Annotated in this window: 55 protein-coding genes (1 of these 55 only partly in view); 26 read left to right on the top strand and 29 right to left on the bottom strand. The window is 71.2% G+C overall.

Annotated elements, in window-relative coordinates:
- The 5 genes from VEC03_RS12910 to VEC03_RS12890 all read left to right on the top strand — a co-directional run.
- Positions 1–193, top strand: the end of a protein-coding gene (locus VEC03_RS12910) for an adenosylcobalamin-dependent ribonucleoside-diphosphate reductase (RefSeq protein WP_324915813.1). 2219 nt of this gene lie to the left of the window's left edge; 193 of the gene's 2412 nt are visible here — the last part of the coding sequence; its start codon lies off the left edge, out of view; its stop codon occupies positions 191–193.
- Positions 190–1455: an NnrS family protein gene (locus VEC03_RS12905; protein ID WP_324915811.1), complete on the top strand. Its 1266-nt coding sequence runs from the start codon at positions 190–192 to the stop codon at positions 1453–1455. Before VEC03_RS12910 ends, VEC03_RS12905 begins: the two co-directional genes overlap by 4 nt.
- The gene (locus VEC03_RS12900) at positions 1421–2032 is read left to right on the top strand and encodes a nitroreductase (protein ID WP_324915809.1); all 612 of its coding nucleotides are present in this window, start codon (positions 1421–1423) and stop codon (positions 2030–2032) included. Before VEC03_RS12905 ends, VEC03_RS12900 begins: the two co-directional genes overlap by 35 nt.
- Before the next feature lie 58 nt (positions 2033–2090).
- A complete protein-coding gene (locus VEC03_RS12895) occupies positions 2091–2639 on the top strand; it encodes a hemerythrin domain-containing protein (protein ID WP_324915807.1) in 549 nt (182 codons plus the stop codon).
- 129 nt (positions 2640–2768) lie between these two features.
- Positions 2769–3317: a hemerythrin domain-containing protein gene (locus VEC03_RS12890; protein ID WP_324915805.1), complete on the top strand. Its 549-nt coding sequence runs from the start codon at positions 2769–2771 to the stop codon at positions 3315–3317.
- A gap of 124 nt (positions 3318–3441) precedes the next feature.
- Here VEC03_RS12890 and VEC03_RS12885 read toward each other — a convergent pair whose 3' ends face one another.
- Positions 3442–3690, bottom strand: a complete 249-nt coding sequence (locus VEC03_RS12885; protein WP_324915803.1) for a DUF3297 family protein — start codon at positions 3688–3690, stop codon at positions 3442–3444.
- Positions 3691–3737: 47 nt separating this feature from the next.
- On the opposite strand from VEC03_RS12885, the gene VEC03_RS12880 reads away from it, so the two are divergent.
- From VEC03_RS12880 to VEC03_RS12865, 4 genes are all read left to right on the top strand, one after another.
- A complete protein-coding gene (locus tag VEC03_RS12880) occupies positions 3738–4547 on the top strand; it encodes a crotonase/enoyl-CoA hydratase family protein (protein ID WP_324915801.1) in 810 nt (269 codons plus the stop codon).
- 52 nt (positions 4548–4599) lie between these two features.
- The gene (locus VEC03_RS12875) at positions 4600–5379 is read left to right on the top strand and encodes an SDR family oxidoreductase (RefSeq protein ID WP_324915800.1); all 780 of its coding nucleotides are present in this window, start codon (positions 4600–4602) and stop codon (positions 5377–5379) included.
- Positions 5380–5407: 28 nt separating this feature from the next.
- The gene (locus VEC03_RS12870; RefSeq protein WP_324915799.1) at positions 5408–6295 is read left to right on the top strand and encodes a DMT family transporter; all 888 of its coding nucleotides are present in this window, start codon (positions 5408–5410) and stop codon (positions 6293–6295) included.
- A 79-nt stretch (positions 6296–6374) separates the two neighbouring features.
- Complete coding sequence (locus VEC03_RS12865; RefSeq protein ID WP_324915797.1) at positions 6375–8762, top strand: PAS domain S-box protein; 2388 nt, start codon at positions 6375–6377, stop codon at positions 8760–8762.
- Here VEC03_RS12865 and eda read toward each other — a convergent pair.
- Positions 8759–9406 (bottom strand): bifunctional 4-hydroxy-2-oxoglutarate aldolase/2-dehydro-3-deoxy-phosphogluconate aldolase, encoded by a 648-nt coding sequence (gene eda / locus VEC03_RS12860; RefSeq protein WP_324915796.1) that lies wholly within the window; start codon positions 9404–9406, stop codon positions 8759–8761. The genes VEC03_RS12865 and eda overlap by 4 nt on opposite strands.
- Positions 9397–11238 carry a phosphogluconate dehydratase gene (gene edd, locus VEC03_RS12855; protein WP_324915795.1) on the bottom strand — a complete coding sequence of 614 codons (1842 nt, stop codon included), beginning with the start codon at positions 11236–11238 and terminating at the stop codon, positions 9397–9399. Before edd ends, eda begins: the two co-directional genes overlap by 10 nt.
- A gap of 120 nt (positions 11239–11358) precedes the next feature.
- Here edd and VEC03_RS12850 point away from each other — a divergent pair, with 120 nt between their 5' ends.
- The 4 genes from VEC03_RS12850 (at position 11359) to VEC03_RS12835 (ending at position 13388) form a co-directional block, all read left to right on the top strand.
- A complete protein-coding gene (locus VEC03_RS12850; protein ID WP_324915794.1) occupies positions 11359–11943 on the top strand; it encodes a gamma-glutamylcyclotransferase in 585 nt (194 codons plus the stop codon).
- A 67-nt stretch (positions 11944–12010) separates the two neighbouring features.
- Entirely contained in the window at positions 12011–12670 is a 660-nt protein-coding gene (locus tag VEC03_RS12845) for a Crp/Fnr family transcriptional regulator (RefSeq protein WP_324915792.1), read from the top strand.
- A 69-nt stretch (positions 12671–12739) separates the two neighbouring features.
- Positions 12740–12937 (top strand): DUF2892 domain-containing protein, encoded by a 198-nt coding sequence (locus VEC03_RS12840; RefSeq protein ID WP_324915791.1) that lies wholly within the window; start codon positions 12740–12742, stop codon positions 12935–12937.
- Between the two features lie 13 nt (positions 12938–12950).
- Positions 12951–13388, top strand: a complete 438-nt coding sequence (locus VEC03_RS12835; RefSeq protein WP_324915790.1) for an OsmC family protein — start codon at positions 12951–12953, stop codon at positions 13386–13388.
- A 16-nt stretch (positions 13389–13404) separates the two neighbouring features.
- Here VEC03_RS12835 and VEC03_RS12830 read toward each other — a convergent pair whose 3' ends face one another.
- Genes VEC03_RS12830 through imuA form a run of 3 tightly spaced genes read right to left on the bottom strand, consistent with a single transcriptional unit; the run spans position 13405 to position 18662 of the window.
- Positions 13405–16692 (bottom strand): error-prone DNA polymerase, encoded by a 3288-nt coding sequence (locus tag VEC03_RS12830; RefSeq protein WP_324915788.1) that lies wholly within the window; start codon positions 16690–16692, stop codon positions 13405–13407.
- A complete protein-coding gene (locus tag VEC03_RS12825) occupies positions 16685–17971 on the bottom strand; it encodes a DNA polymerase Y family protein (RefSeq protein WP_324915787.1) in 1287 nt (428 codons plus the stop codon). Before VEC03_RS12825 ends, VEC03_RS12830 begins: the two co-directional genes overlap by 8 nt.
- Positions 17940–18662 (bottom strand): translesion DNA synthesis-associated protein ImuA, encoded by a 723-nt coding sequence (imuA, locus tag VEC03_RS12820; RefSeq protein WP_324915785.1) that lies wholly within the window; start codon positions 18660–18662, stop codon positions 17940–17942. The genes VEC03_RS12825 and imuA overlap by 32 nt, the downstream gene beginning before the upstream one ends.
- 131 nt (positions 18663–18793) lie before the next feature.
- Between imuA and VEC03_RS12815 the strand changes: the two genes are divergently transcribed.
- Positions 18794–20626: an ABC transporter ATP-binding protein gene (locus VEC03_RS12815; RefSeq protein WP_324915783.1), complete on the top strand. Its 1833-nt coding sequence runs from the start codon at positions 18794–18796 to the stop codon at positions 20624–20626.
- On the top strand, positions 20623–21192 hold the full coding sequence (locus VEC03_RS12810) for a DNA-3-methyladenine glycosylase (protein ID WP_324915781.1): 570 nt from the start codon (positions 20623–20625) through the stop codon (positions 21190–21192). The genes VEC03_RS12815 and VEC03_RS12810 overlap by 4 nt, the downstream gene beginning before the upstream one ends.
- Before the next feature lie 12 nt (positions 21193–21204).
- Here the strand turns inward: VEC03_RS12810 and VEC03_RS12805 are convergent, their stop codons facing one another.
- The 3 genes from VEC03_RS12805 to VEC03_RS12795 form a co-directional block, all read right to left on the bottom strand.
- On the bottom strand, positions 21205–21747 hold the full coding sequence (locus VEC03_RS12805) for a hypothetical protein (RefSeq protein ID WP_324915779.1): 543 nt from the start codon (positions 21745–21747) through the stop codon (positions 21205–21207).
- Between the two features lie 152 nt (positions 21748–21899).
- Positions 21900–22538 carry a 3-oxoacid CoA-transferase subunit B gene (locus VEC03_RS12800; protein WP_324915777.1) on the bottom strand — a complete coding sequence of 213 codons (639 nt, stop codon included), beginning with the start codon at positions 22536–22538 and terminating at the stop codon, positions 21900–21902.
- Positions 22539–22597: 59 nt separating this feature from the next.
- A complete protein-coding gene (locus VEC03_RS12795) occupies positions 22598–23296 on the bottom strand; it encodes a CoA transferase subunit A (RefSeq protein ID WP_324915775.1) in 699 nt (232 codons plus the stop codon).
- A gap of 101 nt (positions 23297–23397) precedes the next feature.
- On the opposite strand from VEC03_RS12795, the gene VEC03_RS12790 reads away from it, so the two are divergent.
- The gene (locus VEC03_RS12790) at positions 23398–23943 is read left to right on the top strand and encodes a PAS and helix-turn-helix domain-containing protein (protein WP_324915773.1); all 546 of its coding nucleotides are present in this window, start codon (positions 23398–23400) and stop codon (positions 23941–23943) included.
- Between the two features lie 8 nt (positions 23944–23951).
- On the opposite strand, the gene VEC03_RS12785 is transcribed toward VEC03_RS12790, so the two are convergent.
- Positions 23952–24596 carry a DedA family protein gene (locus VEC03_RS12785; protein ID WP_324915771.1) on the bottom strand — a complete coding sequence of 215 codons (645 nt, stop codon included), beginning with the start codon at positions 24594–24596 and terminating at the stop codon, positions 23952–23954.
- 28 nt (positions 24597–24624) lie between these two features.
- On the opposite strand from VEC03_RS12785, the gene mutL reads away from it, so the two are divergent.
- The 4 genes from mutL to VEC03_RS12765 are packed head-to-tail and all read left to right on the top strand — an operon-like array spanning position 24625 to position 29005.
- Positions 24625–26496 carry a DNA mismatch repair endonuclease MutL gene (mutL, locus tag VEC03_RS12780; protein WP_324915769.1) on the top strand — a complete coding sequence of 624 codons (1872 nt, stop codon included), beginning with the start codon at positions 24625–24627 and terminating at the stop codon, positions 26494–26496.
- Positions 26497–26536: 40 nt separating this feature from the next.
- A complete protein-coding gene (locus tag VEC03_RS12775; protein WP_324915767.1) occupies positions 26537–27382 on the top strand; it encodes an alpha/beta hydrolase in 846 nt (281 codons plus the stop codon).
- Between the two features lie 43 nt (positions 27383–27425).
- Positions 27426–28355, top strand: a complete 930-nt coding sequence (gene miaA / locus VEC03_RS12770) for a tRNA (adenosine(37)-N6)-dimethylallyltransferase MiaA (RefSeq protein WP_324915765.1) — start codon at positions 27426–27428, stop codon at positions 28353–28355.
- The gene (locus VEC03_RS12765) at positions 28352–29005 is read left to right on the top strand and encodes an ABC transporter ATP-binding protein (RefSeq protein ID WP_324915763.1); all 654 of its coding nucleotides are present in this window, start codon (positions 28352–28354) and stop codon (positions 29003–29005) included. The genes miaA and VEC03_RS12765 overlap by 4 nt, the downstream gene beginning before the upstream one ends.
- A gap of 34 nt (positions 29006–29039) precedes the next feature.
- Here VEC03_RS12765 and VEC03_RS12760 read toward each other — a convergent pair whose 3' ends face one another.
- A complete protein-coding gene (locus tag VEC03_RS12760; protein WP_324915761.1) occupies positions 29040–29231 on the bottom strand; it encodes a CopG family transcriptional regulator in 192 nt (63 codons plus the stop codon).
- 247 nt (positions 29232–29478) lie between these two features.
- Here VEC03_RS12760 and VEC03_RS12755 point away from each other — a divergent pair, with 247 nt between their 5' ends.
- Genes VEC03_RS12755 through VEC03_RS12745 form a run of 3 tightly spaced genes read left to right on the top strand, consistent with a single transcriptional unit; the run spans position 29479 to position 33573 of the window.
- On the top strand, positions 29479–29967 hold the full coding sequence (locus VEC03_RS12755; RefSeq protein ID WP_324915759.1) for a hemerythrin domain-containing protein: 489 nt from the start codon (positions 29479–29481) through the stop codon (positions 29965–29967).
- 31 nt (positions 29968–29998) lie between these two features.
- Positions 29999–32524 carry an ABC transporter permease gene (locus VEC03_RS12750; RefSeq protein WP_324915758.1) on the top strand — a complete coding sequence of 842 codons (2526 nt, stop codon included), beginning with the start codon at positions 29999–30001 and terminating at the stop codon, positions 32522–32524.
- The gene (locus VEC03_RS12745) at positions 32524–33573 is read left to right on the top strand and encodes a carotenoid 1,2-hydratase (protein WP_324915756.1); all 1050 of its coding nucleotides are present in this window, start codon (positions 32524–32526) and stop codon (positions 33571–33573) included. The genes VEC03_RS12750 and VEC03_RS12745 overlap by 1 nt, the downstream gene beginning before the upstream one ends.
- On the opposite strand, the gene VEC03_RS12740 is transcribed toward VEC03_RS12745, so the two are convergent.
- Both VEC03_RS12740 and VEC03_RS12735 read right to left on the bottom strand, forming a co-directional pair.
- Positions 33570–34730: an aromatic ring-hydroxylating dioxygenase subunit alpha gene (locus VEC03_RS12740; protein ID WP_324915754.1), complete on the bottom strand. Its 1161-nt coding sequence runs from the start codon at positions 34728–34730 to the stop codon at positions 33570–33572. The genes VEC03_RS12745 and VEC03_RS12740 overlap by 4 nt on opposite strands.
- A gap of 48 nt (positions 34731–34778) precedes the next feature.
- The gene (locus VEC03_RS12735; protein ID WP_324915752.1) at positions 34779–35357 is read right to left on the bottom strand and encodes a hypothetical protein; all 579 of its coding nucleotides are present in this window, start codon (positions 35355–35357) and stop codon (positions 34779–34781) included.
- 138 nt (positions 35358–35495) lie between these two features.
- Between VEC03_RS12735 and VEC03_RS12730 the strand changes: the two genes are divergently transcribed.
- Together VEC03_RS12730 and VEC03_RS12725 are read left to right on the top strand one after the other, a co-directional pair.
- A complete protein-coding gene (locus VEC03_RS12730; RefSeq protein WP_324915750.1) occupies positions 35496–37271 on the top strand; it encodes an ABC transporter transmembrane domain-containing protein in 1776 nt (591 codons plus the stop codon).
- A gap of 38 nt (positions 37272–37309) precedes the next feature.
- Positions 37310–37528 carry a hypothetical protein gene (locus VEC03_RS12725; protein ID WP_324915749.1) on the top strand — a complete coding sequence of 73 codons (219 nt, stop codon included), beginning with the start codon at positions 37310–37312 and terminating at the stop codon, positions 37526–37528.
- Positions 37529–37611: 83 nt separating this feature from the next.
- Here the strand turns inward: VEC03_RS12725 and VEC03_RS12720 are convergent, their stop codons facing one another.
- A complete protein-coding gene (locus VEC03_RS12720) occupies positions 37612–38856 on the bottom strand; it encodes an MFS transporter (protein WP_324915747.1) in 1245 nt (414 codons plus the stop codon).
- A 67-nt stretch (positions 38857–38923) separates the two neighbouring features.
- Positions 38924–39619 (bottom strand): hypothetical protein, encoded by a 696-nt coding sequence (locus VEC03_RS12715; RefSeq protein ID WP_414708495.1) that lies wholly within the window; start codon positions 39617–39619, stop codon positions 38924–38926.
- A gap of 177 nt (positions 39620–39796) precedes the next feature.
- Between VEC03_RS12715 and VEC03_RS12710 the strand changes: the two genes are divergently transcribed.
- Positions 39797–40930, top strand: a complete 1134-nt coding sequence (locus VEC03_RS12710; RefSeq protein WP_324915745.1) for an MBL fold metallo-hydrolase — start codon at positions 39797–39799, stop codon at positions 40928–40930.
- 24 nt (positions 40931–40954) lie between these two features.
- Here VEC03_RS12710 and VEC03_RS12705 read toward each other — a convergent pair whose 3' ends face one another.
- From VEC03_RS12705 to VEC03_RS12640, 14 genes are all read right to left on the bottom strand, one after another.
- Positions 40955–41842: a YihY/virulence factor BrkB family protein gene (locus VEC03_RS12705; protein ID WP_324915743.1), complete on the bottom strand. Its 888-nt coding sequence runs from the start codon at positions 41840–41842 to the stop codon at positions 40955–40957.
- Positions 41843–42055: 213 nt separating this feature from the next.
- Positions 42056–42973, bottom strand: a complete 918-nt coding sequence (locus VEC03_RS12700) for a hypothetical protein (RefSeq protein ID WP_324915742.1) — start codon at positions 42971–42973, stop codon at positions 42056–42058.
- Between the two features lie 128 nt (positions 42974–43101).
- Complete coding sequence (locus tag VEC03_RS12695; RefSeq protein ID WP_324915740.1) at positions 43102–43545, bottom strand: DUF1178 family protein; 444 nt, start codon at positions 43543–43545, stop codon at positions 43102–43104.
- Positions 43546–43574: 29 nt separating this feature from the next.
- Entirely contained in the window at positions 43575–44153 is a 579-nt protein-coding gene (locus VEC03_RS12690; protein WP_324915738.1) for an NUDIX hydrolase, read from the bottom strand.
- Entirely contained in the window at positions 44146–44454 is a 309-nt protein-coding gene (locus VEC03_RS12685; protein WP_324915736.1) for a DUF2818 family protein, read from the bottom strand. The genes VEC03_RS12690 and VEC03_RS12685 overlap by 8 nt, the downstream gene beginning before the upstream one ends.
- 19 nt (positions 44455–44473) lie before the next feature.
- The gene (gene nuoN, locus VEC03_RS12680) at positions 44474–45961 is read right to left on the bottom strand and encodes an NADH-quinone oxidoreductase subunit NuoN (RefSeq protein WP_324915734.1); all 1488 of its coding nucleotides are present in this window, start codon (positions 45959–45961) and stop codon (positions 44474–44476) included.
- A 13-nt stretch (positions 45962–45974) separates the two neighbouring features.
- Positions 45975–47450, bottom strand: a complete 1476-nt coding sequence (locus VEC03_RS12675) for an NADH-quinone oxidoreductase subunit M (RefSeq protein ID WP_324915732.1) — start codon at positions 47448–47450, stop codon at positions 45975–45977.
- A 13-nt stretch (positions 47451–47463) separates the two neighbouring features.
- Entirely contained in the window at positions 47464–49497 is a 2034-nt protein-coding gene (gene nuoL, locus VEC03_RS12670; protein WP_324915730.1) for an NADH-quinone oxidoreductase subunit L, read from the bottom strand.
- Positions 49498–49522: 25 nt separating this feature from the next.
- Complete coding sequence (gene nuoK / locus VEC03_RS12665; protein WP_324915728.1) at positions 49523–49831, bottom strand: NADH-quinone oxidoreductase subunit NuoK; 309 nt, start codon at positions 49829–49831, stop codon at positions 49523–49525.
- Entirely contained in the window at positions 49828–50511 is a 684-nt protein-coding gene (locus tag VEC03_RS12660; protein ID WP_324915727.1) for an NADH-quinone oxidoreductase subunit J, read from the bottom strand. The genes nuoK and VEC03_RS12660 overlap by 4 nt, the downstream gene beginning before the upstream one ends.
- A gap of 19 nt (positions 50512–50530) precedes the next feature.
- Positions 50531–51052: an NADH-quinone oxidoreductase subunit NuoI gene (gene nuoI / locus VEC03_RS12655; protein WP_324915725.1), complete on the bottom strand. Its 522-nt coding sequence runs from the start codon at positions 51050–51052 to the stop codon at positions 50531–50533.
- An 86-nt stretch (positions 51053–51138) separates the two neighbouring features.
- Complete coding sequence (gene nuoH / locus VEC03_RS12650; RefSeq protein ID WP_324915723.1) at positions 51139–52221, bottom strand: NADH-quinone oxidoreductase subunit NuoH; 1083 nt, start codon at positions 52219–52221, stop codon at positions 51139–51141.
- Positions 52218–54383 carry an NADH-quinone oxidoreductase subunit NuoG gene (gene nuoG / locus VEC03_RS12645; RefSeq protein ID WP_324915721.1) on the bottom strand — a complete coding sequence of 722 codons (2166 nt, stop codon included), beginning with the start codon at positions 54381–54383 and terminating at the stop codon, positions 52218–52220. Before nuoG ends, nuoH begins: the two co-directional genes overlap by 4 nt.
- On the bottom strand, positions 54376–55053 hold a 678-nt coding region (locus VEC03_RS12640), incomplete at its 5' end, for an NADH-ubiquinone oxidoreductase-F iron-sulfur binding region domain-containing protein (protein WP_324915719.1). The genes nuoG and VEC03_RS12640, both read right to left, overlap by 8 nt.

Here is a 55053-nt window from a genome sequence, read left to right as displayed (position 1 = left end):
CATCCAGAACATCATCGCGCGGCGCCAGGGCAAGGCCGCCGATGCGGCGGCGGCACCGCCGGTGGCCACCACGCCGGCGCCCAGCGCCGTCATGCCGGGCGCCAAGTGCCCCGAGTGCGGGGCGCGCGCCATGATCCGCAAGGACGGCTGCGAGTACTGCACCTCCTGCGGGCACCTCGGGGCCTGCGGTTGACTGGAAAGCCGCCGGCCTTACCTCCTTCTCCCTGGCGGCCGCGGCACCTGCTGCTGGCGCCGCACCGCCTGGGGTTCTTCCTCGGCTGCGCGCTGCTGGTCGCCGCCTCGCTGTGGTGGGCCTGGCTGCAACTGGGCCGTGCGGGGCTGGTCCCCGCCACGGCTCCGGCCGTCGCCCCCGTCACGCTGCACTCGGCGCTGATGGTGTTCGGCTTCCTGCCGCTGTTCTTCGTCGGTTTCCTCTTCACCGCGGCGCCGCGCTGGCTGTACGTGCGGCCGCTGCCGGCCCGCGCGCTGGTGGCGCCGGCGCTGATCCAGGCTGTCGGCTGGCTGCTGTGGCTGCTGGGCGGCCATTGGGATCTGGGCGCGGCGGTCGCCGGGCTGCTGCTGGGCACCGGCGGGCTGGCCTGGTCGGCGGCGAAGTTCTGGACCCTGGTGCGCGCCAGCACAGAGGAGGACCGCCTGCACCCCAAGCTGGTCGGCTGCGCGCTGCTTGTCGGCATCGCCTGCCAGTTCGCCTTGGCGGCGGCGCTGCTGCTCGGGGCCCCGGGACTGCAGCGCGCGCTGGTGCAATGCGGCCTGTGGGCCTTCGTCGTGGTGGTGTTCGTGACGGTGGCGCACCGCATGCTGCCCTTCTTCACCTCGGACGCCGTGCCGCTGGTGCAGGCCTGGGGGCCGTTCTGGATGCTGTGGCTGATGCTGGGCGCCGCGGTGTTCCAAGCGGTGGCCGTCTGGACCGATGTGCTCGGCGCGTCGCACCCGGCCTGGCTGCTGCTGCGCGGCGCGCTGGAGGTAGTGGCCGGCGCCGCGCTGGTTGCCGTGGCGGTGGCCTGGAGCCGGGTGCAGAGCCTGAAGGTGCGGCTGATGCGCATGCTGCACCTGGGTTTCGCCTGGCTCGGCGTCGCGCTGCTGTTGGCCGGCGGCGCCCACCTGGGCCAGGGCTGGACCGGCCAACCGGTTCTGCCGTTGGCACCGCTGCATGCGCTGGCCATGGGCAGCCTGGGCTCGCTGCTGCTGGCCATGGTCACGCGGGTGTCCGCCGGGCACAGCGGGCGTCCGCAGGCGGCCGACAACCTTACCTGGGCGCTGTTCTGGATGCTGCAGGCGGCCACCGTGCTGCGGATTGCGGCATCCTTGCCGCTGACCACGGGGCAGGCCTTGCTGGCCGCCTCCGCGACGCTGTGGGCCAGCGTGGTGCTGGCCTGGGCCCTTCGACTCGGAGACTGGTATGGACGCACCCGCCCCGACGGCCGCCCCGGATGAGGCCGCGGCCTGGGCGCAGGCCTGGATCGAATCGCGCCGCACCGTGCTGCCCAAGCGGCTGGCAGCGCCCGGCCCGTCGGGCGCGGACCTCGCGCGCATCGTGCAGGCCGCCGGCGCCGCGCCCGACCACGACCGGTTGCTGCCCTGGCGCTTCGTGCTGGTGCCCGAAGCGGCGCGCGCCCGGCTCGCCGACGCCTTCGAGCAGGCCCTGCTGGAGCGCGACCCGGCCGCCACCGGCGAGCAGCGCGAACAGGCCCGCCAGAAGGCCTTCCGCGCCCCCGTGCTGCTGCTGGCCGTGGTGCGCCTGGCCGGCGAGACGGCCGAGGTGCCCGATGCCGAGCGCCTGCTGTCGCTCGGCTGCGCCGTGCAGAACATGCTGCTGATGGCCACCGCGCTGGGCTTCGCCTCGGCCCTGACCAGCGGCAAGGCGCTGGCCTCGCGACCGCTGCGGGAACTGTTCGCGCTGGCGCCGCACGAACAGGCGGTGTGCTTCGCCAGCATGGGCACCGCGGCCGGCCATCGTTCCGCCCTGCCCCGGCCGCAGCCGGAGCAGTACCTCTCCGAACTCGCGGCATGAGCACGCCGGGACGCCCGCCGATGCAGATGCCTACGATCGACTTGCGCCGCTTCACCCCATGACCCGGATCATTTCAATCTCGCCGCCCGGCGGCCTGGCCTCCCCCACCTTCGAGCAGCCCTACGAGATGCTGGAGGCCTGCCATGAGCGGGTGCACCGCATGCTGGCCCTGCTGGCGCGGCTGCGCGAGCACGTGCGCGAACACGGCGCCGACGAGCAGGCGCGCAGCGCCGCCCGCGACGTGATGCGCTACTTCGACCAGGCGGCGCCACAACACCACCTGGACGAGGAATTGCACGTGTTCCCGCGACTGGACGCCACCGCCGACACCGAGCTGGCCGCCGTGGTGCGCCGCCTGCGCGAGGACCACCGGCGCATGGAGGGCGCCTGGGCCGCCGCACGTGCCGTGCTGGCCCCGCTGGCAGTCGGGGAGCTGACCGCCCTCACTGCGCCGCAGGAGCGCGCGCTGGACGACTTCGCCGGCCTCTACGACGAGCACATCCGCGCCGAGGAGCAGCTGGTCTATCCGGCCGCCGCGGCCGGCATGGACGAGGCGGCCACGCGCGCCATGGGCGAGGAGATGATGCGTCGCCGCGGCGTGCGCTGAATCGCCAGTTCCGCACGTGCACGGCCTGCGCTTGCGGGCCCTGCACACAAGCCTTGACCCGTGTCAACCTGCCCGTTGCGGCGGCGCCTACATTGGCTGCATGCGGCACGCCGCCGCCAGGAGCAGCAGATGACCCCCGTCGCCACCGCCCGCACCCACGACGAGCCGACCCCCGTGCAGCAGTTCTCCAACTGCCACGGCGGCATCCTGTCCGGCCTGCACGATTTCAGCGAACTGCCCGCGCTGCAGGACGCCGCGGTGCGCGCCCGCAACCTGGCCGCCGACGTGCTCAGGCTGCTGGACCATGCGGTCACCGAGCACCACTCCGAGGAGGAGGACGAACTGTTCGACGCCGTCACGCGCAGCGCCCGCCCGGGCCCCGAGCGCGATCGCGTCAAGGTGCTGGTGGACCGCCTGACCGCCGAGCACCGCGAGATCGAGGACACCTGGAAGCGCATGCGCTCCCAGGTCCAGCTGGTCGCCGCCGGCAAGCCGGCCCAGCTGCGCGCCGAGGCCGTGAAGCTGCTGGTGGAGTCGTACGAGGCCCACGCGCAGTTGGAGGAACGCGAGTTCCTGCCGCTGGCCGCCGAGATCCTGGGGCGCAACGGCAACCACATGGCGGCCCTCGGCCTGGCCCTGCACATGCGGCATGCGCATGTGCCCACTGCCTATATCTGAGGCACTCACGCTGGAATCGCTGCGCGTTTCCAGCGTGGTTTCCTGAACAAAGTGTGTCCGCGCTGCATGTTATTCCGCGCGGACGGTTCGGCCTGCGGCCGGAATCGGCGGGCGCCTTGGCCGCTCACTTGTAGAAGGGTTCCACTTTTCCCTTCAGCTTGATCATCAGCGGCTGCCCGCGACGGTCCAGCGTCTTGCCGGCCGGGACGCGGATCCAGCCTTCGCTGATGCAGTACTCCTCGACGTCGTCGCGCTCCTTGCCGTTGAAGCGTATGCCGACCTCGTGCTCGAAGATGGCCGGCACGTGGTGCGGGCTGCGCGGGTCGATCGACAGGTGGTCGGGCAATTCGGGGCGGGGCTTGGCTTCTTCCATGGGGCGCTATTCTGCGGGGCTTCGAAGCCCGATTCCCGTCGCACCCCATGGAAGCACCCACCCCGCCCGCCGAAGGCGCCATCGTCACCGAACGCCGCGGCAGCCTGCTGCTGGTCGGTTTCAACCGGCCGGCCAAGCTCAACGGCTTCACGCCGGCGATGTTCCGCCAGCTCGCCGAGGCCTACACGCTGCTGGACGACGACCCGGCGCTGCGCGTGGGCGTGCTGCACGCCTTCGGGCCGCATTTCACCGCCGGCCTGGACCTGCCGTCCATCGCGCCCCTGATGCAGCGCGGCGAGAAGGCCTATCCGTACGGGCTGGTCGATCCCTTCGACCTCGGCCAGCCGGGCTACCGCCGCCGTGCCAAGCCGATGGTGGTCGCGGTCAAGGGCATCACCTACACCCTGGGCATCGAGCTGATGCTGGCCGCCGACATCGTGGTGGCCGCCGACGACTGCCGCTTCTCGCAGCTGGAAGTGCAGCGCGGGATCATGGCCACCGGCGGTGCCACGCTGCGCATGGCCCAGCGCGCCGGCATGGGCAACGCGATGCTGCACCTGCTGACGGCCGGTGAATTCGGCAGCGCGGAAGCGCTGCGCCTGAACTTCGTGCAGAAGGTGGTGCCGGCCGGTCGCGAGCTCGATGAAGCCATCGCCGTGGCCGAAGCGATCGCGATGCAGGCGCCGCTGGCCGTGACCGCGACGCGGCTCAACGTCATCAAGGCGATCGAGCAGGGCCCGCTGGCCGCGGCGCAGGACTTCATTGCCACCCAGCAGCGCCTGTCCAACAGCGAGGACGCGGCCGAAGGCGTGCGCGCCTTCGTCGAGAAACGGCCGGCGAAGTTCCAGGGCCGCTGAGCCGCGCCCCAACGCCAACCACGAGCGCCAACGCAAGAGAAAGGACCGACCCATGAACGACAAACCCGCTGCCCTGATCACCGGCTCCGCCACCGGCGTCGGCGCCGCGACCGCCCTGCAACTGGCGCAGCGCGGCTGGAACGTGGTGATCAACTACTCGCGCAGCGAGGCGGAAGCCCAGGCTGCCGCGCAGGCCTGCCGCGAGGCCGGGGCCGACGCGCTGGTGGTGCAAGGCGACGTGGCGCAGGACGCCGACTGCCGCCGGCTGGTGGAGCAGGCCGTGGCCCGCTGGGGCCGCCTGGACGCCCTCGTCAACAACGCCGGCACCAGCGTGTTCGGCGAAGCGGCCAAGTGGGACGCGCTGGACGCCGAGGTGTTCCAGCGCATCCTGGGCGTCAATGCCATCGGCACCTTCCAGATGGTGCGCGCCGCCGTCCCGCACCTGAAGGCTGCGCAGGGCAGCATCGTCAACGTGTCCTCGGTCGCCGGCGCACTGGGTATCGGCTCCTCGGTCCCGTACGTGGCGTCCAAGGGCGCGGTCAATTCGATGACGCTGCACCTGGCGCGGGCGCTGGCGCCCGAGATCCGCGTCAACGCCGTGTGCCCGGGGCTGATCACCTCGCGCTGGTTCACCCGTGGCATCGGCGAGGCGGCCTACGAGAAGACCAGGCAGGCCTACGAGGCCCAGGTGCCGCTCGGCCGCTCCAGCACGCCCGAGGACGTGGCCGAAGCCATCGTCTGGCTGGTGACCGGAGCCCGCACCGTCACCGGCGAGCTGGTCCTGCTGGACAGCGGCGTGCACCTGGGCCGAGACACGCCAAGACGCAGCTAGCCGCTGCCCCGACAATGGCGGCTGCCTCATGCACGCCCGCCACTTCCTCCAGCTCCTGCTGCTGTCCGCCGTCTGGGGCGGTTCCTTCCCACTCATCCGCATCGCTGCCCCGGCCTTCGGGCCGTGGCCCATGGCCTGTTTGCGCTGCGCGCTGGCCGCAGTCGTGCTGGCACTGCTGATGCGGGCCATGGGGCTGCGCTGGCCGGACCGCGCTCACTGGCGCTCGCTCGCGGTGCTGAGCACTCTGACGGTGGCCGTGCCCTTCGTGCTGTTCAACGCGGCCGGGCTGGTGATCCCGGCCGGCTACTCGGCCCTGCTCAATGCCACCGTGCCGCTGTTCGGCGTGGTCGCCGCTGCTGCCTTCGGCGACGAGCGCCTGACGCGCCGCAAGCTGGCGGGCTGCGCGGTCGGCCTGGCCGGCGTGGCGCTGCTGGTCCAGCTCGGCCCGGTGCAGGTGGACCTGCCGGTGATGCTGGCGGTACTGGCCTGCGTCGTCGCTTCGGCCAGCTACGGCTTCGGCGCCGTGCTGATGAAACGGGCGACGCTGGTGCACGACCCGCTGCCCGCCTCGGCCGCCGTGCACGTGGCCGGCGCCCTGCTGTTGCTGCTGCCGGCCGGCCTGGCGGCGCCCGCCATCGACGTCACGCCGGGCGCCCTGGCGGCGCTGGCCGTCCTGGGCACCTTCACTTCCGGCTTCATGTACTGGATCAGCATGCGGCTGGTGCGAGAGATCCCGGCCAGCTCGGCCACCTCCTCGGCTTTCATGATCCCCATGTTCGGCGTGACCTGGGGCGCCCTGTTCCTGGGCGAGCCGGTGACGGCCGGCATGGCGCCGGGCGTGCTGATGGTGCTGGCCGCCTGCGCGCTGGTGACGGGGTTCAACCCGCTGGCCCGCGTGCGCATCCGAGCCCGCTGAACAGGCTGTCACCGAAAGTTCTTGCGGCCGAGCCGCGACTGCCGCCACAGTACGACATTCGCGTTCCCGAGCGCGCCGAATGCCCGATCCCGACCCGCCAGTGCCCGAGTCCGAGTCCGAGTCCGAGTCCGAGTCCGAGTCCGAGCCCGAGCCCGAGCCCGACAGGGTGGCCGCCGCGCTGCGGGCTTCGGGCATCGGCATCTGGCTCCAGACGCTGCCTTCGGGCGAACTGGCCTGGAACGACCACCTCCGCGCGCACCTCCACCTTCCGGCCAATGCCCGACCGGACATGGCGTTGCTCCTGCAGCAGGTGGACGAGCGGGACCGGGAGTGGGTGCGCCGGTCCATCCACCGCACGGTCGAGGAGAACCAGCCGTTCGACGAGGTGTTCCGCACCGTCGGGCCGGGCGGCATGCTGAAGTGGATCCATGCCGTCGGCGGGCTCGTGCGGCCCGGCCCCGGGGCGTCGCGATTCGACGGGATCACGATCGACGTCACCCAGCAGGTCGACGTCCATCGGCGGCTGCGCCAGTTCGCCGACGCGGCGCCGGGCATGCTGTGGATCACCGAATCCGATGGTTCCTGCAGCTTCCTGTCGCGCGGCTGGACCGAATTCACCGGCCAGCCGGAGGCCGACGGGCTCGGCATCGGCTGGCTGGAGATGGTGCATCCGGACGACCGCGAGCACGCCGCGGCCACCTTCCGCAAGGCCAACGAGGAGCGGGCCGAGTTCGCGATGGAGCACCGGCTGCACGGCGCCGACGGCCACTGGCGCTGGGTGATCGACGCCGGCCGTCCACGGCTGGGCGCCGGCGGCGAATTTTTGGGTTTCGTCGGCTCGGTGACCGACATCCACGACCGGCGCATGGTCGAGGACCGGCTGCGCCGCAGCGAGGAGCGCTATCGCGCCTTGGTGGCCAACAGCTCCGAAGGCATCTGGCGCATGGAGTACCAGCCGCCGGTGGACACCCGGCTGCCGCACGAGGCGCAGGTGCAGGCCCTGCTGCACAACGGCCGCTTCGCCGAATGCAACGACGTCTTCGCGCGCATGTACGGCCTGGCCTCGCCGGCCGACGTGGTCGGCCATGGGCTGGAACTGATGCTGGACGGCGACAGCCGGCAGGCGCACGACTACCTGCTCGCCCTGGTGCGCTCGGGCTATCGGGCGCACGAGGTGGAATCGCTGGAGCATGGGCGGGACGGCGAGCCGCTCTGGTTCGCCAACAACTTCTCCGGCGTGATCGAGGACGGCCTGCTGGTGCGGGCCTGGGGCACGCAACGCAACATCACCCCGCGCAAGCGGGCCGAGGCGGCGCTGGTCGAGGCCGACCGCCGCAAGGACGAATTCCTGGCGACGCTGGCGCACGAGCTGCGCAACCCGCTGGCCCCGATCCGCGCCTCGGCCGAGCTGCTGCGCCTGATCGGCCGGGGCGATGCCCGGCTGAGCCGGCACGCCGAGGTGATCGGCCGCCAGGTAGGGCACCTCGCCCGCATGATCGACGACCTGATGGACGCCAGCCGGATCAGCCGCGGCAAGCTGGAGCTGCGGCTAGGGCCGGTCGTTCTGCAGGACGTGGTGCGATCGGCGCTGGACAACGTGCAGGGCGAACTGCAGGTCGGCCAGCATCCGCTCGAATTGCAGATGCCGTCCGAACCCATCCGGCTGGTCGGCGACGAGGTCCGGCTGGTGCAGGTTGTGCAGAACCTGCTGACCAACGCCGCGCGCTACTCGGCCGATGGGCGGCCGATCGCGATCACGCTGGCCACCGAGGAGGGATCGGCCGTGCTGCGGGTGCGCGACCAGGGCGTCGGCATTGCGGCCGACCAGCTGCCGCGCCTGTTCGACCTGTTCTACCAAGGCGGCAGCGAGTCGGAGCGGGCCACCGGCGGCCTGGGCATAGGCCTGCCGCTGGCCAGGCTGCTGGCCGAGCTGCACCACGGCTCGGTCGAGGCGCACAGCCCGGGGCTGGGCCAGGGCAGCGAGTTCACCGTCCGCCTGCCCCTGCCGGCGGAGCCGGTCACCGTGCCGGGCGCCGGCGGCGATGCGCAGGCGCACGGCGTGCCCGGGCGGCGCGTGCTGATCGTGGACGACAACCGCGATGCGGCCGACCTGCTGGCCGAGGTGCTGCGCCTGATGGGCGACGAGGTCAGCACGGCCTACGACGGCGTCGAGGGGCTGGCCCGGGCCGAGTCCTTCCGGCCGGAGGTCGTGGTGCTCGACCTGGGCATGCCGCGGCTGGACGGCTACGGCACCTGCCGGGCGCTGCGTGCCACCGAATGGGGCAAGGGCATGACCGTGCTGGCGCTGACCGGTTGGGGCCAGCCGGCGGACCAGCAGCGCGCCGCGGAGGCCGGCTTCGACGGCCACCTGGTCAAGCCGGTCGCGCCGGAGCTGCTGGTACGCACCATCGACGAGCTGGTGGACCGCCGCGCCGCGGCCGGGGCCGCCTCGGCACCGGCTCCCTAGCCGCGCAGCGCGGCCGCCTCGCGCGCGAGCTGCGCGATGCGGTCCCAGTCGCCGGCCTTCACCGCGTCGGCCGGCGTCAGCCAGGAGCCGCCGACGCACACCACGTTGGGCAGGGACAGGAAGTCGCGCGCGTTCGCGGCCGTGACGCCACCGGTGGGGCAGAACCGGACGTCGTGGAAGGGCCCGGACAGCGCCTTGAGCATCGCGGCCCCGCCAGCCTGCAGCGCGGGAAAGAACTTCAGCTCGGTCCAGCCGCCTTCCTGCGCCTGCAGGATCTCGCTGCCGGTGGCCACGCCCGGCAGCAGCGGCAGCCCCAGCTCGCGGCAGGCCTGGCCGATCGCGGGCGTATAGCCGGGGCTGACGGCGAAGCGCGCCCCGGCGGCCGCCGCGGCCTGCGCGTCGGCCGCGCTGCGCACCGTGCCCGCACCCGGCACGGCGGCAGGCACCTCGGCGGCGATTGCCTCGATGCAGGCCAGTGCCGCGGGGGTGCGCATCGTCACTTCCAGCATCCGGATGCCGCCGCCCACCAGGGCGCGCGCCAGCGGCACCGCCTGTGCGACGTCGTCCAGCACGATCACCGGGATCACCGCGGCGTCCTGCATCACGTCCAGCGCCGTGAGCATGCCGTCGGGGGTCACAGCCATGTGCAGGCCCCCTGCTCCGCTTCGGTGGCGTTGCGCCGCATCGCCGCGAACAGCTCGCGCCCCAGCCGGACGCCATTGGCGGCGCGCTGGGCATCGCCGATGCGGGCCGGCTCGCGCCGCATCCACTCCTCGTGCGGCACCAGCGCCTGCAGCTGGCCGGCGTCGGCATCGAGCCGCACCACGTCGCCGTCGCGCAGCAGGGCCAGCGGTCCGCCGGCCGCGGCCTCGGGCGACACGTGGATGGCCGCGGGCACCTTGCCGGAGGCGCCGCTCATGCGCCCGTCGGTGACCAGCGCGACGCGGTAACCCTTGCCCTGCAGCACGGCCAGCGTGGGCGTGAGCTTGTGCAGCTCCGGCATGCCGTTGGCCTGCGGCCCCTGCCAGCGCACCACGCACACCAGCCCGTTGCTGCCGTTGGTCCGGCAGGCCTGCTCCAGCTCGCCGGCCTGGAAGGCCTTCTGCAGCGCTTCCTGGGTGTCGAAGATGCGGGCCGGCGCCTCGATCAGGTGGCGGTCGGCGGGCACCGCCGACACCTTGATCACGCAGCGGCCCAGATTGCCCGTGAGCAGCTTGCAGCCGCCGGTGGGGCTGAAGGGATCGGCAGCGGGCCGCAGGATCGCCGGGTCGCGGGTCTGTCCGACGTCGCGCCAGGCGAGCGCGCCGGCCTCCATCGCCGGCTCGCGCGTGTAGGCACGCAGGCCGTCCTCGCGCACCGTCAGCACGTCCTCGTGCATCAGCCCGGCGTCCAGCAGTTCGCGGATCACGAAGCCCGGCCCGCCGGCGGCCTGGAACGCGTTCACGTCGGCCTGGCCGTTGGGGTACACGCGCGCCAGCAGCGGGACCACCGACGAGAGTTGCGCGAAATCGTCCCAGTCGATCCGGATGCCGGCGGCGCGCGCCACCGCCACCCAGTGGATCAGGTGGTTGGTCGAGCCGCCGGTGGCCAGCAGCGCCGCCATCGCGTTGACGATGCAGCGCTCGTCCACCTGCCGGCCGATCGGCAGGAAGCGGCGCGCGCGGACGTTGCCCAGCACGGTGCGCACCGCCTCGCGCGTGAGCGCCTCGCGCAGCCCCTCGCCGGGGTTGATGAAGGCGGCGCCCGGCACGTGCAGGCCCATGGCCTCCATCAGCATCTGGTTGCTGTTGGCCGTGCCGTAGAAGGTGCAGGTGCCCGGCGCGTGGTAGGCCTTCATCTCGGCGTCCATCAGCGCCTCGCGGCCCACCTGCCCCTGGGCGGCCAGTTCGCGCACGTGCGCCTTCTCCGCATTCGACAGCCCGCTGGGCATGGGCCCGCCCGGCACGAACACGGTGGGCAGGTGGCCGAACTGCAGCGCGCCGATCAGCAGGCCGGGCACGATCTTGTCGCAGATGCCCAGCATCAGCGCGGCGTCGAACACGTCGTGGCTGAGCGACACGGCGGTGGCCATGGCGATCACGTCGCGCGAGAACAGCGACAGGTCCATGGCCGGCGTGCCCTGGGTGACACCGTCGCACATGGCCGGCACCCCGCCCGCGACCTGGCAGGTGGCGCCGTTGCGCCGCGCCTCGTCCTTGATCAGGTCGGGGTAGCGGGCGTACGGCGCATGCGAGGAGATCACGTCGTTGTAGGCCGTGACGATGCCGATGTTGGGCAGGCGCTGCACGACGACCTTGCGCTTCTCGTCGGCCGGCAGCGCGGCGATGGCGTGGGCGACGTTGGCGCAGCCCAGCCGGTCGCTGCCGCGCTCGCGCGCCGCCATCTCGTCCACCTGCTGCAGGTAGGCGCCGCGCGTGGCTGCGCTGCGCTCGCGGATGCGGTCGGTGACCCGGGCCACCACGGAATTCAGTTGCATGGGCTTGCGGGGCGGGAGGGAGGGGATCGGTTCATCCTACCCCCAAGCCATGACCCGGCAGGCAGGGCGGTGACCCCGTCGTTACGAATGCGAACGCCGCCCGCGCTACAGTGGCCCTCCATGAGCCTGATGCCGGAACCCTTGCGCGACCCAGTGCCGATGCTGGAGAAGGCGCTGGCGGACTGGGGCGGGCGCGAGGACCTGTGGATCTTCGGCTACGGCTCGCTGATCTGGAACCCCGAGTTCGCCTTCGCCGAGCGCCGCCCGGCCCGCGTGCTGGGCTGGCACCGCGCGCTGAAGATGTGGAGCCGCGTCAACCGCGGCACGCCGGAGAACCCGGGCCTGGTGTTCGGGCTGCTGCCCGGCGGCAGCTGCCAGGGCGTTGTGTTCCGCATCCCGCGCGAGGCGGGCAGCGAGGTACTGACGGCCTTGTGGGGGCGCGAGATGCCCACCGGCGTGTACGACCCGCGCTGGCTCAGCTGCCGCACGCCCGGCGGCACGGTGACCGGCCTGGCTTTCACGCTCTCGAAGAAGAGTCCCAACCACACCGGCGTGCTCACCGAGGAGCAGTACCGCCGCATCTTCAGCGTCGCCAGCGGCCGCTACGGCACCACCCTCGACTACGCGGCCCGTACGCTGGAGGAACTGCGCCGGCACAACATCCGGGACCGGCATCTCGAACGCCTGCTCAAGCTGATCGAATAGCCGGCGCAGCCACCCGGCTTGACTGCGCTCAAGCCCCTTCCCGCCGCCTGCGGCACCATGGGACGACATGGACCGCCGCGCTCTCCCGGACCAGCTCCTCGCGCTCTACCCGGCCCTGGCCGAGGTGCTCGCCGCCGGTGGCCTGCCGCCCGGCCTCGCGCCGACCAGCGTCCCGGCCGGCACCACGCTGTTCACGGAACACGAACCCTGCAAGGGCTTTCCGCTGGTGCTGGAGGGCGAGGTGCGCGTGGCACGCCGCTCCGGCGACGGCCGCTCCATGGAGCTGTACCGCGTCGGCCCCGGCGAGCTGTGCCTGGTGTCCAGCGCCTGCCTGTTCCGCTCGCAGCCGCTGGCGGCGCACGGCGTGGCTACCCGGCCGACCACGCTGCTGCTGGTCGATGCTGGCACCTTCCGGCGCTGGCTGGACCTGCCCGCCTTCCGCGACCACGTGATGGCCCTGTTCGCGCAGCGCATGGCGGACCTCGGCGCGCTGGTCGACGCCATCGCCTTCCACAAGCTCGATCGCCGGCTGGCCGCCGCGCTCCTCGGGCAGGGACAGGAACTCGCCGTGACCCACCAGGAACTGGCCGACCGGCTCGGGACGGTGCGCGAGATCGTCACGCGGCTGCTGCGCCGCTTCGAGCGCGAAGGCTGGATCGAGCTGGCGCGCGAGCGCATCCGCATCGTCGACAGCGCGGCGCTGCGCCGGCAGGCGGAGGGTCTGTAACCCAGGTCACCGACGGGCTGGCGGCCGGCCGGTCCAATGGGTCCGTGCCAACCGCAAGGAGTTCGAACCATGAAGACCAATCTCGGCAGCCTGGACCGGGGCCTGCGCATCGCCGCTGGCCTCGTCCTCATCGCCCTCGCCGCCACAGGCACCGTCGGCTGGTGGGGCTGGCTGGGCGTCATCCCGCTGGCCACCGGCCTGGTCGGCTGGTGCCTGCCCTACCAGTTGCTGGGCATCAACACCTGCCCCCTGCATCGAAAGACCTGAAGGAAAAGCACCCATGCACCCCTACCCGCACCACTACAGCGTCCAGGCCCGGGGCGGCGCCGAAGGCACGGTGTCGCTCGGCTCGGCCGGGCTGCCGGCGCTGGAGAGCACCCCACCGCCGGAGTTCGACGGCCCGCCCGGCTACTGGTCGCCCGAGACCCTGCTGCTGGCGGCGGCGGCCGACTGCTACCTGCTGTCGTTCCGCGCCGTGGCCCGAGCCTCCAAGCTGGCCTGGACCGACCTGAAGGTGGACGTGCAGGGCGTGCTCGACCGCATCGAGGGCGTCACCCGCTTCACCGAGCTGCGCTTCGTGGCCACGCTGCGCATCCCCGCCGCCGACCAGGAGCACCTGGCCGGCAACGTGCTGGAGAAGGCCAAGAAGGTCTGCCTGATCACCAACTCGCTGACGGCGCGCAGCGAGCTGAAGCCGACGGTGCTGGTCGGCGGCTGAGGCCGCAACCCGCGGCCTAGCGGAAGTCGCGGCTGCGGCTGCGGCGCCCCAGCCGGCCCAGCAGCGGCGTCAGGTCCTCCAGCCCCTCGGCGATCAGGTGGCACACGCGGCCATCGCTGGCCGCGTCGCGCTGCCAGGTGCCGTGCACGGCCAGCAGGCGGGCATGCATCAGCGCCTCGCGCTGCTGCTCGCGCACGCTCTTCCAGACGATCACGTTGACCGGGCCGGTCTCGTCTTCCAGCGTGACGAAGATGGTGCCGTTGGCGGTGGACGGCTGCTGGCGCACCGTGACCAGGCCGCAGGCCGAGGCGGGGCTGCCATCGGGCAGCTGCTGCAGCTGCCGCGAGTCCCGCAAGCGCATGCGCGCGAGCCTGGGCCGCAGCAGCTCGACCGGGTGCCGCCGCAAGGTGAGGCCCAGCGAGTCGTAGTCGAACACGATCTCCTCGCCCTCGTGCGCCGCGGGCAGCGCCAGCGCCTCCTCGCGGATCGGCGCGTGCTGCAGCAGCTCGGGCGCGCGGCGCTGGGCCGAGGCTTCCCACACCTGCTGGCGACGGTGGCCGGCCAGCGACTGCAGCGCATCGCCGGCGGCCAGTGCGGCCAGGTCCTGCACGTCCAGCCGGGCGCGCAGCGCCAGGTCCTCGGTGTCGGCGAAGGGGCCGTTCGCGCGGGCTTCCGGGATGCGCCGCGCGGCCTCCTCGCGCAGCCCGCCCACCAACCGCAGCCCCAGTCGCACCGCCGGCTGCGCCCGGTCGCCCTCCAGCGTGCAGTCCCAGTCGCTGGCCGACACGTCCGGCGGCAGCACCGGCACGCCGTGCCGCTGCGCGTCCTGCACCAGCTGCGAGGGCGCGTAGAAGCCCATGGGCTGGGAGTTCAGCATCGCCGCCAGGAAGCAGGCCGGCTCGTGGCACTTGAGCCAGCTGCTGGACCAGGCCAGCAGCGCGAAGCTGTAGGCGTGGCTTTCCGGGAAGCCGTAATCGCCGAAGCCCTTGATCTGCTCGTAGATGCGGTCGGCGAACTCGGCGCCGTAGCCGTTGGCGCGCATCCCGCCCTTCAGCCGCGCCTCGAACTTCTCCAGCCCGCCCTTGCGCTTCCAGGCGGCCATGGCGCGGCGCAGCGCGTCGGCCTCGGTGGCGGTGAAGCCGGCGGCGAGCATGGAGATCTCCATCACCTGCTCCTGGAAGATCGGGATGCCCAGCGTGCGCTCCAGTGCCTTCTTCAGTCGCGGCTCGGCGCCGTCGTAGCGCGAGCGCTCGTACTCGATCGCCTCGCCTTTCGCCTTGCGCTCGCGCGCCCTCAGGTACGGGTGGACCATGCCGCCGGTGATGGGGCCGGGCCGCACGATGGCCACCTGCACCACCAGGTCGTAGAACTCGCGCGGCTTCAGCCGCGGCAGCATGGACATCTGGGCGCGGCTCTCGATCTGGAACACGCCCACCGTGTCGGCGCGCCGGATCATCTCGTAGGTGGCCTCGTCGTGGGTCGGGATGTCGTAGCGCGTGAAGGGCGTGCCGCGCCGCTGCGACACCAGGTCGATGCAGCGGCGCACCGCGCTGAGCATGCCCAGCGCCAGCACGTCGACCTTCATCAGGCCCATGTCCTCCAGGTCGTCCTTGTCCCACTGGATGATGGAACGGTCGGGCATGGCGGCGTTCTCCACCGGCACGAGGCGCGTGAGCTTCGTCTGCGTCAGCACGAAGCCGCCCACGTGCTGCGACAGGTGGCGCGGAAAGCCCATGAGTTCGCGCGCCAGTTCCAGCCACAGCGCCGCCTGGTGCGGCGGCAGCGGCACGCCGCCGCGCGCCGCCATCTCGCGCAGGCGCTCGGGCGCCAGCCGGTCGTCGAACCAGAAGTGGTCCTTGGCGAAGGCGTCGACCAGCGGCGCGGGCACGCCCAGCGCCTTGCCGACGTCGCGGATCGCACTGCGGGTGCGGTAGCCGATCACCACGGCGGCGATGGCGGCGCGCGCGCGGCCGTACTTGCCGTAGATGTACTGGATCACCTCCTCGCGCCGCTCGTGCTCGAAGTCGACGTCGATGTCGGGCGGCTCGTTGCGCCGGTCCACGCTGATGAAGCGCTCCAGCAGCGGTTTGGACAGCATCGGGTCCATGGCCGTGATGCCCAGGCAGAAGCACACCACCGAGTTGGCCGCCGAGCCGCGGCCCTGGCACAGGATGCCCTTGGAGACGGCGAAGCGCACGATGTCGTGCACCGTCAGGAAGAACATCTCGTAGCGGCACTGCTCGATCAGCGGCAGTTCCTTCTCCAGCAGCTCCACCACGCGCTGCGGGATGCCCTGCGGATAGCGCTCCTTCGCCCCCTCGTAGGTGAGCTGGCGCAGCGCCTGGGTGGGCGTCAGGCCGGGCGGCACCGTCTCCAGCGGGTAGTCGTAGCGGATCTCCGCCAGCTCGAAGCGGCAGCGGCCGGCCACCTGCAGCGTGGCGTCCAGCAGTTCGCGCGGGTACAGCTCGGCCAGCCGCTTGCGCTGGCGCAGGTGGCGCTCGGCATTGCCCTGCAGCTCCAGGCCGCAGTCGGCCACCGCCTTGCCCAGGCGCACGGCGGTGATCGCGTCCTGCAGCGGCTTGCGCGAGCGCGCGTGCATGTGCACGTCGCCGGTGGCCACCAGCGGCACGCCGGTACGCGCGCCCGCTTCGCGCAGGTCGGCCAGCCAGAGGTCGTCGTCGATGCGGTGCGGCAGGTTGACGGCCAGCCACAGGCCGTCGCCGTAGAGCGCGCGCAGGGCCTGCAGGCGGCGGCACAAGGCGTCGAGGTCCAGGCGCTGGCCTTGGGGCCGCTGCGGCGCGAACAGGATCTCGCAGCCTTGCAGCCGGCGCAGATCGCTGGTTTCCCAGCCGACCGAATACCGGCCCTTGGGCGCGGCGGTGCGCGCCGCGGTGATGAACTCGCACAGGCCGCCCCAGCCGGCCAGGTCGCGCGCGATGGCGACCAGCCGGCCGTCGCCGAAGTCGAACTCCGATCCGTACAGCAGCCGGAACGGCCGCAGCCGGCGCTGGTCCGGATAGGCCTCTTCCAGCCGCCGGATGAAGTCGAAGTAGTCGCGCAGCCCGGACCAGGCGCGCACCACGCCGGCCACCGAGCATTCGTCGGTGATGGCCAGCGCCTCGTAGCCCAGGTCGTACGCACGCCGCACCAGCTCCTGCGGATGCGAGGCGCCGCGCTGGAAGCTGAAGTTGCTCAGGCAGTGCAGCTCGACGTAGCGCGGCAGCAGGTCCGGCCCGCTGCCCAGCACCGGCGGCAGCCGCTCCTCGTCCAGCAGCGGCCTGGGCTTGACGGCGCCCTCAGGCATACAGGCCCTGCAGGTACCAGGCGAAGCGGCCCGACTCCGCGAGGCCGTGCGCCAGCTGGCGCGGCCGCTCGCGGTAGATCCACACCAGCCCGGCCTGCGGGCTGCGGGCGATGAAGTAGTCGCGCAGGGTCGGGCCGGTTTCCTCCCACCACGCCGTCTCGACCCGGTACAGGCGCGCCAGCCGGTGCAGCGGGCCGCCGAAGCACGGCGTCTCGCCCTGCAGGCGCAGGCGCAGCGGCTGCGGCAGCAGCCAGGTGGGATAGAGGGCGTCGCTGTCCGCGCAGGGCATGGCGTCGTGGGCCTTGGCCGGGCGCCAGCCCTGCTTGCATTCGGGCCGGTGGTCCTGCTGCGCCTGCGGCACCAGCACGCTGTCCTCGCCCAGGCGCACCGACAGGCGCTCGACCAGCTGGTGCAGCCGCTCGCCCTCGGCCTGCTCCTGCGGCAGCAGGCTGGCGGTGGCGCCGGCCCAGGGCACGGTCTCCAGCGAGCGCAGGCGCAGGTGGTTGGCCGGGGCCGCCAGCTTGGCACGCGCCAGCTGCTCGCCCACCAGCCGGCGCAGGTGCGCCATCTCCTGCGTGGGCCGGGCGGTGCGCACCGGCAGCTGCTCCTTCGGCGGCAGCGCCACGCCGTCGAGGCGGCGCAGGTCCAGCGTCCACTCCAGCTCCAGTCCCAGCACGCCGCGGTTGCGCGCCTGCAGCCAGTGCTGCAGCAGGCCCAGCAGCCGTTCGGCGGCCGGCATCAGCTCCGGGGCCGAGGTCGCCAGGCAGGCCAGTTCCACATCGAGGTCGAAGGCTTCGGGCAGCACCTCCCAGCGGTACTGCTCGGGACGCTCGCCCCAGGCCGCGTCCAGCGCCGCCAGCAGCTCGGCGCCGAAGCGGCGCGACAGGCCGCCGCGCGGCAACGCGCGCAACTGGCCCCAGGTGCGGATGCCGGTGCGCTCCAGCAGCGGCACGTGCGGGACGGCGGCGTCCAGCAGTTCCAGCGGCAGCTCGTCGGGGATGCGCGCGGGCGCCGCTTGCGACAGCCGCTTGCAGCGCAGCAGCGCCAGCGCCACCAGCGAGGTCGGCCCGGCCGCCCAGCACGGCGGCTGCAGGTCGGTGCGGGACTTCAGCAGCAGCTGCAGCAGCCCGCGGCGGCCGCCGAACAGCCGCAGGCTGGCCGAGACCTCCAGCAGGATGGCTTCCTCCACCCGCACCACGCGCGGGGTGAAGCGCAGGGCCCACCAGGTCCAGGCGAGGCGCTCGCCGTCAAGGGACGGTGACAAGGCGATCCAGTACATGCGATCTCCTGTGCTCGGGTTGGGGGATGGGTGCGCCCGGCGCACCGCGGCGGCGCGAGTCCAGCAGGGCCTGCAGGCGGGCCGGCAGCGCCGGCAGCGCGATCGGCTCGTCCAGCGGCGGGCCCTTGCGCTTGAGGATGCGCAGCTGCAGTTCGTCCACCCCGTCCAGCAGCAGCCGCAGCGGCGCCGGGCTGGCCTGGCGCTGCGCGTCCGGGCCGCGCAGCACGAACAGCAGCTTGCGGTGCCGGCGCGCCGCCAGGTGCAGGCGGCGCAGCTCCTGCGGGCGCGCCTGCGGCAGCCAGGCCAGCAGGCCCAGCACGTCGGCGCAGCGCAGCGCCTGCTCGGCCGCCCACAGGCGGGCGGCGGCGGCATCGGTGCGGATCCACAGCAGGCGGTCGGCGGCCAGGCCCTGAGCCGCCAGCGCCGGGCCGAACGGCGGGTGCGGCGCGCCGACCAGCGCGACCGGGCCGGGCTGCTCGCGGGTCAGCCGAGCCAGCGCCGGCAGCACCAGCTGCCAGACCGGCCGGTGCGGGCGCGGTTCGATCAGCTCGACCAGGCTGCCCACCGGCCAGCCGCCGCCGGGCAGCTGCCGGTCCAGCGCGGCGTGCCCGCTGGGCAGCGCGCAGGCCTCCGGCGCGAGGTCCTGCACGCGCCAGACATCGGGGACAGCCAGGGCTGCAGCGGGCTGCATGGGTGGGTCGGGGTTCGGGAAATCGGGGCAAGGAAAAGGCTGGTTATTTATACAGTAAACTGGAGCCCGCGTCTGCCACTCCCCGCCCCTGTCGCGCTGTCGGCCGGGGCCTCCGTGGCATCCTTGCCCCCTTGTTCCGCCGCTTCGAAAAACTCCTCCATCCCTATCCCGAAGCCGAGCCGGCGCTGCCGCCCACGGGCTTCGTTTCCTTCGTCTGGGCCTGCACGGCCGGCCTGCGCGGCTACATTGGCTGGCTGGCGCTGCTGAGCGCCTGCGTCTCGGCCTACGAGGCGCTGCTGTTCTGGATGCTGGGCCGCATCGTCGACTGGCTGGGCGTGGTGCCGCCGCAGCGCCTGTGGGCCGACTACGGCCTCCTGCTCCAGCTGCTGGGCGCCGTGCTGCTGGCCAGCATCGTGCTGGTCGCGCTGCAGGCCATCGTCAAGCACCAGACGCTGGCGATCAACTTCCCGCTGCGGCTGCGCTGGAACTTCCACCGCCTGATGCTGGGCCAGAGCCTGGCCTTCTACGCCGACGAGTTCGCCGGCCGCATCACCACCAAGGTGATGCAGACCGGGCTGGCGGTGCGCGAGATGGTGTTCACCACCACCGAGGTGATCATCGGCATCGGCATCTACTTCATCACCATCGTGGCGCTGGCCGGCCACTTCGACCCTCGCCTGATGCTGCCCTTCCTGGCCTGGCTGGCCTGCTACGGCGTGTCGGTCTGGTACTTCGTGCCGCGGCTGGGCCGCATCGGCAAGGCGCAGGCCGACGCGCGGGCCATGATGACCGGGCGCATCACCGACGCCTACACCAACATCTCCACCGTCAAGCTGTTCTCGCACACCCAGCGCGAGGCCGGCTTCGCCCGCGCGGCCATGCACGAGTTCATGACCACCGGCTACCGCCAGATGCGGCTGGTCAGCGCCTTCGAGATCGTCAACCACGCGCTGGTGGTCGGCCTGATCCTGGGGGCCACCGGCTACGCGCTGCAGCTGTGGTCGCAGGAGCAGGTCGGCCCCGGCGCGGTGGCGGCGGTGGCCGCGATGGGCCTGCGCATCAGCGGCATGTCGCACTGGATCATGTGGGAGATGGCCTCGCTGTTCGAGAACGTGGGCACGGTGCAGGACGGCATGGCCACGCTGACGCGGCCGCCGGCGGTGGTCGACCGCCCCGATGCCAGGCCGCTGCAGGTGACGCGCGGCGAGGTGGTGTTCGAGCGCGTGCGCTTCGGCTACGGCAAGCCCGAGCCGGTGATCGCCGACTTCGACCTCGTCGTGCGGCCGGGCGAGAAGATCGGCCTGATCGGCCGCTCCGGCGCCGGCAAGTCGACGCTGGTCAACCTGCTGCTGCGTTTCTACGACGTTGACGGCGGGCGCATCCTGATCGACGGCCAGGACATCTCGCAGGTCACGCAGGACAGCCTGCGCAGCCACATCGGCATGGTGACGCAGGACACCTCGCTGCTGCACCGCTCGGTGCGCGACAACATCCTGTACGGCCGCCCCGGCGCCAGCGAGGAGGAGATGCTGATGGCGGCCCGGCGCGCGCACGCGCACGAGTTCGTCCAGGGCCTGTCCGACCGGCACGGCCGCAAGGGCTACGACGCGCACGTCGGCGAGCGCGGGGTCAAGCTCTCCGGCGGCCAGCGCCAGCGCATCGCGATCGCGCGCGTGATGCTCAAGGACGCGCCCATCCTGCTGCTCGACGAGGCCACCAGCGCGCTCGACTCGGAGGTGGAGGTCGCGATCCAGGCCAGCCTCGACGAGCTGATGCAGGGCAAGACCGTGATCGCCATCGCGCACCGCCTGTCCACCATCGCTGCGATGGACCGGCTGGTGGTGATGGACCAGGGCCGCATCGTGGAGGAAGGCGACCACCGCAGCCTGCTGGCGCAGGGCGGCCTGTATGCGCGCCTGTGGGCGCACCAGAGCGGCGGCTTTTTGGGAGAGAGCACCGAATGACCCGACCGCTGCAGGCGATCGATTTCGAGGCCGATTCGCACGTGGTGGCGCAGGCGCTGATCGGCGCCACGCTGCTGATCGACGGGGTCGGCGGGCGCATCGTCGAGACCGAGGCCTACGACCGCGAGGACCCGGCCTCGCACGCCTTTTCCGGCCCGACCACGCGCAACGCCTCCATGTTCGGACCGCCAGGCCGCGCCTACGTCTACCGCTCCTACGGCATCCACTGGTGCCTGAACTTCGTCTGCCGCGAGGCCGGCCATGGCGCCGGGGTGCTGATCCGCGCGCTGGAGCCCACCCACGGGCTCGAGACCATGCGCGAGCGGCGCGGCCTGCACGAGGACCGCCTGCTGTGCTCCGGCCCCGGCAAGCTGGGCCAGGCGCTGGCCATCACGCACGCCATGAACGGTCACCGCCTCGATCGCGCGCCGTTCCAGGTGCTCGCCGCCGACGACGGGGCGGCGATCGAGGTCATCGCCGGCCCCCGCATCGGGATCAGCAAGGCGGTCGACGTGCCCTGGCGCTTCGGGCTGAAGGGCTCGCGCTACCTGAGCCGGCGGTTCTGAGTCGCCAGCCGATCAGCGCCGGGAGCCGTCGGGCCTGGGCGATGCGGGCGACTGCAGCGGCGCTTGGTACATCCGGGGCCGGTCGCCGCGCGGCGCGGGCCGCATCAGGGTCCCCAGCGTGGCGCCGGACGGCGCTGCCGGCCCGGCCCCCATGGCCCGCGTGTCCGGCTCCGATCCGGCCAGCACCACGCCCGGGCGCATGTCCGCCGGCCGGTCGTGCACCAGCGCGATGTCCTGGCCGACGACGGTGTAGGGCTGCCCCAGGGCGCGCGCGCTGCGCTCGTCGGTGAGCAGCGGCGGGCTGCCGTCGCTGACGGCGCGCAGGAAGGTCTGCGAGGGCGACTGCTGCTGGCAGTCGAGCGAATCGCCGAACACCAGGTGGCCGCCCGGGAAGGCGCGCGGCATCGTCTCGTGCAGCGGGCGGCTCATGTCCACGGGCGCTTGCTGCGCCTGGTAGACGATGCTGCCCCGGGCGTCGTAGACCGTGTAGCAGGCCAGGGCCGGGACGGCGGCGAATGCCGCGACGGCCCCCAGGACAACCGATCGAAGTTCCATCGCTCACCTCCCGCGATGCCGCCACCGGCACCTCGCGGCCCATGGTCCAGCCAGCCCAACGCTGAGCAAGCCAGCCAAAGCGACGACCCGCTGTCAGCGGGCGCTGGCAGCGGGTTGCGAGATGTTAGTCTTGTTGCTGACGGAACGCGACGCTAGTGCAGCAGCTTGACCCCGGTCTTGGCCTGCACCTGCTCGAAGCTCACGCCGGGCGCGAGCTCGACCACCTTCAGGCCCTCGGGCGTGACGTCCATCACCGCCAGGTCGGTGATGATGCGGTCGACCACGCCGACGCCGGTCAGGGGCAGGGTGCAGCTCGGCAGGATCTTGAGGTCCTCGCTGCCGTCCTTCTTCTTTGCGACGTGCTCCATCAGCACGATCACGCGCTTGACGCCGGCCACCAGGTCCATGGCGCCGCCCATGCCCTTGACCATCTTGCCGGGGATCATCCAGTTGGCCAGGTCGCCCTTCTCGCTGACCTGCATGGCGCCCAGGATGGACAGGTTGATCTTGCCGCCGCGGATCATCGCGAAGCTGTCGTGGCTGCCGAAGATGGACGAGCCCTTCAGCGTGGTGACGGTCTGCTTGCCGGCGTTGATCAGGTCGGCGTCGACCTCGTCCTCGGTCGGGAACGGGCCGATGCCCAGCATGCCGTTCTCCGACTGCAGCCACACCTCCTTGTCGCCGGTGAAGTTGGCCACCAAGGTCGGGATGCCGATGCCGAGGTTGACGTAGAAGCCGTCCTCGAGTTCCTGCGCCGCGCGCGCGGCCATCTGGTCTTGGGTCCAGGGCATGTTCTATCTCCTAGTCGGTCGGGGACAGGGCTGAAGATCTGTCCCCGAGGTCACTTCCATCACGCGGGCCGGGTGGTGCGCTTCTCGATGCGCTTCTCGGGGTTCGGGTTGTGCACGATGCGGTGCACGTAGATGCCGGGCAGGTGCACGTCGTCCGGGGCCAGCTCGCCCACCTCGACGACCTTTTCCACCTCGACGATGCAGACCTTGCCGGCCATCGCCACGGCCGGGTTGAAGTTGCGCGCCGTCAGGCGGAAGCGCAGGTTGCCGCTGGTGTCGGCCACGTCGGCCTTGACCAGGGCCACGTCGGGCACCAGCGAGCGCTCCATGACGTAGGTCTCGCCGTCGAACTCGCGCAGTTCCTTGCCTTCGGCCACGATGGTGCCCACGCCGGTCTTGGTGAAGAAGGCCGGGATGCCGGCGCCGCCGGCGCGCAGCTTCTCGGCCAGCGTGCCCTGGGGCGTGAATTCCAGCTCCAGTTCGCCGGCCAGGTACTGGCGCTCGAACTCCTTGTTCTCGCCCACGTAGCTGGAGATCATCTTGCGGATCTGGCGCGTCTCCAGCAGCTTGCCCAAGCCGAAGCCGTCGACGCCGGCGTTGTTGGAGATGACGGTGAGGTCCTTCACGCCGCTGTCGCGCAGGGCTTCGATCAGGGCTTCCGGGATGCCGCAAAGGCCGAAGCCGCCGACGGCCATCAGCTGGCCGCTGCGCACCACGCCGTCCAGGGCCGCGGCGGCGTTGGGATAGAGCTTGTTCACGAGGGTCTCCTGCTGCGGAAATCGCCCGGCTGGGCTGCGGGCGAACCGGGTTACGATACTACTTAGATTGCTACGTAGTATCTCGTAAAGGTCAACCCGGTATGGATGTCGATTATCGGCTTGCGTTCGACATGGCCCCGGTGGGGCTTTGCCTGTCGCGCAACCGCTCCATCGTCGACTGCAACCGGCACCTGTGCGAGATGTTCGGCTACTCGCGCGAGGTGCTGATCGGCCAGTCCTTCCTGACGCTGTACCCCAGCGCGGACGAATACGAGCGCCTGGGCGCGCGCATGGCGCCCATCCTGAATGCGAAAGGCCACTACTCGGACGACCGCATCATGAAGCGGGCCAGCGGCGAGGTGTTCTGGTGCCACGTCACCGGCCGCGCGCTCAACCGCGAGGCGCCGCACGCGGCCGGCATCTGGTCGTTCGAGGACCTGAGCGCGCAGCGGCCGGTCAAGGCCGAACTCACGGCGCGCGAGCGCGAGGTCGCGGCCCGCCTGCTGGACGGCATGACGTCCAAGGAAATCGGCAAGACGCTGGAGATCAGCCACCGCACGGTGGAGATCTACCGGGCGCGGTTGATGCGAAAGTACAAGGCCAACACCACCGCGGACCTGGTGCACAAGCTGACGGCGGGCCACTAGGCCCGAATTCAGGCGACCGCCGCCCGCTTCGCCCGCCAGGCCCCGGCGATGACGATCACCCCCGGAACCAGGATCATCGCCCAGATGATCTTGTCCAGGTGGGCCTTCACCCAGGGCAGCCCGCCCAGGAAGTAGCCGGCGGTGACGATGCCCATCACCCACAGCACGCCGCCGGCCACGTTGTAGGTGCTGAACTTGGTGCGCGTCATCGCGGCCACCCCGGCCACGAAGGGCGCGAAGGTGCGCAGGAAGGGCGCGAAGCGGGCCACGATGATGGTGATGCCGCCGTACTTCTCGTAGAAGGCATGGGCCTGGTCGAACGCAGCCTTGTTGAACCAGCGGGAGTGCTCCCAGCGGAACACCTTGGGCCCGAAGTAGCGCCCTATCGTGTAGTTGGACTGGTCGCCCAGGATGGCGGCGGCCAGCATCACGGCGCAGGTCGCCGTGTAGTCCATGAACCCGAGGCCGCACAGCGCGCCGGCCACGAACAGCAGCGAGTCGCCGGGCAGGAAGGGCATGACCACGACACCGGTCTCGACGAAGATGATCAGGAACAGCAGCGCATAGACCCACAGGCCGTAGGCGCGCACGAAGGCTTCGAGGTGCACGTCGACGTGCAGGATGAAGTCGACCAGGAAGGCCACGTATTCCATGGCGGCGATTATCGGCCCCGCACCTAGAATGCCCGCCGTGAACGCCGTGCTCCATTCGGACCATCGCCGGCCCATCCGGGAACTGCCCGACGAGCTGGTCAGCCAGATCGCCGCCGGCGAAGTCGTGGAGCGGCCCGCCTCGGTGGTGCGCGAGTTGGTCGACAACGCGCTGGACGCCGGCGCCACCCAGGTCACCGTGCGGCTGCTCGCCGGTGGCGTGCGCCTGGTGAGCGTGGAGGACGACGGCGGCGGCATCCCGCGGGAAGAGTTGCCGGTCGCGTTGCGCCGGCACGCCACCAGCAAGATCGGCAGCCTGGCCGACCTGGAGTCGGTGGGCACCATGGGTTTCCGCGGCGAGGCGCTGGCCGCAATCGCCTCCGTTTCCGAGTTGAGCCTGGTCTCGCGCTGCGCCGGGCAGGCCAACGCCTGGCTGCTGGACGCGCGCAGCGGCGAGCTGCGGCCCGCGGCCCGCGCCACCGGCACCACGGTGGAGGTCAAGGAGCTGTTCTTCAGCACGCCGGCGCGCCGCAAGTTCCTCAAGACCGACGCCACCGAGCTGGCCCACTGCATCGAGGCGGTGCGGCGGCACGCGCTGGCGCGGCCCGACGTCGGCTTCGCGATCTGGCACGAGGGCAAGCTGGTCGAGCAGTGGCGACCCGGCAGCCGCGAGCAGCGCCTGGCCGACGTGCTGGGCGAGGACTTCCTCGCCCGCAGCGTGGCGGTGGACCACGTGGCCGGGCCGATCCGCATCGCGGGCCGCGCCGGCATCCCCGACGCCGCGCGCTCGCGGGCCGACCAGCAGTACGCCTGGGTCAACGGCCGCTTCGTGCGCGACAAGGTGCTCACCCATGCGGCCCGCAGCGCCTACGAGGACGTGCTGCACGGCCACCGGCAGCCGGTCTATGCGCTGTACGTGGAGATCGACCCGGCGCGCGTCGACGTCAACGTGCACCCCACCAAGATCGAGGTGCGCTTCCGCGATGGCCGCGAGGTGCACCAGGCGGTGCGGCGGGCGGTCGAAGCGGCGCTCGCGGCACCGCGGGCCGCGCAGGCGGACGCCGTCGCCTCCGATGCGGGCGAGCTCGCGCCTGCAGCGGTGAGGCCCGCCGATGGGCCCTTGCCCGTCGGCACCCCGGCCTGGGCCCAGCCGCGATTCGACTTCGACCGCCCGGCCGGCCACCGCGTCTCGGACCTCTCGGCCTTGTGGGGCCCCGCGTCCGCTCCGGCCCCTGCCGCGACGCCCGCCGGGTCCGGCAGTACGGCCCCGATCGCCCCGGAGGCGCCGCCGCTCCATGCCGCTGGCGACGACTGGCCCCTGGGCCGCGCCCTTGCGCAGCTGCAGGGCATCTACATCCTGGCCGAGAACCGCCACGGCCTGGTGATCGTCGACATGCACGCGGCCCACGAGCGCATCGTCTACGAGCGCCTGAAGGCGCAGATGGGCGATGGCGAGGGTACGGCGCTGGCCAGCCAGCCGCTGCTGATCCCGGCCACCTTCGCCGCCACGCCGCAGGAAGTGGCCACGGCCGAATCGGCGGTGCAGGCCCTGCACACCCTGGGCCTGGAGATCACGCCCTTCTCGGCCAGGACGCTGGCGGTGCGGGCCGTGCCGACCACCCTCGCCCACGGCGACCCGGTCGAACTGGCGCGCTCGGTGCTCGCGGAGCTCGGCCAGCACGACTCCAGCACGGTGGTGCAGCGCGCACGCAACGAGCTGCTGGCTACCATGGCGTGCCACGGCGCGGTGCGCGCAAACCGACAGCTCACGCTGGAGGAAATGAACGCGCTGCTGCGGCAGATGGAAGCCACCGAACGCTCCGACCAGTGCAACCACGGGCGACCGACCTGGCGCCAGCTGTCGCTGCGGGAGCTCGATTCGCTGTTCCTGCGGGGACGATGAAGGGAACTTCCGCCGCGCCACGGGACTCCAGCCCATCCTCATGACGCGCCGACTGCTCGCCTTCCTTTCCGTCCTGATGGCCATCGTGCTGTCGGTGGGCTGTTCCACCCTCGACGAAAAGCAGCGCGAATGGATCTTCCAGCCCAGCGACCGCGCCTGGGGCGGCAGCGCCAGCTACGCGGAGGGCATGGACCACGTCTGGATCGAGTTCCCCTCCAGCGTCACGGGAGAGAACGCCAAGCTTCATGCCCTGTGGATCGAGGCCGAGGACGCCAGGCCGGACACCCCCGTGCTGCTGTACCTGCACGGCGCGCGCTGGAACGTGGAGGGCTCGGCCGGCCGCATGCGGCGCATGCGCGACATGGGCTTCTCCGTGCTGGCCATCGACTACCGGGGCTTCGGCAAGAGCACCAGCGGCCTGCCTTCGGAAGAGAAGGCCTACGAGGATGCGCGCGCCGCCTGGGAATGGCTGGCCGCCCGCTACCCGGACCGCCCGCGCTACGTGTTCGGCCATTCGCTGGGCGGCGCCATCGCCATCGACCTGGCCGCGCGCGTGCCGGACGAGCAGGGCACCATCGTCGAGGGCACCTTCACCTCGATCCCGGACGTGGCCAGCACCTTCAAGTGGGGCTGGCTGCCGATCGGGCCGCTGATCACGCAGCGCTTCGAGTCCATCGCCAAGGTCGGCCGGATCGGCTCGCCGCTGCTGGTGGTGCACGGCGACAGCGACCACCTGATCCGTTCCGAGCTCGGCCAGCGCCTCTACGACGCCGCCAAGGGCCGCAAGCTGTTCCTGCTGGTCGAGGGCGGCTCGCACCACAGCTCCATGGTGGTCGGCCAGGCCCGCTACCAGGAAGCGATCCGGCAGCTGTTCGACTGGCACTGAGGCCGGCGCGGCGCGGCGGGGCGTTCTGCTAGTCTCGCCGCCGATGCAGCCCGCCCCCCGCCTGCTGGCCCTTGCCGGCCCCACCGCCTCGGGCAAGACGGATGCGGCCCTGGCGCTGGCCGCCGCCTTTCCCTGCGAGATCGTCAGCGTCGACTCGGCGCTGGTCTATCGCGGCATGGACATCGGCACGGCCAAGCCCAGCCGCGAGCAGCGCGAGGCCGTCCCGCACCACCTGATCGACATCCGCGACCCGGCCCAGCCGTACAGCGCCGCGGAGTTCGCAGCCGACGCGAAGCGCCTGGCCGGCGAGATCCACGCGCGCGGCCGCATCGTGCTGCTGGTGGGCGGCACCATGCTGTATTTCAAGGCCCTCTTCGAAGGGCTGGACGCCATGCCGCCGGCCGATCCGGCGGTGCGCGCGGCGATCGAGGCCGAGGCGGCGCAGCACGGCTGGCCCGCCCTGCATGCACAGCTGGCGCAGGTGGATCCGGCGACCGCCGCCCGGCTCGCGCCCAACGACGCCCAGCGCATCCAGCGCGCGCTGGAGGTGTGGCGCAGCTCGGGGCGGCCCCTCAGCGATTTCCATGGCAGCGCGCGCAGCGGCGGGTTGCAACCGATGGCGCTGCTCTCGCTGGAGCCTCGCGAGCGGGCCTGGCTGCACGAGCGCATCGCGCGGCGCTTCGACGCCATGCTGGCGCAGGGCTTCCTCGACGAGGTGCGCTCGCTGCGCGCCCGCGGCGACCTGCACGCCAACCTGCCGAGCATGCGCTCGGTCGGCTACCGGCAGGCCTGGCAGGCGCTGGACGAAGGCTGGCCGGCGGCCGAACTGCGCGAGCGCGGCATCTTCGCCACCCGCCAGCTGGCCAAGCGGCAGCTCACCTGGCTGCGATCCATGCAGCGGCGCGTGATCGCCTGCGACGCACCCGACGCGCAGGCGCAGGTGCTGCAGGCCGCCCGGGAGGCCCTGTCTTGAGCGCGCCGGTGGTGGCCGTGCACGACCTCGGCAAGCGCTACGGCAGCGTCGACGTGTTCCGGCACGTCTCGCTGCAGGTCGGGCGCGGCGAGTTCGTCGCCATCGTCGGCGAGTCGGGGGTGGGCAAATCCACCCTGCTCAACTGCCTGGCGGGACTGGACCACTGGGACGAGGGGCGTATCGTGCTCGATGGCCACGACCTCGGCACGCTGGACGAATCGCAGCGCGCGCGGCTGCGGCGCAGCCACGTGGGCTTCGTGTTCCAGGCCTTCCACGTGCTGCCGCACCTGGACGTGGCGCAGAACGTGGCCCTGCCCCTGATGCTGCTGGACCGGCCCGACCCGCAGCGGGTCGAGGCCATGCTGCAGGCGGTGGGACTGGGTGGCCTCGGCGACCGGCTGCCCCAGCAGCTCAGTGGCGGCCAGTTGCAGCGGGTGGCGATCGCCCGCGCGCTGGTGCATGCGCCGCCGCTGCTGCTGGCCGACGAACCCACCGGCAACCTGGACCCGAAGACCGCCGAACAGGTAATGGACCAGTTGATCGCGCAGACGCGGTCCGAACAGGCGGCCCTGCTGCTGGTGACTCACTCGGCCACGGCGGCGGCGCGCGCCGACCGGGTGCTGCACCTGCGGGCGGATGGCATGGCGTGAGGGGTGCGGCGATGGCCGCAGCGGCGAGGCAGGCTTAGCGCCTGCGGACCGCGGTCTTGCGCACGGCGGCCGGCCTGGGCGCCGCCTCGTGCTGCTCCATGAACTCCCGCACCAGGCGGCGCATGACCTGCGAAGGCGTCATGTCCTGCGAATAGCACAGCTTCTCGAACGCAGCCTTCCGGGCGGGGTCGATCAGAACGGTGAGCCGGGCGGTCTTGTTCTCCATGGAAGGACACGGTGCGCAAGTGCCGGGGAATTGTAAACACGCAGGCGGCGAGCCATGGGGCCGCCCGTCGGGGCGTCTGCTGGCGGTACGGGTTTTCCGGCCGGCATCGGCAGGCCCGGCCGCCCGCGGACAGGCCGCTGCGCACGCCGGGCAGGGTGCCGCGGACTGCGGGGCTGTCGCGCGGTTTTCCTACAGGCTCCCGGGCCCGGGAATTCCAAGATCGGGCATCCCAACCAGGAGACCTCCCATGCCCAGCACCCGTGCCGGAAAAGACGCCTGCGACCTGCTCGACGCGGACCATCGCGCCGTCAAGAAGATGTTCAAGGAATACGAGGAGCTGGCCGGCTCGCGCGCCCGCAACGTGGCGCAGAAGAAGCTCGAGCTGGCGCACCACATCTGCATGGAGCTGACCGTGCACGCGCAGATCGAGGAGGAGATCTTCTATCCGGCCCTGCGCGCGGCGATCAAGGAAACCGACCTGCTGGACGAGGCGGCGGTCGAGCACCAGAGCGCCAAGGACCTGATCGCCCAGATCCAGCAGATGCCGCAGGCGGACGACAAGTTCGACGCCACGGTCAAGGTGCTGGGCGAGTACATCGACCACCACGTCAAGGAAGAGAAGAACCAGATCTTCCCCAAGGCCCGCGCGGCCCGCAAGCTGGACCTGGTGGCCATGCGCGAGGAACTGGAGGAGCGCAAGGAAGAACTGATGTCGGAGATGGGCGCGACGGCCTAGGCGCCCTGGCCCGGGGCGCCACAATCGCCCCATGTGGGCCCTGCTGCGCACCTACTCCTGGCAGGAGTTGCGCCACCATCCCTGGCGCAGCATCACGGCCGTCGGCGCCGTGATGCTGGGGGTGGCGCTGGCCCTCGCCGTCCACCTGATCAACGCCTCCGCGCTGAGCGAGTTCTCGGCCGCGGTGCGCTCGGTCAACGGCCAACCCGACCTGGAACTGCGCGGCGCCCACGGCAGCTTCGACGAAAAGCTGTTCGCGCGCGTGGCCACCGACCCGCAGGTGGCCATCGCCAGCCCGGTGCTGGAGCTGGCCACCCACGCGGTGGGTGCCGATGGGCGCCGGGTGCCGCTGCGCGTGGTCGGCGCCGATGCGCTGGTCGCGGCCACGCTCGCCCCGGCGCTGATGCCGGCCCTTGCCCAGGGTGCCGATCGCCTGTCGCTGTTCGCGCCTGCAACCGTCTTCCTCAACCCCGCGGCCCGCGAGCAACTGGGTGACGGCCCGCTGCGGCTGCAGGCCGGCCTGCAGTTGCTCGAGGTGGACGTGGCCGGCAGCGTCGCCGCCGCCGGGGCCCCGCTGGCGGTGATGGACATTGCCGCGGCGCAGGACCTGTTCGGACGCGCCGGCGAACTCTCGCGCATCGACGTGCAGCTACGCGCCGGCGTGGACCGGCAGGACTGGCTGCGGCGCCTGGCCCTGCCCGCCGGCGTGGTCGCGGCCGAGCCCGGCGACTCGACCGAGCGCGTGAGCAACCTCTCGCGTGCCTACCGCGTCAACCTGACCGTGCTGGCGCTGGTGGCGCTGTTCACCGGGGCCTTCCTGGTGTTCTCGGTGCTGGCGCTCAGCGTCGCCCAGCGCTCGCAGCAGTTCGCCCTGCTGGGCGTGCTCGGGCTGGATGCCGGCCAGCGGCAAGGCCTGGTCCTGGCCGAATCGGCGCTGCTGGGCGCAGTCGGCAGCACCGCCGGCGTGGCGCTGGGCACCGCGCTGGCCGCGCTTGCCCTGCGCCTGCTGGGCGGTGACCTGGGTGGCGGCTACTTCGAAGGCGTCGCGCCACGTTTGCAATGGAGCGCGCCGGCAGCGCTGGGCTACGGCCTGCTGGGCGTGGTGGCCGCCATGGCCGGCGGCTGGTTCCCGGCCCGCGATGCGCAGCGGCTGCCGCTGGCGCAGGCGCTCAAGGGCCTGCGGGCCCGGGCCAACGGCCTGCGGCGCCGCTGGCCCGGTCCGGCCCTGCTGGCTGCGGCCGTGGCGCTGGCGCTGCTGCCGCCGGTGGCGGGCCTGCCCCTGGCCGCCTATTTTTCCGTCGGCCTGCTGCTGGTCGGCGGCATCGCGACGCTGCCGCCCCTGGTGGGCCTGCTGTACGACCGCATCGCGCCGCGCGTCGCCCACCGCGTGCTGCCGCTGCTGGCGGTCGAGCGCGCCCGGCGCGTGCGCGAGACCGCCGCCGTCGCCGTCAGCGGCGTGGTGGCGGCGCTCAGCCTGGCGGTGGCGCTGACGGTGATGGTGGCGAGCTTCCGCGACTCGGTGGCGCGCTGGCTGGACGTGCTGCTGCCGGCCGACCTGTACGTGCGCACGGCCAGCAGCAGTTCGGCCGGGGACACGGCCTTTCTTTCGCCGGCCCTCGTGGACACCGCCGCCCGCATGCCGGGAGTCGAACGGGTCGCGACCCAGCGCGTGCGCCAGCTGCTGCCCGACCCGACGCGCCCGGCGATCGCCCTGCTGGCCCGACCCATCGGCGATCCGGCCAGCGAGCTGCCGCTGGTGGGCGCGCCGGCCGCGGTGCCGCCGGGCCGGATCCCGGTGTACGTGAGCGAGGCCATGCGGGACCTGTATGGCGCGCGCGTGGGCCAGCCCCTGCCGCTGCTCGACGGCGCGCTCGGCCTGCCGTCGGACGGTGAAGCCAGCCGCTTCACCGTCGCCGGCATCTGGCGCGACTACGTGCGCCAGAACGGCGCCGTGCTGCTGCGCCAGGCCGACTACAGCCGGCTCACCGACGATGCGCGCGTGAACGACCTGCAGGTCTGGCTGGCGCCCGGCGCCGATGCGGCGCAGGTCCAGCAGGCCTTGCGCGAGCGGGCCGGCAGCGCCGGCTCGCTGCTGGAATTCGCGTCGGCGCGCGAGATCCGCGCCACCTCGCTGCGCATCTTCGACCGCAGCTTCGCCGTCACCTACTGGCTGCAGGCGGTGGCGATCGCCATCGGCCTGTTCGGCGTGGCGGCCAGCTTCAGCGCCCAGGTGCTGGCGCGGCGCAAGGAGTTCGGCCTGCTGGCGCACCTGGGCCTGACGCGCCGGCAGATCCTGGCCGTGGTGGCCGGCGAAGGCGCGGCCTGGACGCTGATCGGCTCGGCCGCCGGACTGGCGCTCGGGCTGGCGGTTTCGGTGGTGCTGGTGCACGTCGTCAACCCGCAGAGCTTCCACTGGACCATGGACCTGCTGGTGCCCTGGCTGCGGCTGCTCGCGCTGTGCGCCGCGGTGGTTGCGGCCGGCACACTCACGGCCTGGGCCGCCGGCCGGGCGGCGGCCAGCCGCGATGCGGTGCTCGCAGTGAAGGAGGACTGGTGATGCGGCGGCGCGACCTGCTGGCCGCCGCGCCTGCCCTGCTGGCGCTGCCCGCGCACGCCCTGCCCGCGCGCAGCCTGCGCTTCCCGCGCGACCACGGCGCCCACCCCGAACTGCGCACCGAGTGGTGGTACATCACCGGCGCGGTGGACGCCGGCGGGCGCCTGTTCGGCTTCCAGCTCACCTTCTTCCGCTCGCGCGTGGACGCCACCCAGGACATGGCCTCGGCCTTCGCCGCGAAGCAACTGGTCTTCGCGCACGCGGCGGTCACCGACGTGCAGGGCCGGCGGCTGCACCACGACCAGCGGATCGCCCGCGCCGGCTTCGGCGTGGCCGGGGCCGAGACCGAGGACACGCGGGTGCGGCTGCGTGACTGGCAGCTGGCGCGCGGCGAGGACGGCGTGTACCAGGCGCGGCTGCCGGCGCGCGACTTCACTTTGGAGCTGCGCATCGCGCCGACCCAGCCGCCGCTGCTGCAAGGGAGCGAGGGCCTGTCGCGCAAGGGCCCGGACCCTTCGCAGGCCAGCTATTACTACAGCCTGCCGCAGCTGGCCGCCACCGGCGCGATCACGCTGGAGGGCCGCCGCTTCGAGGTGCAGGGCAAGGCCTGGCTGGACCACGAGTGGAGCGAGGCGCTCATGCATCCGCAGGCCGTCGGCTGGGACTGGATCGGCATGAACCTGGATGACGGCAGCGCCCTCACGGCCTTCCAGCTGCGCCGCGCGGACGGTTCGCCGCTGTGGGACGGCGGCTCCTTCCGCCGAGCCGGCGGCGCCGCGGCCATCGCGGGCCAGGGCCAGACCCGCTTCAGCGCGCAGCGGCGCTGGACCAGCCCGCTGACCGGCGCCTCGTACCCGGTGGAGTGGGAAGTCGAGACCCCCGCCGGCCGTTACGTCGTGCGCGCGCTGCTGGACGACCAGGAGCTGGACAGCCGGGCTTCGACCGGTGCGGTGTACTGGGAAGGCCTGTCGGACCTGCTCGACGGCCAGGGCCGCCGCGTGGGCCGCGGCTACCTGGAGATGACCGGCTACGCGCAGCGGCTGCGCATCTAGCCGGGCCAGCCCGGTTCGAGCAGCGACTCCACGTCGGCGTGGAAGCGCGCCGAGCACCACTCGTTGCGGCCGAACAGCAGTTCCCGCCTGGCGCCGCCGGCCAGGGTGGACTGCTGCGACACGCCGAGCGCGAAATCCTCGTCCAGCGCGCCCCAGAACGATTCCACGTTCTTGCGCCAGTACTCGCGCGAGCGGTCGGTCTGCGGCAGTTCCGGGATCAGCGTGGTGCCCAGCACGCGCGAGCGGTCGACCGCCTCCGGCAGCACCGTGAAGGCATTGGCGTGGTCGCCCTCGTGCAGAATGAAGGTGGCCGGGAAGAAGCAGTAGATGATGTTGGCGTGCGGCCCGATGCGCCAGTCGGATTCGGGCTGCTGGCGCAGCATGGGCATGCTGCGCTTGGGCAACACGATGCGGTGGTGCCGGCCGTCGTGGTCGGCCATCAGCAGGTTGTCGAAGAACAGCCCGGCGATCGTGTTGCGGTGCGCGTACTGGAAGTGGTAGGTCTCGAGGTTGCCCTCGAACGGGATCTTCCAGTTCGCCGCGTTGGCGAACTCGCGCTGGTGGAACGGCTGCCAGCCGTCGTAGCCCCAGTTGCGCAGGTCCTCGCCGAAGCGGCCCAGGTAGCCGCGCAGGTCCAGCTGCACGTCCTCGCCCGGGTGCGCGCCGCGCGGGATCACCCACGCGAAGCCCAGCGCCTCGCCGGCCGGCACCGGCGCCAGCGAGCACTGCGACGCCGGCGCGTGCGGGAAGTCGGCTTCGTGCGGCCGGCCGCGCAAGGCGCCGTCCAGCCCGTAGGTCCAGCTGTGGTACGGGCAGGTGAAGGCGCGCTGGCTGGCTGCGCCGGGCGCCTGCAGCCGCGCGCCACGGTGGCGGCAGGCGTTGAGGAAGGCGCGCAGCTCGCCGCGGGCGCCGCGCACCAGCAGCAGGGGCGTGCCGGCGACGTCGATGGCGAACGAATCGCCGGGCCGGGCGAGCGAAGCCGAGGGACACACGGCCAGCGGAAAGCGCCGGATGACGCCATCGAGCTCGCGCTGGAAGCGCGTGGGGTCCAGGTAGCGTTCGACCGGGCTGCGCGAAGGTTCGCCGCTTTCGCTGCCGCCGCCTTCGACCAGCGCCAGGGCGCGGCGGATCAGGGCCACTTGTTCCTCGAGCTGCACGCGGCGACTCTAGGTCGCCGCGGCGGCGCCCCGGACGGGGCCAAACCCCTATGGACCGGGCCGGACCAGCGCCTCCTCGTTCTGCGCCAGCACCGTCTCGCGCAGCGCCTGCGCCTTGGCGGGATCGAAGGGACCCTGCGCACGCGCCAGCACGTTGCCCTCGCGGTCGACCACCAGCACGCTGGCGCGGTCGGGATCGGACAGGCCGGCCTCGCGCACGAAGGCGGCGCGATCGGTGAACAGCGGCACCAGCCGCGCGCGCTCGGCCAGCCGCGGCCAGCGCTCGCGCAGCCGGCGCTCGATGTCGCGCCGTGCAGCCTCGTCGCCGGGGTCCTGCACCACCGGCAGCTTGACCCAGGCGATGCGGAATTCGCGCTGCAGCTGCAGGCCGTCGATCCAGCCCTGGATTTCCTCGCGCGGGCTGCCTTCGAAGGCCACCAGCGCCAGCACCCGGGCCGGCAAGGGCTCCGGCGGAAGGGCCTGCTGCGTTTCGGCCAGCCGCTGCGTGGCGGCGCTGGGCAGTTTGCCGAGCACCAGCCGCTCGTACGGTGCGTAGAACGCCAGCGCCACCGCGGCTGCGGCAGCGCCCATCCACCCGAGCAACGGCGCCCATCGGGTCGACGACATGGATGCACTCCCTGAAGACGAGCCCAGTGTGGCAGGCCCTGCGGCAGCCGTGTCCTTCAGCTTTGTAAGAGCCATGCCGGGAAGCGACCGGGGACCCGCCATCCCGGCCTGCCCACTGCTGACTACACTCGACGGACGATGGCCGACGCCGCTCCCGCCCGGGGCTCGCCCCGCTCGCTCTCGGGCCTGCTGCCCTTCCTGCGGCCGTACCTCGGGCGCATGGTGCTGGCGGCGCTGTTCCTCGGCCTGGCCGCCGCGGCGACGCTGCTGTTCCCGGTCGCGCTGCGCGGCCTGATCGACGAGGGCCTGGCCGGCGCCGGCCACGGCGAGCGGCTGGTCGCGCTGCGCGAACACTTCCTGCTGCTGTTCGCCGTGGCCGTCGCGCTCGGCCTGTTCTCGGCGGCGCGCTTCTACATGGTCAGCTGGCTGGGCGAACGGGTCACCGCCGACCTGCGCAATGCCGTGTACGCGCACGTGCTGCGCCAGAGCCCGGAGTTCTTCGAGCACACGCGCACCGGCGAGGTCCTGTCGCGCCTGACCACCGACACCACGCTGGTGCAGACGGTGGTCGGCTCCTCCTTCTCGCTCGGGCTGCGCAACGTCGTGATGGGGCTGGGCGCGCTGGGCATGCTGGTCTACACACATCCCTACGTGATGTCGCTGGTGTTCGCCGCGGTGCTGCTGGTGGTGCTGCCGGCCATGGCCTTCGGCCGCCGCGTGCGGCGGTTGTCGCGCGCCAGCCAGGACCGGGTGGCCGACTCCAGCGCCATCGCCGCCGAGGTGCTGAACGCCATCCCCGTGGTGCAGAGCTACACCGGCGAGGCGCGCGAATCGGCCCGCTTCACCGAGGCCACCGACAACGCCTTCCACACCGGCGTGCGGCGCACCCGGGCGCGGGCGGCGCTGGTGGCCTTCATCATCATCGCCAACGCGGGGCTGTTGCTGTGGGGCCTGTACCGCGGCGCGCAGGCCGTGATGGCCGGCGAGCTCAGCGCCGGCCAGCTCGGGCAGGCGGCGCTGTACGTGATCATCTTCGCCGGCGCCGTGGCGGTGCTGGGCGAGGTGTACGGCGACCTGCTGCGTGCGGCCGGTGCCACCGAGCGGCTGATGGAGCTGCTGGCCACGCGCTCGCCGGTGGCCTCGCCGCCGCATCCGGTGCAGGCGCCCCCCTCGGCCGGCGGCGGCCGGGTCGCCTTCGAGGGCGTGTCCTTCCACTACCCGTCCCGGCCGGCCACCGCGGCGCTGCAGGACTTCACGCTGCAAGTCCCGCCCGGCGAGACCGTCGCCCTGGTGGGGCCCAGCGGCGCCGGCAAGAGCACGGTGTTCTCACTGCTGCTGCGCTTCTACGACCCGGCGCAGGGCCGCATCACGGTCGATGGCGTGGCCATCCGCGACCTGTCGCTGGAGGAGCTGCGCGGGCGCATCGGGCTGGTGGCGCAGGAGCCGGTGGTGTTTTCCACCAGCGCGCTGGAGAACATCCGCTACGGGCGGCCAGGCGCCAGTGACGAGGAGGTGATGGAAGCGGCGCGCGCCGCCTACGCGCACGAGTTCATCCTGGCGCTGCCGCAGGGCTATGACACCTACCTGGGCGAGCGCGGCGTCCGCCTCTCGGGCGGCCAGCGGCAGCGCATCGCGATCGCCCGCGCCATCCTCAAGAACCCGCCGCTGTTGCTGCTGGACGAAGCCACCAGCGCACTCGACGCCGAGAGCGAGCGCATGGTGCAGGCCGCGCTGGTGCGCGCCATGCGCGACCGCACGACGCTGGTGATCGCGCACCGGCTGGCGACCGTCCAGCAGGCCGACCGCATCGTGGTGCTGGACCACGGACGGATCGTGGAACAGGGCCGCCACGAGGACCTGGTCGCGGCCGGCGGCGTGTACGCGCGGCTGGCGGCGCTGCAGCTGCTGGATTGAGGTGCCTGAGGGGCGCCCGCCTGCGCTACATTCCACCGGTGACCCATCTCGAGCCTGAGCGCCTCGCGCTCAAACTCCAGGAACTGATCGATCGACGGGCGGCCCTGCACAAGGTGCTGCAGGGCGGCCTGCGGGCGGCGATGACGGAGACCGAGCGCGCGGACATCGAGCAGGTGCTCGAGCACATCGCCGCCGAGATGGCCGGCCTGGAGCAGCAGCTCGAGGACTTGCGCCGACGGTCCGGTTCGAACCGCTAGGCCGTTGCAGCGCTCCAGTTAACCGCTTCCTGGATTCAGTCAGGAAGGCTCGACGGGACCCGCTGGCTGGGCGCGCGGCACGCTCACGCCGCCGCCGGCGCCGCCATCAGCGTGAAGCCCCTGCGCGGCAGCTGCAGCGACACCGCTGCCGCCGCCACCAGCAGCAGGCCTGCGGCGCCGAAGGCGATCCAGTGCGTGCCGTAGTGCTCGTAGCCCCAGCCGCCCAGCCAGGAACTGATCATCCCGCCGACCTGGTGGCCGACGAAGGCCATGCCGTACAGCACGCCCACCAGCCGCACGCCGTAGACGTCGGCGAGGATGGCCGAGGACAGCGCGATGCTGCCGGCCCACACCAGGCCGCCCACGGTGGAGGTGAGGTACAGCTCCCAGTGCGTTCCCGCCATCACCAGCGCGATGAAGCCCAGGCCGCGCACGAAGTAGATGGTCGCCAGGAGGTGGCGGCGTGGCAGGCGGTCGGCCAGGCGCCCCAGCACCAGCGTGCCGCCGATCGCGACGAAGCCGATCAGGCCTATGCCCATCGAACTGCTGAAGGCATCGAATCCGTGGTCCATCAACATCGGCATGCCATGGGTGCCCATCAGGTTCATGCTGAAGCCGCAGGCGAACAGGCCGAACACGATCTTCCAGAACGGCGCCGTGCGCAGCACCTCGCGCACGGTCAGGCTCTGCGGCGGCAGGCCGGTGCGCATGCGCTGCGCGGCGATTTCGTCGGCCCCCAGGTCGGCGTGCTCGGGCGCGGTGTCCCGCATCACGAACAGCGCGGCTGGCAGCGTGAACAGCGTGAACACCGCGGCGAAGCCCAGCAGGGTGGCGCGCCAGCCGGCCTGCGCGATCGCCAGGCTGAGCACCGGCGTCATCACCGCGATGCCGGCCATGGAGCCGGTCGACAGGAAGAACAGCGCCATGCCCCGGCGGCGCAGGAACCACCGGGTGATCACCGGGGTGACCGCCACCGGGCTGGTGAAGGCCAGTCCCACCGACAGCAGCAGGCCGAAGGCCAGCAGGAAGCCCAGCGCATCGGCCGTGGTCACGGTCCAGATCGCGGCGGCGACCACGAGCGCGTTGCCCAGCAGCAGCACGCGCGGCGTGCCGAAGCGCGCGATCAGCAGGCCGGCGAGTGGCATTGCCAGCCCGTAGGCCAGCATGCCGACCGCGACGATGCTGGCCAGCAGGCTGCGGCTGAAGCCCAGGTCCTGGGCCATGGGCAGGAAGAAGGGGCCGAACCCCAGGCGCATGCCCGAGGACAGGAGGGTCAGGAACGCCGCGGCGGCAACGATGTTCCAGCCGAAATACCAGCGTGGTGACATGCGCCGATCATAGGCAGCGCCGGCCGCGGCATCGCGCCCCGGTCATGCCGGAACGCGTTCCGTGCTGCTAGTCCTCGGCAAAGCAATAGAACAGGCCGTCGCCGCCGGTGGGCCGGATCCGCTCCATGCTGCACCCCAGCGTGGGATGGCCCGAGTTCCACGACGTCGCCCAGGGGGACGCCGTGGGCCCCGCGCGATCGTGGTGGCCCGTCATGGCCGACCCGTCGCTGCCGCCCTTGGTCCAGTTGCCGCAGGTCATGTCGGGGAACGGGGCGCCCGGGAATGCGGTGCCGTCGGGGCGGCTGCCGGTCAGCACGTCGTGCTTGTTGGGCCGCTCGGTCCGGCCATTGACCGGGTTGCCGCGCTCGTCCAGCGCCGTTTCCTTGCTGATCCGGTTGTTGCCCGAATGCAGGTCGTCCACGCTGGTGGCGACGACCACGCCCTTGGCGTTGCGCCACGGCCCCTTGCCGATGCGGTCGCGAGCGTTGACGAAGTTCGGATCGCTCAGCGCCGGCGCCTGCGTGCTCAGGTAGGCCCGCCAGGTCTTGCCGCCCGCGCTGGCCGCCTGCGCCAGCGACTGGCAGTGCGCGTCGGCGCCGGCCAGTCCGCCGAGGTCGCCGCCCTTGCCCGGGTTGGTGCTGGTGACGAAGAAGGACATCCCCGCAGGTCCTGCGGGCTGCGTCGCACAACTTGCGAGCACGGCCACGGCGACGATCGCCATGGCCAACACACCCGCCGACTGCTTCCATCTGGTCTTGCGCATCACGTGCTCCTCGTGGATCGATTGGAGGTGGGATCGGGACGCGCGTTATCCCATACGACCGGCCATGCAGCCAGAGGGACTTCCCACCTGCAACCCAACCACGCACGCACGGTCGAGGTCGTGCGCAGGAAGAGGTGCACCTGATGCACACTGCCGCAGACATCCACCGGAGGGCCCATGCGATCCAGGCTTGCACGTCGGCTGGTGCGGACCGCCCTGGTCCTCCTGGCGCTCGTGGTCGTGCTCCTTGCGGCCGGATGGTTCGTGCTGTCGCTGCCGCCGTTCGGCGCGCCCATGTCGGGCGAGCGGCTGGCACGGGCCCTGGCCAATCCCCAGTACCGCGAGGGCCGCTTCGTCAACCTGGAACCGGAGGCCCCGAGCACGACCTCGCTGTTCGACTACACCCTGCGGCAGCTGACGGGCGACGAGGTGCGCGAGCCGCCGGCGCCCGTCCCCGTGCTCACGGTGGACAAGGCGGCGCTGGCGGGCGCCCTGCCCGCCCACGGACTGCGCGCGTTCTGGATCGGCCATGCGAGCACCTACGTGGAGATCGACGGGCGGCGCCTGCTGCTGGACCCGGTGTTCGCCGATCGGGTGTCGCCCTTGCCGGTGGGCCCCGGGCGTTTCCACCCACCGCCGATCGCGCTGGCCGACCTGCCGACTATCGACGCCGTGCTCATCTCGCACGACCACTACGACCACCTGGACATGGACACGGTGCGCCAGCTGGCGCAGCGCGGTTCGCGCTTCTTCGTGCCGCTGGGCGTCGGCGCCCACCTGGAACGCTGGGGCGTTCCGCCTTCGCAGATCGAGGAAATGGCGTGGTGGCAGGCCCGTTCGCTGGGACCGCTGCGCATCGTGTGCACGCCTTCGCGCCATTACTCCGGCCGCGGCCTGGACCGCAGCACCACCTTGTGGTCGAGCTGGTCGGTGATCGGTCCGCAGCACCGCTTCTTCTACAGCGGGGATACCGGCTATGCGAAGGCGTTCGCCGAGATAGGTGCCCGCCTGGGCCCGTTCGACATGGCCTTCATCAAGATCGGCGCCTACGGGCCCGGTGCCGCGTGGACCGACATCCACATGACGCCCGAGCAGGCCGTGCAGGTGCACCGCGACGTGCGCGCCCGGCGCATGGTCCCCGTGCACTGGTCCACCTTCAACCTGGCGTACCACGACTGGGATGAACCGATCCGGCGAACGGTGGCCGAAGCCGCCCGCGCGGGCGTCGAACTGGTGACGCCGCGCGTGGGCGAGATGGTGGATGCCGACCGCCCGTTCGAGTCGACGCGGTGGTGGGAGGACGTGCGCTGAGCCGCGCGATCCGGGCGCCGCGCGCTAGGGCGGGTCGATGGCCCCGCGCCCGCCGCCGTTGCGCAGCACCCCGTTCACCTCGGCGCCGAAGATCAGCGTCGTCGCGCTGATGTAGAGGAAGACCAGCGTGGCGACGACGCCCGCGAAGCTGCCGTACAGCAGCGCCAGCTTGCCGGCGGTGCGGAAGGTGTAGGACAGGGTGGCGGCCGCCGCCACCCACAGCGCGGCACCGACCAGGGCGCCGGGCAGGACGGTGTACAGCCGCTGCCGGATGTCGGGCAGCCAGCCGTACAGCAGCGCGTACAAGGCGACCAGCACCACGAAGGCCGCGCCGTAGCGGACGCCGTCGCGCAGCCACGTCGCGTGCCGCGCCTCGCCCGCATTCGCCTCCAGGAACTGCCACACATACGGCATGATCACCACCGAGCTGAACGCAGCCAGGATGCCGGCGCCGGCGATGACGGTGAACAGCGTCACCTTGATGCGGGCCTTCCAGAACGCCAGCCCGCGTTCGATGCCGTAGGCGCGGTTGAGCGCCGTGCGGATGGCCTGCATGCCCGAGGAAGCCGCCCACAGAGTCGCCACCACGCCGACGGCGAGCAGCGCCTGGCTGCGCTGCGACAGCACCTGCTCGATGACGGGCTGTGTCACCTCCCGCACCAGCTGGGGCGCGTAGCCGACGACGCGGTAGGCCAGGTCGGCTGCATCGCCCGGCTGGCCGAAGTAGGCGGCGGAAGCGGACAACAGGACCAGCAGCGGAAAGATGGCCAGCACCCACGAGAACGCCAGGCTGCCGGCCTGCACCGCGCTCTGGTGCAGCACGTAGTTGCGGGTCGCCCGCAGCAGCACGCCCAGGCCCGGCAGGGCCAGGGCCGCGCGCGCGAACTGACTCAGGGCGTTCCGAAGGCCCATGGGCGGCTCGCGGACTGGTGGATCGATGCGATCGGATGCTCCTGGCGTGAGGTTGCGATGCATCATGCCCGGCCCGCGATGCCCGTGGCGGGCAGGTCCGTGAAAACCGCAGGACGGCCACCCCGCCAAAGCGCGGGGTCTGCGTCGGCCGTCCGCCCGGGTAGACGGACCGCCGCTAGCGGGCCGGTGGCGCACGCATGGGCTGCGCGCGCGTCACTCCATGCGCCGTCCCAGCATCACGCCGGCGAGCACGCCCAGGCCGAGCACCAGCAGGCTGGCCGTCACCGGCCGCGAAGCGATCGTGTCACCCAGCCCCGTTTGCGGGTCGTATCCACTGCGCGGCCAGGCCCTGACCCTGCTCCGTGCGCCCGCGCCGAGGTAGGGCAGGTCAGGCTCGGTGTCCCGGCGCTGCAGCAGCGCGGTGGTCAGCAGCCCGCTCGCGGCCAGCACGGCGCCGAGGCCGACCCAGGGATGCGACTCCACCGTGGCGCGGGCCCTGCTGCCGTAGGCCTGCGAACGCGCCATGAGGTGCTGCGCGGCCGTGCGCATGTGAAGCGGCAGCACCTGCGCCTCGTGCGCCAGGCGGGACGCCGCGGCCCGGGTGCCTGCGAGCCCCGCGGCGGCGGCCAGGCGTGCCCGGCCGGCCGCCTGTTCGGCGGTTCGCTCGGCACGGTGAGCGTGGGCATCGGCGGCGTCGGCCCAGTGCCGCACGCGCTGCTCCATCGCCGGGCTCGTTTCCCGGGTCGCCGGTACTTTGCGCACGGGTACCCCGATCACGCGCACCTTGGGCGTGCGCAGGAACAGGCGGTCGAGCAGCACGCCGGCCGCCAGCACGATGCCGAGGGCCTGCAGGGGCTGCTCGGCCATGCGCGAGCCCATGCTCTCGCGGTACTCGCGGGCCCGCTCGCCGTAGCGGCTCCGGGTCGAGGACATGCCGCCGCCGGCGGTGTTCAGGCGCTGCTCGAGGCTGTCGATGGCCCGGTGCACGGTGCCGGCCCAGCGGTGGACGCGGTCATGGCCGTTGCCGGCGCGCGCGGCTGTCGAGGCATGGGGCGAGCCCTCCGCTGCCAGCGGGGTCGAAGTGCCGGCAAGGTTGCTCGCAAGGTCGGATTGGGTCGTCGTCGGGGTCACGCTGCTTTCCTCCTGGAGTGGGCGTGACCCATTCTCCCGGCCGGCGCGCGTCGGGCAGCCTCGGCAGCGGGTATCAACTTGTCTCAGGCTCGCTCCCCGGCCGAGCCGCCCGGGAGTCGCCGGATCCCCTACTGGACCGGCCCTTTCATGGCCTTGGGGACGGGCAGCGGCAGCACCCCGATGCCCTCCTCCAGCAGCGCCTGGGTTTCCTCGCGCGTGGCCTGGCCGCGGATGCCGCGCTCCTCGCTCTCGCCGTGGTGGATGCGGCGGGCTTCCTCGGCGAAGCGCTCGCCGACGTCCTCCGTGTTCGCCATCACGTGGCGCACCATCTTCAGCCAGGCCTTCTGCACCTCCACTTCCGTGTTGGTGGTGGCCACGTCCTGGCGGGCCGGCGCCTCGGGCTGGGCGCCCAGGTTCAGGCGGGGCGCACTGAGCATCTTGGTGATGCCCGTGTCGCCGCACATGGGGCATTCGACCAGGCCGCGCTCGAGCTGGCCCTGGAAGTCGTCTTCCGAGCCGAACCAGCCTTCGAAGGCATGGCGCTGCGAGCACTGGAGGTTGAGGACCTTCACGGCGAAGCGTGGGAGTTCATGGCCCCCAATTATGGGCGCCAGTCGAGTTGCCAAGTCCCCGCCAGGACGTTCTGCAGCCAGAGCATGGCGATCAGGGTCTTGGCGTCGGTCACGGTGCCGTCGCGGCACCAGTCCAGCAACTGCTGCGGCGTGGCTGCGAACACGTCGAGGAACTCCTCCTCGTCGAGGCGGCGCGTGCCGGCGGACAGGCCACGCGCGAACCAGATGTCGATGAACTCGGTGGAATACGAGATCACCGGGTGCAGCTGGCCGGCCAGCGCCCATTCGCGGGCGGTGTAGCCGGTCTCCTCCTGCAGCTCGCGCCGCGCGCACTCGAGCCGGTCCTCGCCGGGGTCCAGCTTGCCGGCGGGGAACTCGATCATCACCCGGCCCATCGGGTGCCGGTACTGGCGCTCCAGCACCACCCGGCCGTCGTCCAGCAGCGGAACGATCATCACCGCGCCCGGATGGATCACGAACTCGCGGCTGGCTTCGGCGCCGCTGGGCAGCGCCACCTGCTCGCGCACCACATGCAGGAAATGGCCGCGCAGCAGCTCCTGGCGCGACAGCGTGGTCTCGACCAGATGCGGATCGTCGCGTTCAGCCACGGCGCCTCTTGCTCAGGTAACGCCAGACGAAGCCGGGGAAGGCGAAGGTCAGGAACAGGGCGCCGGTGACGGCGTAGAACTCCCAGCCCTGCGGGGCGATCTGGCCGGCGCGGTGCTCCAGCGCGAGCCCGAGCGCACCGACCAGGAAGTACAGCACGACCAGTTCCGCCAGCCGGACGGCCAGCGGCTTGGGCGCCTTGAGCGGCCACACGCCCAGCACGTGGCGATCGAGCAGGAACGGCAGGTTGGCGGCGACGAAGGCCGCCAGGATCACCAGCCAGACGGAGGCTGCCAGGGACACGGGTGGCGGCCGGCGGCGCTCAGGACGCCAGCAACTTGCGCAGGGCTTCGGTGCACAGCGCCATCAGCCAGCCCGGCACGATGCCCAGCACCAGCACCAGCGCGCCGTTCACGCTCAGCACGGCCCGCACGTCGGCCGGCGCGGACACCGTGGTGGCCGTGATCGGCGAGTCGAAGTACATGACCTTGACCACGCGCAGGTAGTAGAAGGCGCCGACCAGCGAGGCCATGACGGCGAAGATCGCCAGCCCGATGTACAGCCCGGTGCCGCCGGCCACCAGCGCCTGCAGCACCATCAGCTTGGCATAGAAGCCCACCAGCGGCGGGATGCCGGCCAGCGAGAACATGCAGATGGCCATCACGCCGGCATACAGCGGGCTGCGCTGGTTGAGGCCGGCCAGGTCGGCGATCTCCTCGCTCTCGAAGCCCTCGCGCGCCAGCAGCAGGATGATGCCGAACGCGCCCAGGAAGGTGAGCACGTAGGTGATGATGTAGAACATCGCCGAGCTGTAGGCGGCCTGCGCGTTGTCGGCGTTGCCGTTGACCACGCCCGCCGCCAGGCCCAGCACCACGAAGCCCATCTGGGCGATGGTGGAGTAGGCCAGCATGCGCTTGAGGTTGGTCTGGGCGATGGCCGCCAGGTTGCCCACCAGCAGCGAGGCCACGGCCAGCACCATCAGCATCTGCTGCCAGTCGATGGCCAGCGGGATCAGGCCCTCCACCAGCAGGCGCATGGCGATGCCGAACGAGGCCAGTTCCGGGGCCGAGCCGATCAGCAGCGTGATCGCGGTCGGGGCGCCGTGGTACACGTCCGGGATCCACATGTGGAACGGGGCGGCGCCCAGCTTGAAGGCCAGGCCGGCGACGATGAACACCAGCCCGAACACCAGCACCTGGTGGTTGATGCGGCCGGTGGCGATGGCGCGGAACACCTCGTTGATGTCCAGCGAGCCGGTGGCCCCGTACAGCATGGACATGCCGTACAGCAGGAAGCCGCTGGCCATGGCGCCCAGCACGAAGTACTTCATCGCCGCCTCGGTGGCGGCCTCGTGGTCGCGGCGCAGCGCCACCAGCGCGTAGCTGGACAGCGTCATCAGCTCCAGGCCCAGGTACAGGACCAGGAAGTTGCTGCCCGAGATCATGACGAAGATGCCCAGCAGGGCGAACAGCGACAGCGTGAACAGCTCGCCGCCGCGCATCATGTCGCGGTCGGCCGCGTACGGCCGGCTGTAGACCAGCGTCACCATCAGGGCGATGGCCGAGAAGCACTTCAGCCAGTTGCCCATGGGATCGCTCACGGTCATCCGGCCGAAGGCGTAGAAGGTGCGCCCGTCCAGCGCGAAGTCGGCGCAGGCCCAGGCCACGGCGGCCAGCGTGGCCATGGTCAGCCAGTAGGTCAGGTCGCGCATGCGGGACTTGACGCCGAGGTCGACGATGGCGATGACGCAGGCCATCACCAGCAGCAGCAGCTCCGGCAGGATGACGATCAGGCTCAGGGAATCGAACATGGCTGCGGGAATGTCAGTTGAGTTTTGAAGCCGCCACGTGCTGCAGGAGGTTGGCGACCGACGCGTCCATCACGTCGGTGAAGGGCTTGGGGTGGATGCCCATGTAGAGGGTGGCGATCGCCAGCAGGCCGAGCATGAGGAACTCGCGGGCGTTGATGTCGCTGAGCTGGCGCACGTGGTCATTGGCCACCGGCCCCAGGTACACGCGCTTGTACATCCACAGCGTGTACGCGGCGCCCCAGATCAGCGCACTGGCGGCGGCCAGGCCGAGCCAGAAGTTGGCCTTCACGGTGCCCAGGATCACCATCCACTCGCCCACGAAGCCGGCGGTGGCCGGCAGGCCGCAGTTGGCCATGGCGAACAGCAGCGCGAAGGCGGCGAAGTTGGGCATGGTGTTGACCACGCCGCCGTAGCTGGCGATCTGGCGCGAGTGCACGCGGTCGTACAGCACGCCGATGCACAGGAACATGGCGGCCGAGACGAAGCCGTGCGCGATCATCTGCACCAGCCCGCCGGCGACGCCCAGCGGGCTGAAGATGAAGAAGCCCAGGGTGACGAAGCCCATGTGCGCCACCGACGAATAGGCCACCAGCTTCTTCATGTCCTGCTGCACCAGCGCCACCAGGCCCACGTAGATCACCGCGATGATGGACAGCGCGATGATGAACCAGTCCCATTCGCGCGAGGCGTCCGGCGCGATCGGCATCGAGAAGCGCAGGAAGCCGTAGGCGCCCAGCTTCAGCATGATGGCCGCCAGCACCGCGGAGCCGCCGGTGGGCGCCTCCACGTGCACGTCGGGCAGCCAGGTGTGCACCGGCCACATCGGCACCTTGACCGCGAAGGCGGCGAAGAAGGCGAAGAACAGCAGCGTCTGCGCCGTCATCGGCAGCGGCAGCTTGTGCCAGGTGGCGATGTCGAAGCTGCCGCCGGAAGCGCCGTACAGGTAGATCAGCGCGATCAGCATCAGCAGCGAGCCGAGCAGCGTGTACAGGAAGAACTTGAACGCGGCGTAGATCTTGTTCGGCCCGCCCCACACGCCGATGATCAGGTACATCGGGATCAGCGTGGCCTCGAAGAACACGTAGAACAGCATCGCGTCGAGCGCGCAGAACACGCCGATCATCAGCCCCGACAGGATCAGGAACGCGCCCATGTACTGGTTGACGCGCTCGGTGATCGCCTCCCAGGCGGAGATCACGACCACCACCGTGATGAAGGCCGTCAGCAGCACGAACCAGAACGACAGGCCGTCCAGCCCGAGGTGGTAGTTGATGTTGAAGGTTTCGATCCAGGGCGCCTTCTCCACGAACTGCATCTCGGCGGTGCCGTTGCGGAAGCCGCCGTACAGCGGCAGGGTGACCAGGAAGCTGACGATGGAACCGACCAGGGCGATCCAGCGGACGGCGCGCGCCTGCTCGTCCCTCCCCAGGGCCAGCAGCACGGCGCCGAACACGATCGGCGTCCAGATGGCGAGGCTCAAAAGACCCACTTTCTTGTTCTCCTTAGCGGCCCAGCCAGACGAACCAGGTCATGAGGACGAAGATCCCCAGGAGCATGGCCAGCGCGTAGTGATAGAGGTAGCCGGATTGCGCGCGCCGCACGACGCCGGCGAACCAGCCCACCAGGCTCGCGCTGCCGTTGACCACCGCCCCGTCGATCAGGCCCTGGTCGCCGCCCTTCCACAGGCCGATCCCGATGCCGCGCGTCAGGCGCGCCAGCACGTTCTCGTTGAACCAGTCCATGTAGTACTTGTTGTCCAGCACCGTGTAGATCGGCCGGAACGCGGCGGCGATCTTCGCCGGCAGCGCGGTGTTCACCAGGTACAGGTAGTAGGCCAGCGCCACGCCGGCAGCGGCCAGCCAGAACACCGGGGTGGTGAATCCGTGCAGCGCCATCTGCACCGGGCCGTGCCACATCTTCGCGAGTTCGGCCATCGCCGGGTGGCGTGCGGCGTCGACGACGATCGCGTCCTTGAAGAAGTCGCCGAACAGCATCGGGCCTATCGTCAGGAAGCCGATCACCACCGAGGGGAAGGCCAGCATCAGCAGCGGCACCGTCACCACCCACGGCGACTCGTGCGGCTTGTGGTGCTCGTCCTGGTGGTGGTGCGGGTCGGGTTCCTCGGCCGCGTCGTGCTCGTGCGCCGGCACCTGGTCGAAGCGCTCCTTGCCGTGGAACACCAGGAAGTACATCCGGAACGAATAGAAGGCGGTGACGAACACGCCCGCCATGACGGCGAAGTAGGCGAAGCCGGCGCCCGGCAGCGTGCTGTGGTGCACCGCCTCGATGATGCTGTCCTTGGAATAGAAGCCCGAGAACAGCGGCGTGCCGATCAGGGCCAGCGACCCCAGCAGCGCGGTGATCCAGGTGATGGGCATGTACTTGCGCAGCCCGCCCATCCAGCGGATGTCCTGGTTGTGGTGCACGCCGATGATCACCGAGCCGGCCGCCAGGAACAGCAGCGCCTTGAAGAAGGCGTGCGTCATCAGGTGGAACACCGCCACCGAGTAGGCCGAGGCGCCCAGCGCCACGGTCATGTAGCCGAGCTGGGACAGCGTGGAATACGCCACCACCCGCTTGATATCGTTCTGGATCACGCCCAGGAAGCCCATGAACAGGGCCGTGATGGCGCCGATCACGAGGATGAAGGACAGCGCCGTGTCGGACAGCTCGAACAGCGGCGACATGCGCGCCACCATGAAGATGCCGGCGGTCACCATGGTGGCCGCGTGGATCAGGGCCGAGATCGGCGTGGGGCCTTCCATCGAGTCGGGCAGCCACACGTGCAGCGGGAACTGGGCGCTCTTGCCCATGGCGCCGATGAACAGGCAGATGCAGACCACGGTGATCAGCATCCACTCGGTGCCGGGGAACTTCAGCGCCGCCAGCTCGCCCGCCTTGGCGAAGGTCTCGGCGTAGCTCAGGGTGCCGGCGAAGGCGGCGATCAGGCCGATGCCGAGGATGAAGCCGAAATCGCCGACCCGGTTGACCAGGAAGGCCTTGAGGTTGGCGAAGATCGCGGTCGGCTTGTTGTACCAGAAGCCGATCAGCAGGTAGGACACCAGTCCCACGGCCTCCCAGCCGAAGAACAGCTGCAGGAAGTTGTTGCTCATGACCAGCATGAGCATCGAGAAGGTGAACAGCGAGATGTAGGCGAAGAAGCGGTTGTAGCCCTCGTCCTCCTCCATGTACCCGATGGTGTAGATGTGGACCATCAGCGACACGAAGGTCACCACGCACATCATCATGGCCGTCAGCCCGTCGACCAGGAAGCCGACTTCCATCTTCAGGCCGCCCACCACCATCCACTCGTAGATCGTGGCGTTGAAGCGGGCGCCGTCCAGCGCCACGCTCTTGAGCGTCATGGCCGACAGCACGAAGGCGATCAGCACGCCCAGGATGGTGAAGGTGTGCGACAGGCGCCGGCCGATCCGGTTGCCGCCGAAGGTGGTGCCCAGGATCCCGGCGAGCACGGAGCCGGCCAGCGGCGCCAGCGCAACGGCGAGCAGGGTCGATGCGTTGAGGGTTGTAGCCATCGTTTCTTTTTCGGGGGCCGCGGGCTCAGCCCTTGAGCTCGTTCAGTTCTTCGACCAGGATCCTCGACTTGCTGCGGAACACCAGCACCAGGATGGCCAGGCCGATCGCGGACTCGGCCGCTGCCACCGTGAGGATGAAGAACACGAACACCTGTCCGTGCATGTCGCCCAGGTAGTAGGAGAACGCCACGAAGTTCATGTTGACCGCCAGCAGCATCAGCTCGATGGCCATCAGCAGCACGATCAGGTTGCGGCGGTTCAGGAAGATGCCGACGACGGACAGCGCGAACAGGATCGCGCCCAGCGACAGGTAGTGGCCCAGCGTGACGCTCATGGCTGGCTCCCTTCCGCGGAGGACGCGGCCGCGGGTTGCGGCGGCGGCGCCACCACCGGTGGCATCCGGACCACCTGCAGGCGGTCGCGGGCACGCACGCGCACCTGCAGCGCCGGGTCCATCTTGCGGCTGTCCTTGCGGTGGCGCAGGGTCAGCGCGATGGCCGCGACGATGGCCACCAGCAGCAGCACGGCCGCCAGCTCCAGCGGGTACAGGTACTCGGAGTACAGCAGCTTGCCCAGCTCGCGCGTGTTGGACACCTCCAGCGGCGCCTGGGCGCCGGCCTGGGCCGCGGCCTGCACGGCGGCCGCCCCGGCCCGGGGCTCCTCGGCCAGGCGGAAGCCGCCCATCAGCACGGCGGCCATCTCCAGCGCGATGACGACGCCGACGACGGCGGCCACCGGGAAGTGCTTCCAGAAGCCGGCCCGCAGGCTGTCGGTGTTGATGTCCAGCATCATCACGACGAACAGGAACAGCACCATCACGGCGCCGACGTAGACCAGCACCAGCGCGATCGCCAGGAATTCGGCCTTGAGCAGCAGCCAGACCGCGGCGGCCTGGGCGAAGGTGAGCACCAGGTACAGCGCGGCGTACACCGGGTTGCGCGCGGTGATCACCCGGAAGGCCGCGAACAGCAGCACCGCCGAGAACAGGTAGAAGAAGCCGGTCGTGAAGTCCATGGTTGTTCTTGTCTGCGGCTCAGCGGTACTTGGCGTCCGCGGCGCGGCGGGCGGCGATCTCCGACTCGTAGCGGTCGCCCACGGCCAGCAGCATCTCCTTGGTGTAGTACAGGTCGCCGCGCTTCTCGCCGTGGTATTCGAGGATGTGGGTCTCGACGATCGAGTCGACCGGGCAGCTCTCCTCGCAGAAGCCGCAGAAGATGCACTTGGTCAGGTCGATGTCGTAGCGCGTGGTGCGGCGGGTGCCGTCGGCGCGCTGGTCGCTCTCGATGGTGATCGCCAGCGCGGGGCACACCGCCTCGCACAGCTTGCAGGCGATGCAGCGCTCCTCGCCGTTCTCGTAGCGGCGCAGCGCGTGCAGGCCGCGGAAGCGTGGGCTCAGCGGCGTCTTCTCCTCCGGGAACTGCACCGTGATCTTGCGCGCCCAGAAGTACTTGCCCGTGATGCGCAGGCCCTTGAACAGCTCCACCAGCATGAAGCTGGAGAGGAAGTCCTTGAGCGAGAACGCCGAAGGCTGTCGTTGCAGGGTATCGGTGGACATCCGTCATGCCTCCCGACGAGCCGCCTCTAGGGAGGCATGCGCCCCCTCGGGGGGCAGCGAACGGTAGTGAGCGTGGGGGCTCATGGTTACTTCCAGATGTTGTAGGGGGTTTGCATCCACAGGCCCACCACGATCAGCCAGACCAGCGTGACCGGGATGAAGATCTTCCAGCCCAGGCGCATGATCTGGTCGTAGCGGTAGCGCGGGAACGTGGAGCGCACCCACAGGAACATGGTCACGACCACGAAGGTCTTGAGGCCCAGCCAGATCCAGCCGGGGATCCAGGCCAGCACGGCCGAATCGATCGGGGGCAGCCAGCCGCCCAGGAACATGGTGACAGCCAGGATGGAGACCAGCCACATGTTGGCGTACTCGGCCAGGAAGAACATGGCGAAGCTCATGCCCGAGTACTCGATCATGTGGCCGGCGACGATTTCCGATTCGCCTTCCACCACGTCGAACGGGTGGCGGTTGGTCTCGGCCAGGCCGGAGATGAAGTAGACGAGGAAGATCGGCAGCAGCGGCAGCCAGTTCCAGGACAGGAAGTTCAGCCCCAGGCCGGCGAAGTAGCCGCGGTCCTGGCTGAGCACAATGTCGGTCATGTTCAGGCTGCCGGTGACCATCAGCACCACCACGAAGGCGAAGCCCATCGCGATCTCGTAGCTGACCATCTGGGCCGAGGCGCGCAGCGCACCCAGGAAGGCGTACTTGGAGTTGGACGCCCAGCCCGCGATGATCACGCCGTATACCTCCATCGAGGTGATCGCCATCAGGAACAGCAGGCCGGCGTTGATGTTGGACAGCGCCATCTCGGGGCCGAACGGGATCACCGCCCAGGCGGCCAGCGCCGGCATGATGGTCATGATCGGGCCGAGCAGGAACAGGCCCTTGTTGGCGGCCGACGGCAGGATGATTTCCTTGGTCAGCAGCTTCAGGGCGTCGGCGATCGGCGTCAGCAGGCCGTAGGGCCCGATGCGGTTGGGGCCGGGGCGCAGCTGGGTGAAGCCGATGCCCTTGCGCTCCCACAGCGTGAGGTAGGCCACGGCGCCCATCAGCGGCGCGACGACCAGCACGATCTTGATCAGGTTCCAGATCACCGGCCAGCCGGCGGCGGTCCACCAGGGCGCCGCGATCAGCCCGTTGCCGTAGCCGTAGATCGTCTCGATCATGCGAGCGCCTCCTCGCCGCGGCCGAGCACGACCCGGTGCGAGGCCGGCAGCGCGGCCTGTCCGTCGGCCGTGAGCTGCAGCGACTCGGCCCGGCGCACGATGCTGTCGAGCTGGTAGATGGCGGCGCTGGCCGGCGCGCCTGCGGGCACCGACACGTCGATGGCGGCCTGCGTGCGGTTGGACAGCACGTCACCCTGCACCATGGGCTGGGTGGCGTCGGCTTCGCCGCGGGCCGCGGCCAGCACTTCCAGCGCCGACTCGAAGCCGAAGCCGTCCAGCCCCAGCAGGTTGCCCAGCACGCGCAGCACCTTCCAGCCCGGCCGCGTCTCGGCCAGCGGCTTGACCACCGCGTGGAAGGACTGCACCCGCCCTTCGGCGTTGACGAAGGTGCCGGGCGTCTCGGTCCAGGGCGCGATCGGCAGCAGCACGTCGCTGATGTCCATGTTGGCCATGAACGGGCTGAGCGTGACCACCATCTCGGCCTGGGCCAGCGCCTCGGCCGCGCGCTCGCCGGCCGCCGAATCGGCGACCGGTTCGTTGTTCAGCAGGATGGCCGCCTTCAGGCCGCCGGGCGCCAGCATCTGGCCGGCGTTGAGGCCGCCCTCGCCCGGCAGCGCGCCCACCAGTTGCGCGCCGACGGTGTTGGCCGCTTCGGTCAGGTAGCCCACCGTGGCGCCGGTGGCTTCGCCGATCCACTGGGCCAGCGCCAGCAGCGTCGAGGCATTGGCGTGGTGCGCGGCGGCGTTGCCCAGCAGGATGGCCTTGCGTTCGCCCGACAGCAGCGAGGCGGCGATGGCCTTGGCTTCATCGGTCGCCGTGCCCTTGGCGGGCGCGGAAGCGCCCTTCTCGGCGGCGATGGCAGTGGCCACGTCGGCCAGCGCCTGGGCCCACTGGCCCGCCGGCACGGTGACCGTGGTGGCCATGGCCATCGCCCAGTCGTGCGCCACGTCGTTGATGCGCGAGACCTGCGCGCCCTGGCGCGCCGCCGCGCGCACGCGCATGGCGAACAGCGGATGGTCCTTGCGCAGGTTGGAGCCGACCACCAGCACGCGCTGCAGCTCGGAGAGCGACGCGATGCTCGTGCCCAGCCAGCGCACGCCCTCGGCCGGCGCGAACTGCGCGTTGCGCAGGCGGTAGTCGATGTTCTCGCTGCCGAGCCCGCGCACCAGGCGGCCGGCGAGGAACAGCTCCTCGACCGTGCTGTGCGGGCTGGCCAGCAGGCCGATGGCCTTGGCGCCGTGGTCGGCGGCGACGTGCTTCAGGCCGTTGGCCACGTATTCCAGCGCGGTCTGCCAGTCGACGGTCTTCCACTCGCCGCCCTGCTTGATCATGGGCGAGGTCAGCCGGTCTTCGCCATTCAGCGCTTCATAGGAGAAGCGGTCCCGGTCGGCCAGCCAGCACTCGTTGACCGCCTCGTTCTCCAGCGGCAGCACGCGCATCACGCGGTTGTTCTTCACCTGCACGATCAGGTTGGCACCGGTGGAGTCGTGCGGGCTCACCGACTTGCGGCGCGACAGCTCCCAGTTGCGCGCGCTGTAGCGGAACGGCTTGCTGGTGAGCGCGCCGACCGGGCACAGGTCGATCATGTTGCCGGACACCTCGGAGTCCACCGTGCCGCCGGTGATGGTGGTGATCTCCGAGTGCTCGCCGCGGTGGACCATGCCCAGCTCCATCACGCCGCCCAGCTCCTGGCCGAAGCGCACGCAGCGGGTGCAGTGGATGCAGCGGCTCATCTCCTCCGTGGAGATCAGCGGGCCCACGTCCTTGTGCAGCACCACGCGCTTTTCCTCCTCGTAGCGCGAGGCGGAGGCGCCGTAGCCGACGGCCAGGTCCTGCAGCTGGCATTCGCCGCCCTGGTCGCAGATCGGGCAGTCCAGCGGGTGGTTGATCAGCAGGAACTCCATCACCGACTGCTGGGCCTTGATGGCCTTCTCGCTGCGGGTGTGGACCACCATGCCGTTGGTCACCGGCGTGGCGCAGGCCGGCATCGGCTTGGGCGCCTTCTCCACCTCGACCAGGCACATGCGGCAGTTGGCCGCGATGGAGAGCTTCTTGTGGTAGCAGAAGTGCGGGATGTAGGTGCCCGCCTTCTCGGCCGCATGCATGACCATGCTGCCGTCGGGCACCTCGACCTTCTGTCCGTCCAGTGTGATTTCAGCCATGTTGGGTGGGCGCGTTGACCGCGCTGTTCGCGGGGCGCTTCATCCGCGCCTCGAACTCATGCCGGAAGTGCTTGATCATGGCGCGCACCGGCATGGCGGCGGCGTCGCCGAGCGCGCAGATGGTGCGGCCCTGGATGTTGTCGGCCACGGAGTTGAGCAGGTCCAGGTCGGCCAGCTTGCCGTGGCCATTGAGGATGCGGTCCTCGACCCGCCACATCCAGCCCGTGCCTTCGCGGCAGGGCGTGCACTGGCCGCAGGACTCGTGCATGTAGAAGTAGGACAGGCGCAGCAGGCTCTCGACCATGTCGCGCGTCTCGTCCATCACGATGACGGCGCCCGAGCCCAGCATGGAGCCGGCCTTGGCGATGGAGTCGTAGTCCATCGTGCACTGCATCATGATGTCGGCCGGCAGCACCGGCGAGGACGACCCACCTGGAATCACCGCCTTGAGCTTCTTGCCGCCGCGCATGCCGCCGGCCAGCTCCAGCAGCTTGCTGAACGGCGTGCCCAGCGGGATCTCGTAGTTGCCGGGCAGCTCCACGTCGCCCGACACCGAGAAGATCTTGGTGCCGCCGTTGTTCGGCTTGCCCGCCTCGAGGAACTTCTGCGCTCCGTTGCGGATGATCCACGGCACGGCCGCGAAGGTCTCGGTGTTGTTGATGGTGGTCGG

The organism is Ramlibacter sp. (assembly GCF_035627355.1).
In the GTDB taxonomy this organism is placed as follows: domain Bacteria; phylum Pseudomonadota; class Gammaproteobacteria; order Burkholderiales; family Burkholderiaceae_C; genus Ramlibacter.
The sequence above is the reverse complement of the archived record's forward strand: the minus strand, read 5'-3'. Positions and strand labels throughout refer to the sequence as shown.

Excerpts from the sequence above, each read along its gene's own strand:
- VEC03_RS12900 (WP_324915809.1), top strand. The coding sequence starts at position 1,421 with ATGGACGCACCCGCCCCGACGGCCGCCCCGGATGAGGCCGCGGCCTGG.
- VEC03_RS12895 (WP_324915807.1), top strand. The coding sequence starts at position 2,091 with ATGACCCGGATCATTTCAATCTCGCCGCCCGGCGGCCTGGCCTCCCCC.
- VEC03_RS12890 (WP_324915805.1), top strand. The coding sequence starts at position 2,769 with ATGACCCCCGTCGCCACCGCCCGCACCCACGACGAGCCGACCCCCGTG.
- VEC03_RS12885 (WP_324915803.1), bottom strand. The coding sequence starts at position 3,690 with ATGGAAGAAGCCAAGCCCCGCCCCGAATTGCCCGACCACCTGTCGATC.
- VEC03_RS12880 (WP_324915801.1), top strand. The coding sequence starts at position 3,738 with ATGGAAGCACCCACCCCGCCCGCCGAAGGCGCCATCGTCACCGAACGC.
- VEC03_RS12875 (WP_324915800.1), top strand. The coding sequence starts at position 4,600 with ATGAACGACAAACCCGCTGCCCTGATCACCGGCTCCGCCACCGGCGTC.
- VEC03_RS12870 (WP_324915799.1), top strand. The coding sequence starts at position 5,408 with ATGCACGCCCGCCACTTCCTCCAGCTCCTGCTGCTGTCCGCCGTCTGG.
- VEC03_RS12865 (WP_324915797.1), top strand. The coding sequence starts at position 6,375 with ATGCCCGATCCCGACCCGCCAGTGCCCGAGTCCGAGTCCGAGTCCGAG.
- eda (WP_324915796.1), bottom strand. The coding sequence starts at position 9,406 with ATGGCTGTGACCCCCGACGGCATGCTCACGGCGCTGGACGTGATGCAG.
- edd (WP_324915795.1), bottom strand. The coding sequence starts at position 11,238 with ATGCAACTGAATTCCGTGGTGGCCCGGGTCACCGACCGCATCCGCGAG.
- VEC03_RS12850 (WP_324915794.1), top strand. The coding sequence starts at position 11,359 with ATGAGCCTGATGCCGGAACCCTTGCGCGACCCAGTGCCGATGCTGGAG.
- VEC03_RS12845 (WP_324915792.1), top strand. The coding sequence starts at position 12,011 with ATGGACCGCCGCGCTCTCCCGGACCAGCTCCTCGCGCTCTACCCGGCC.
- VEC03_RS12840 (WP_324915791.1), top strand. The coding sequence starts at position 12,740 with ATGAAGACCAATCTCGGCAGCCTGGACCGGGGCCTGCGCATCGCCGCT.
- VEC03_RS12835 (WP_324915790.1), top strand. The coding sequence starts at position 12,951 with ATGCACCCCTACCCGCACCACTACAGCGTCCAGGCCCGGGGCGGCGCC.
- VEC03_RS12830 (WP_324915788.1), bottom strand. The coding sequence starts at position 16,692 with ATGCCTGAGGGCGCCGTCAAGCCCAGGCCGCTGCTGGACGAGGAGCGG.
- VEC03_RS12825 (WP_324915787.1), bottom strand. The coding sequence starts at position 17,971 with ATGTACTGGATCGCCTTGTCACCGTCCCTTGACGGCGAGCGCCTCGCC.
- imuA (WP_324915785.1), bottom strand. The coding sequence starts at position 18,662 with ATGCAGCCCGCTGCAGCCCTGGCTGTCCCCGATGTCTGGCGCGTGCAG.
- VEC03_RS12810 (WP_324915781.1), top strand. The coding sequence starts at position 20,623 with ATGACCCGACCGCTGCAGGCGATCGATTTCGAGGCCGATTCGCACGTG.
- VEC03_RS12805 (WP_324915779.1), bottom strand. The coding sequence starts at position 21,747 with ATGGAACTTCGATCGGTTGTCCTGGGGGCCGTCGCGGCATTCGCCGCC.
- VEC03_RS12800 (WP_324915777.1), bottom strand. The coding sequence starts at position 22,538 with ATGCCCTGGACCCAAGACCAGATGGCCGCGCGCGCGGCGCAGGAACTC.
- VEC03_RS12790 (WP_324915773.1), top strand. The coding sequence starts at position 23,398 with ATGGATGTCGATTATCGGCTTGCGTTCGACATGGCCCCGGTGGGGCTT.
- VEC03_RS12785 (WP_324915771.1), bottom strand. The coding sequence starts at position 24,596 with ATGGAATACGTGGCCTTCCTGGTCGACTTCATCCTGCACGTCGACGTG.
- mutL (WP_324915769.1), top strand. The coding sequence starts at position 24,625 with ATGCCCGCCGTGAACGCCGTGCTCCATTCGGACCATCGCCGGCCCATC.
- VEC03_RS12775 (WP_324915767.1), top strand. The coding sequence starts at position 26,537 with ATGACGCGCCGACTGCTCGCCTTCCTTTCCGTCCTGATGGCCATCGTG.
- miaA (WP_324915765.1), top strand. The coding sequence starts at position 27,426 with ATGCAGCCCGCCCCCCGCCTGCTGGCCCTTGCCGGCCCCACCGCCTCG.
- VEC03_RS12760 (WP_324915761.1), bottom strand. The coding sequence starts at position 29,231 with ATGGAGAACAAGACCGCCCGGCTCACCGTTCTGATCGACCCCGCCCGG.
- VEC03_RS12755 (WP_324915759.1), top strand. The coding sequence starts at position 29,479 with ATGCCCAGCACCCGTGCCGGAAAAGACGCCTGCGACCTGCTCGACGCG.
- VEC03_RS12750 (WP_324915758.1), top strand. The coding sequence starts at position 29,999 with ATGTGGGCCCTGCTGCGCACCTACTCCTGGCAGGAGTTGCGCCACCAT.
- VEC03_RS12745 (WP_324915756.1), top strand. The coding sequence starts at position 32,524 with ATGCGGCGGCGCGACCTGCTGGCCGCCGCGCCTGCCCTGCTGGCGCTG.
- VEC03_RS12735 (WP_324915752.1), bottom strand. The coding sequence starts at position 35,357 with ATGTCGTCGACCCGATGGGCGCCGTTGCTCGGGTGGATGGGCGCTGCC.
- VEC03_RS12730 (WP_324915750.1), top strand. The coding sequence starts at position 35,496 with ATGGCCGACGCCGCTCCCGCCCGGGGCTCGCCCCGCTCGCTCTCGGGC.
- VEC03_RS12720 (WP_324915747.1), bottom strand. The coding sequence starts at position 38,856 with ATGTCACCACGCTGGTATTTCGGCTGGAACATCGTTGCCGCCGCGGCG.
- VEC03_RS12715 (WP_414708495.1), bottom strand. The coding sequence starts at position 39,619 with ATGCGCAAGACCAGATGGAAGCAGTCGGCGGGTGTGTTGGCCATGGCG.
- VEC03_RS12710 (WP_324915745.1), top strand. The coding sequence starts at position 39,797 with ATGCGATCCAGGCTTGCACGTCGGCTGGTGCGGACCGCCCTGGTCCTC.
- VEC03_RS12705 (WP_324915743.1), bottom strand. The coding sequence starts at position 41,842 with ATGGGCCTTCGGAACGCCCTGAGTCAGTTCGCGCGCGCGGCCCTGGCC.
- nuoN (WP_324915734.1), bottom strand. The coding sequence starts at position 45,961 with ATGTTCGATTCCCTGAGCCTGATCGTCATCCTGCCGGAGCTGCTGCTG.
- nuoL (WP_324915730.1), bottom strand. The coding sequence starts at position 49,497 with ATGGCTACAACCCTCAACGCATCGACCCTGCTCGCCGTTGCGCTGGCG.
- nuoK (WP_324915728.1), bottom strand. The coding sequence starts at position 49,831 with ATGAGCGTCACGCTGGGCCACTACCTGTCGCTGGGCGCGATCCTGTTC.
- VEC03_RS12660 (WP_324915727.1), bottom strand. The coding sequence starts at position 50,511 with ATGGACTTCACGACCGGCTTCTTCTACCTGTTCTCGGCGGTGCTGCTG.
- nuoI (WP_324915725.1), bottom strand. The coding sequence starts at position 51,052 with ATGTCCACCGATACCCTGCAACGACAGCCTTCGGCGTTCTCGCTCAAG.
- nuoH (WP_324915723.1), bottom strand. The coding sequence starts at position 52,221 with ATGATCGAGACGATCTACGGCTACGGCAACGGGCTGATCGCGGCGCCC.
- nuoG (WP_324915721.1), bottom strand. The coding sequence starts at position 54,383 with ATGGCTGAAATCACACTGGACGGACAGAAGGTCGAGGTGCCCGACGGC.